The sequence below is a fragment of the Streptomyces sp. DT224 genome (assembly GCF_049844595.1).
In the GTDB taxonomy this organism is placed as follows: Bacteria; Actinomycetota; Actinomycetes; order Streptomycetales; family Streptomycetaceae; genus Streptomyces.
The window spans coordinates 669,480-710,991 of sequence record NZ_JBNCLI010000003.1; the positions used below are offsets into that span (position 1 = coordinate 669,480).

Annotated in this window: 26 protein-coding genes, 1 rRNA gene and 2 pseudogenes (1 of these 29 running past the window's edge); 8 read left to right on the forward strand and 21 right to left on the reverse strand. The window is 72.2% G+C overall.

The genetic code is table 11. From position 1 onward, the window contains the following. The 3 genes from ACLQ2N_RS10315 to ACLQ2N_RS10325 all read right to left on the reverse strand — a co-directional run. Nucleotides 1–111 carry the 5' portion of a glycosyltransferase family 39 protein gene (locus ACLQ2N_RS10315; RefSeq protein WP_425811351.1) on the reverse strand. Its footprint begins 1,107 nt before the window's first position, so 111 of the gene's 1,218 nt are visible here — the first part of the coding sequence; its start codon is at nt 109–111; its stop codon lies off the left edge, out of view. 156 nt (nt 112–267) lie between these two features. Beyond that, nucleotides 268–3,798 carry a bifunctional glycosyltransferase/CDP-glycerol:glycerophosphate glycerophosphotransferase gene (locus ACLQ2N_RS10320; RefSeq protein ID WP_425811255.1) on the reverse strand — a complete coding sequence of 1,177 codons (3,531 nt, stop codon included), beginning with the start codon at nt 3,796–3,798 and terminating at the stop codon, nt 268–270. 206 nt (nt 3,799–4,004) lie between these two features. Further along, nucleotides 4,005–4,628, reverse strand: a complete 624-nt coding sequence (locus ACLQ2N_RS10325; protein WP_425811257.1) for a TetR/AcrR family transcriptional regulator — start codon at nt 4,626–4,628, stop codon at nt 4,005–4,007. A 157-nt stretch (nt 4,629–4,785) separates the two neighbouring features. On the opposite strand from ACLQ2N_RS10325, the gene ACLQ2N_RS10330 reads away from it, so the two are divergent. Together ACLQ2N_RS10330 and ACLQ2N_RS10335 are read left to right on the forward strand one after the other, a co-directional pair. Then, nucleotides 4,786–5,724 (forward strand): ABC transporter permease, encoded by a 939-nt coding sequence (locus tag ACLQ2N_RS10330; protein WP_425811259.1) that lies wholly within the window; start codon nt 4,786–4,788, stop codon nt 5,722–5,724. A 7-nt stretch (nt 5,725–5,731) separates the two neighbouring features. Next, a complete protein-coding gene (locus tag ACLQ2N_RS10335) occupies nt 5,732–6,487 on the forward strand; it encodes an ABC transporter ATP-binding protein (protein WP_425811353.1) in 756 nt (251 codons plus the stop codon). Between the two features lie 32 nt (nt 6,488–6,519). Here the strand turns inward: ACLQ2N_RS10335 and ACLQ2N_RS10340 are convergent, their stop codons facing one another. The 6 genes from ACLQ2N_RS10340 to ACLQ2N_RS10365 are packed head-to-tail and all read right to left on the reverse strand — an operon-like array spanning nt 6,520 to nt 16,045. After that, entirely contained in the window at nt 6,520–9,999 is a 3,480-nt protein-coding gene (locus tag ACLQ2N_RS10340; protein ID WP_425811261.1) for a hypothetical protein, read from the reverse strand. Next, nucleotides 9,999–11,078, reverse strand: a complete 1,080-nt coding sequence (locus ACLQ2N_RS10345; protein WP_425811263.1) for a hypothetical protein — start codon at nt 11,076–11,078, stop codon at nt 9,999–10,001. Before ACLQ2N_RS10345 ends, ACLQ2N_RS10340 begins: the two co-directional genes overlap by 1 nt. Further along, on the reverse strand, nt 11,075–12,121 hold the full coding sequence (locus ACLQ2N_RS10350; RefSeq protein WP_425811265.1) for an NYN domain-containing protein: 1,047 nt from the start codon (nt 12,119–12,121) through the stop codon (nt 11,075–11,077). The genes ACLQ2N_RS10345 and ACLQ2N_RS10350 overlap by 4 nt, the downstream gene beginning before the upstream one ends. Continuing rightward, nucleotides 12,118–13,710, reverse strand: coding sequence for a VWA domain-containing protein (locus tag ACLQ2N_RS10355; RefSeq protein WP_425811267.1), 1,593 nt, complete (start codon nt 13,708–13,710; stop codon nt 12,118–12,120). Before ACLQ2N_RS10355 ends, ACLQ2N_RS10350 begins: the two co-directional genes overlap by 4 nt. Further along, nucleotides 13,710–15,104 carry a hypothetical protein gene (locus ACLQ2N_RS10360; RefSeq protein WP_425811269.1) on the reverse strand — a complete coding sequence of 465 codons (1,395 nt, stop codon included), beginning with the start codon at nt 15,102–15,104 and terminating at the stop codon, nt 13,710–13,712. The genes ACLQ2N_RS10355 and ACLQ2N_RS10360 overlap by 1 nt, the downstream gene beginning before the upstream one ends. Before the next feature lie 20 nt (nt 15,105–15,124). Next, complete coding sequence (locus tag ACLQ2N_RS10365; protein ID WP_425811271.1) at nt 15,125–16,045, reverse strand: hypothetical protein; 921 nt, start codon at nt 16,043–16,045, stop codon at nt 15,125–15,127. A 152-nt stretch (nt 16,046–16,197) separates the two neighbouring features. Here ACLQ2N_RS10365 and ACLQ2N_RS10370 point away from each other — a divergent pair, with 152 nt between their 5' ends. Beyond that, nucleotides 16,198–17,319 (forward strand): FHA domain-containing protein, encoded by a 1,122-nt coding sequence (locus ACLQ2N_RS10370; protein ID WP_425811273.1) that lies wholly within the window; start codon nt 16,198–16,200, stop codon nt 17,317–17,319. 130 nt (nt 17,320–17,449) lie between these two features. Here ACLQ2N_RS10370 and ACLQ2N_RS10375 read toward each other — a convergent pair whose 3' ends face one another. From ACLQ2N_RS10375 to ACLQ2N_RS10385, 3 genes are all read right to left on the reverse strand, one after another. Next, on the reverse strand, nt 17,450–22,453 hold the full coding sequence (locus tag ACLQ2N_RS10375; protein ID WP_425811275.1) for an NAD-glutamate dehydrogenase: 5,004 nt from the start codon (nt 22,451–22,453) through the stop codon (nt 17,450–17,452). Nucleotides 22,454–22,814: 361 nt separating this feature from the next. Further along, nucleotides 22,815–23,489 (reverse strand): HAD family hydrolase, encoded by a 675-nt coding sequence (locus ACLQ2N_RS10380; RefSeq protein ID WP_425811277.1) that lies wholly within the window; start codon nt 23,487–23,489, stop codon nt 22,815–22,817. Nucleotides 23,490–23,527: 38 nt separating this feature from the next. Continuing rightward, nucleotides 23,528–24,034, reverse strand: coding sequence for a DUF6912 family protein (locus ACLQ2N_RS10385; protein WP_425811279.1), 507 nt, complete (start codon nt 24,032–24,034; stop codon nt 23,528–23,530). A 284-nt stretch (nt 24,035–24,318) separates the two neighbouring features. On the opposite strand from ACLQ2N_RS10385, the gene ACLQ2N_RS10390 reads away from it, so the two are divergent. After that, entirely contained in the window at nt 24,319–24,738 is a 420-nt protein-coding gene (locus tag ACLQ2N_RS10390; protein WP_425811281.1) for an Rv3235 family protein, read from the forward strand. Between the two features lie 464 nt (nt 24,739–25,202). Here ACLQ2N_RS10390 and secA read toward each other — a convergent pair whose 3' ends face one another. Continuing rightward, the gene (secA, locus tag ACLQ2N_RS10395) at nt 25,203–28,019 is read right to left on the reverse strand and encodes a preprotein translocase subunit SecA (protein WP_425811283.1); all 2,817 of its coding nucleotides are present in this window, start codon (nt 28,017–28,019) and stop codon (nt 25,203–25,205) included. A 251-nt stretch (nt 28,020–28,270) separates the two neighbouring features. On the opposite strand from secA, the pseudogene ACLQ2N_RS10400 reads away from it, so the two are divergent. Together ACLQ2N_RS10400 and ACLQ2N_RS10405 are read left to right on the forward strand one after the other, a co-directional pair. Beyond that, nucleotides 28,271–28,860 (forward strand): annotated as a pseudogene (locus ACLQ2N_RS10400) (GNAT family N-acetyltransferase). A 10-nt stretch (nt 28,861–28,870) separates the two neighbouring features. Further along, nucleotides 28,871–30,046 (forward strand): winged helix-turn-helix domain-containing protein, encoded by a 1,176-nt coding sequence (locus ACLQ2N_RS10405; RefSeq protein WP_425811285.1) that lies wholly within the window; start codon nt 28,871–28,873, stop codon nt 30,044–30,046. A 31-nt stretch (nt 30,047–30,077) separates the two neighbouring features. Here the strand turns inward: ACLQ2N_RS10405 and ACLQ2N_RS10410 are convergent, their stop codons facing one another. The 7 genes from ACLQ2N_RS10410 to mtnA form a co-directional block, all read right to left on the reverse strand. Then, the gene (locus ACLQ2N_RS10410) at nt 30,078–30,833 is read right to left on the reverse strand and encodes a response regulator (protein WP_425811287.1); all 756 of its coding nucleotides are present in this window, start codon (nt 30,831–30,833) and stop codon (nt 30,078–30,080) included. A gap of 184 nt (nt 30,834–31,017) precedes the next feature. After that, nucleotides 31,018–31,707: a ribosome hibernation-promoting factor, HPF/YfiA family gene (gene hpf / locus ACLQ2N_RS10415; protein ID WP_425811289.1), complete on the reverse strand. Its 690-nt coding sequence runs from the start codon at nt 31,705–31,707 to the stop codon at nt 31,018–31,020. Nucleotides 31,708–32,029: 322 nt separating this feature from the next. After that, nucleotides 32,030–32,776, reverse strand: coding sequence for a ComF family protein (locus ACLQ2N_RS10420; protein ID WP_425811291.1), 747 nt, complete (start codon nt 32,774–32,776; stop codon nt 32,030–32,032). A 68-nt stretch (nt 32,777–32,844) separates the two neighbouring features. Then, the gene (locus tag ACLQ2N_RS10425; RefSeq protein WP_425811355.1) at nt 32,845–34,614 is read right to left on the reverse strand and encodes an LpqB family beta-propeller domain-containing protein; all 1,770 of its coding nucleotides are present in this window, start codon (nt 34,612–34,614) and stop codon (nt 32,845–32,847) included. Nucleotides 34,615–34,699: 85 nt separating this feature from the next. Beyond that, on the reverse strand, nt 34,700–36,724 hold the full coding sequence (mtrB, locus tag ACLQ2N_RS10430) for an MtrAB system histidine kinase MtrB (protein WP_425811293.1): 2,025 nt from the start codon (nt 36,722–36,724) through the stop codon (nt 34,700–34,702). 1 nt (nt 36,725) lies between these two features. Beyond that, complete coding sequence (gene mtrA, locus ACLQ2N_RS10435) at nt 36,726–37,415, reverse strand: two-component system response regulator MtrA (RefSeq protein ID WP_005316841.1); 690 nt, start codon at nt 37,413–37,415, stop codon at nt 36,726–36,728. A gap of 4 nt (nt 37,416–37,419) precedes the next feature. Further along, nucleotides 37,420–38,565, reverse strand: coding sequence for an S-methyl-5-thioribose-1-phosphate isomerase (gene mtnA / locus ACLQ2N_RS10440; RefSeq protein WP_425811296.1), 1,146 nt, complete (start codon nt 38,563–38,565; stop codon nt 37,420–37,422). Nucleotides 38,566–38,705: 140 nt separating this feature from the next. On the opposite strand from mtnA, the gene ACLQ2N_RS10445 reads away from it, so the two are divergent. Then, nucleotides 38,706–40,139, forward strand: coding sequence for a glycerophosphoryl diester phosphodiesterase membrane domain-containing protein (locus ACLQ2N_RS10445; protein ID WP_425811298.1), 1,434 nt, complete (start codon nt 38,706–38,708; stop codon nt 40,137–40,139). Nucleotides 40,140–40,172: 33 nt separating this feature from the next. Then, nucleotides 40,173–40,812: pseudogene (locus tag ACLQ2N_RS10450) on the forward strand (DUF4129 domain-containing protein); the annotation flags it as partial. Between the two features lie 449 nt (nt 40,813–41,261). Here the strand turns inward: ACLQ2N_RS10450 and rrf are convergent. Beyond that, a 5S ribosomal RNA gene (rrf, locus tag ACLQ2N_RS10455) occupies nt 41,262–41,378 on the reverse strand. Nucleotides 41,379–41,512: the final 134 nt, after the last annotated feature.

Genomic DNA, 41,512 nt, shown 5'->3' on the forward strand with positions numbered 1-41,512 from the left:
GTCGGCGGGGCCGGGCGAGTTGGCCGCGATGATCATGCGGGTGAGGAGGCCCGCGGTCGCCGCGACGAGCACGGCGGCCCTGGCCCGCCGCACGTCCGTTTCGCCCCACATTCGGATACCCATGAAAGCAGAACGTAGCAAGGCGGCGACGCTATGCGATGCAGCGAATCGTCACCGTGGCGTAAACCCTGGGCGATGTGCCGCCCGGAGAACGCCGATGCCCGGCCGGTGCGGACCGGCCGGGCATCGGGTCGCCGCTACGGGCGACTACAGCATGCGGTCGACCACGCGGGCGGTGGCCCGGCCGTCGTCGAGGTCGCAGAAGTCGTGCCGGAACTGCTCGTACGCCTTGGCGTGTCCGGCGATGGCCTGCTCCGGGTCCTTCAGCGCGGCGATCAGGTCGTCGGAGCCCGGGATCAGGGGTCCGGGGGCCCGCTTCTCGAAGTCGAAGCTGAACCCGCGCAGCGTGTCGCGGTAGTGCTCCAGGTCGTACGTGTGGAACAGCATCGGCCGCCCGGTCTGGGCGAAGTCGAACATCAGCGAGGAGTAGTCGGTGACCAGGGCGTCGCTGATGAGCATGAGTTCGCCGACGTCCGGGTAGCGCGAGACGTCCTTGACGAAGCCCGTACCGCTGTCCGGGAGCCGGTCGGTGACCATGTAGTGACGGCGCACCAGGAGCACGGTGTCCTCGCCGAGTTCGCGTTCGGCGGCGGCCAGGTCGAGCTGGAGGCCCAGCGAGTAGCGCCCGCCGCCGAGGCGCTGGTCCTCGCGCCACGTCGGTGCGTACAGGACGACGCGCTTGCCGGCCGGGATGCCCAGCCTCTCCCGCACCGCGGCGGCGACCTTGGCGCGGTCCGGGGCGTGGAAGATGTCGTTGCGCGGGTAGCCGCACTCCAGCACCTCGCCCTCGAAGCCGAACGAACGGCGCAGGACGGGCGTGGAGAACGTGTTCGGCGAGACCAGGAAGTTCCACTGCCTGGCCCGCTCGGCGAGGGTCGCGATGTACCCGGCGTTCGCCTGGGCGGTGCCCGCGAGTTCGAGGCCGATGCGCTTGAGCGGGGTGCCGTGCCAGGTCTGGACGACGGTCTGGTCCTCGCGGCGCACGAACCACTCGGGCAGCTGCGTGTTGGTGATGACGTAGCGGCTGCGGGCCAGCGCCTCGTGCCAGGCGGCCGAGCCGTGCTCGACGGCGGTGGTGCCCTCGGGGACGATCGCCTGCTGGTCGCGGACGACCCAGATGTGCTCCACCTCGGTGCCCCGGCGCACCAGCTCCTCGTAGACGGCGCGCGGCGAGTCCGAGTACTGGCGGCCGTCGAAGGTGCTGTAGAGCGCGGCGGCGCGCAGCGGCTCGGAGCGCTGCGCGGCGTACGCCTCGCTCAGCAGGCGCTTGGCGCGCGGGCCGCGCTCGGCGGCGCTGAGCACGGAGCCGGAGACCACGAGGAGCTGGTCGCCGAAGCGGCGCTCCAGGGTGTAGTCGCGGCCGCCGAGCGTGCGGGTGGCGGGCAGGGTATGGAAGGCGGAGGCGGGGAGCCGCAGCGCGCGGTCGCCGCTCTCGTCGGTGGCGCCCTTCTCCCGGAAGAAGAAGTACCAGTTGCCCTCGCCGAGCGGCACGGCGCCGCCCGGTCCCTCCACGGCGTCCGGCCGCAGCTCGGCGCGGAAGCGGCGGGCGCCCTCGGGTCCGGTGAACTCGACCGGGAAGATCTGCTCCTCGCGGTGGCCGCTGTTCTGCACGACCAGCTCGACCGGGTGCTCCGGGTCCTCGGGGAAGGTGCCCTCCAGGAACAGCCGGCCGTCGTCCGTCCAGCTGGCCAGCTCGACGGCGGGCTGCACGGGGCGGTCGCTGACCACCAGGTTGCCGCGCGCGCTGGCGACGAGGGCCAGCTCGCGGCGGGCGCCGTCCGGCCCCCCGGCGAGCGGGTAGCGGCCGGGGTGGACCGAGCCGGGCGCGTCGAGCGACGCCTTCAGGCCCTTGCCGACGAGGTGGACGCTGTACGCGACGCTCTTCGGGGCGTCCTCGTCGGGGCGGGTCTCCTCGACGGCGGCGAGCGGCAGCTCGGCGGTGAACCGGTTCCAGCCGGCTCCGGCGCCGGAGCCCACGGTGACGGGCACCTCGACGGTGGCCTTCGTGGCGCCGTGCGTCAGGACCAGCGTCAGCTCGTCCTTGACGAGGCGGGCGCGGACCACGCCGGTCACCTTGACGGTGCCGGGCCGGTCGCCGGGTCCGTGGGTCTCGAAGCGGGCGTCGACGCGCTCGGAGTGCAGCACCAGCTTGTCGCCCTCGAAGGCGGGGACGATGCGGTGGTCACCGTCGGGGCGGTGGACGGGCGGCGCGACGGACGCCTCGCGGACCGAGGGGAAGGCGCGGCGCAGCAGGCCGCCCCGGGCGATGCCGACCTGGAACTGGAAGGTGAGCTGCTTGGGGCCGTTGTCCGCCTGGATGCGCAGCTTGGAGGCGTCCACGGTGGTCTCGAAGCCGGCGCGGTGGTAGTCGTGCAGGCTCTGCCGCGAGCGGGCGGTGGCCTCGGGCTCGTCGGTGCGGCGCAGCCGGAGCGGGACGACATGGCGCCGGCCGGCACGCAGCCAGCCGATCCGGAACTCACTGGCCCCGGAGGTGACCGGCAGGTTGCGGATGTACGCGTAGCCGCTGAGGTGCAGCTTGCCGTCGCGCCACCGGGCGTCGCGCAGCCGGGCGGCGAGCGGCAGGTCGCGGTCGGCGACGCGCGCCACGGGCGCGGGCACGGGCCGGGTGAGCACGGGGTAGTGGGCCACGCGCTTGCGCATGCCGCTGACCTCGAACGCGCCGGGCTCCCGCTTCTCCTGGAGGAGCAGCGCGATCAGCTCGTCCATGCGGTGCTCGCGTACCAGGTACCACATCACGCGCAGGCGCAGCGGCAGACCGTCGAGCACCGAGGGGTCGACCTGGTCGATGAACTTGTTGGTGTACGTCAGGAACGCGTCCCGGTACTCCTGGCCGCCGTCCGGCAGGACCTCCATGAAGTACCAGAGGTCGTTGGCCAGCGCGTGGGCCTCGTAGTGGTTCTTGTCGGCGGGGGTGCGCTTCTCCGCCAGGAAATCGGAGACGCCCTGGACGTGTGCGACGCGGTCGTGGATGCCGCGGACGACGGCCCGGCTGGTGGTGATGGAGCCGGGGCGGTCGCGCCAGTAGTAGACGGGGTCCTTGACGATGTCGACGGAGCCGGCCAGGAAGTGGGCGGGCAGCACGACGGGGATGTCCTCGTACAGCGCGCCGACCGGGAAGGCGAACTCGTGCTTGTCCCAGAAGGAGCGGCGGAAGACCTTGTTGCAGGCGATGCGGTCGCCGAGGAGGTCCAGGTCGCGCGAGACGTGGGTGCGCTTGCGCGTGGTGGCCATGGGCTTGCGGAACATCGGCGACTGCACCAGCTTGCCGCCGGCGCGCAGCCGCAGGACGTTGCCGGACGCCAGGTCCGAGCCGGTCTCCTCCAGCGACTCGACCAGGAGCTCGTAGGCGTTCGGCGGGATGATGTCGTCGCTGTCGCAGAAGGCCAGGTAACGGCTCTCCGGGTCGCAGTTGCGGAACCCGGTGTTACGGGCGTGCCCCAGTCCGCCGTTCTTCTGCCTGACCAGCTTGAAGCGGTCGTCGCTCGCGGCGAACTCGGCGGCCAGCGCGGCACTGCCGTCGGTGGACCCGTCGTCGACCATCACCACCTCGAGGTCGGTCATGGTCTGCTCCGCGAGAGACTTCAGACACTCCGTCAGGAAGAGTTCCACGTTGTAGACGGGGACAACGACACTGAGCCGTGGCGGCATGTTGAGCACGTCCGTTCATCAAGGGCCTGGCTATCCGTAGGGCTCAACCGCAGGGGCGGTCGGGGGTCACCGGTTACGGTCCCGAACGAGTGACTGCGCCTGCACCGTGCTCGCCCCGTGCACATGCTCCGGAAGGCCCGGTGGGCGGCCCGCCCACCAGATTAACCGATCGAAGGGTGACCCCTACAAGCACGCTGGCACACCCCCGCGGGCCGTCATCGGGCGGGGTCCGGGGCGTGGGTGAGCGCCGCCACGGCGGAGGCCGCGAGGTCGTCCAGATACCCCGGGGGCACCTCGCCCCGGACCACCGCGAGCCGCCAGTAGAGCGGCCCGACGATCAGGTCGAGGGCGCGGTCGGGGTCGCTGCCGGGCGGCAGCTCGCCGCGCGCGACGGCGTCCCGGACGACCACGGCCGCGACGCCCTGCTGCGGGTCGAGCAGGGCGGCCTTGATGGCGCCGGAGATCTCCGGGTTCCGGGCGGCCTCGACCAGCAGGTCCGGGATGACCTGGGAGGCCAGTGGGTGGCGCAGGGCGTACGCGGCCAGTTCGAGCACGGCGCGCACGTCCCCGTACAGGGAGCCGGTGGCGGGGGCGGGCATGCCCTGGGCGGCGACGGCCGAGACCAGGTCCAGGACCAGGTGCAGCTTGGACTTCCAGCGCCGGTAGACGGCGGTCTTGCCGACACCGGCCCGGCGGGCGATGCCCTCGATGGACATTCGGGCGAACCCGACCGCCGCGAGCTCCGCGAACACCGCGCTGCGGATGGCGTCGGTCACGTCCTCGCGCAGGACGGCGGCTCCCGCCGGGGCTCGGCGGCGGCTTCCGGGGTCGGTGGTCATGGCCGAATCATAGTCCGCGACGACGGAACGGTTGCGTTCCGACGTGCGTACGTCCTACCCTCGGCGTTGCGACGATACGGTCCCGTCCCGTCGCCGGGCGCATCCTTTCCGCCCGTACGCCGTGCCCCCGCCTGCCCGCCTCCCGTCGAAAGCGATCGTGGTGAGCCAGACAACAGCCCCGGCCCCGGCGGACAGCCCGCCGCCCCTCTCCCCGCCCGTGTACGGCTCCGGCGAGCTCGCCGCGCTCGCCGCGCGGCACGGGCTGACCGTGAGCGGCGCGCGGCCCTCGCTGCCCGCGTACGTGACGCAGCTGTGGGGGCGGCGGCACTTCATCACGGCCTTCGCCACGGCCAAGCTCACCGCCCAGTACAGCCAGGCGAAGCTGGGCCAGATCTGGCAGATCATGACGCCGCTGCTCAACGCGACGGTCTACTACTTCATCTTCGGCATCCTGATGAAGACGAAGCACGGGGTGCCGGACTTCGTCCCGTTCCTGGTCACGGGCGTCTTCATCTGGACCTTCACCAGCTCCTCGATCACCGCCGGCACCCGCGCCATCAGCGGCAACATCGGCCTCGTCCGGGCGCTGCACTTCCCGCGCGCCTCGCTGCCGATCGCGCTCGCCCTGCAACAGCTCCAGCAGCTGCTGTTCTCGCTGGGCGCGCTGGTCCTGGTCCTGCTGGCCTTCGGGCAGTATCCGCAGCCGTCCTGGCTGCTGGCCGTGCCGGCCCTGGCCCTCCAGGCCGTCTTCAACACCGGGATCTCGATGGCCATGGCCCGCCTCGCCGCGCGCACCCCGGACATCGCCCAGCTCACCCCGTTCGTGCTGCGCACCTGGATGTACGCCTCGGGCGTGATGTGGAGCATGGACACGATGCTGCGCGGCGACCGGGTGCCGGACTGGGTGAAGCTGGCGCTCGAACTGAACCCGGCGGCCGTCTTCATCGACCTGGTGAGGTTCGCGCTCATCGACAGCTTCGGCGGGAACCAGCTGCCCCCGCACGTCTGGGCGGTCGCCGCCGGCTGGGCCCTGGTGTGCGGCGCGGGCGGCTTCGTCTACTTCTGGAAGGCCGAGGAGAGTTACGGACGTGGCTGATTCCCGGATGCCCACCGTCGTCGTGGACGACGTCCACATCACGTACAAGGTCAACGGCGCCCGCACCGGCCGGGGCAGCGCCACCTCCGCGCTGAGCCGGATCGCCTCGCGCCGGCAGGCCCCGGGCGTGCGCGAGGTGCACGCCGTCAGGGGTGTCAGCTTCGCCGCGTACAAGGGGGAGGCGATCGGGCTGATCGGCTCCAACGGTTCGGGCAAGTCCACGCTGCTGAAGGCCATCGCGGGCCTGCTCCCCACCGCGAAGGGCCGCGTCCACACCCACGGCCAGCCCTCGCTGCTCGGCGTCAACGCCGCCCTGATGAGCGACCTGACCGGCGAGCGCAACGTGATGCTCGGCGGCCTCGCGATGGGCATGAGCCGCGAGGAGATCCGCGAGCGCTACGACGGCATCGTGGAGTTCTCCGGCATCAACGACAAGGGCGACTTCATCACCCTGCCGATGCGCACGTACTCCTCCGGCATGGGCGCCCGCCTCCGCTTCTCGATCGCCGCCGCCAAGAACCACGACGTCCTGCTGATCGACGAGGCCCTCTCCACCGGCGACGCCCGCTTCCAGCAACGCAGCAAGGCCAGAATCCTCGAGCTGCGCGAACAGGCCGGCACGGTGTTCCTGGTGAGCCACCACAACAAGTCGATCACCGAGACCTGCGACCGGGCCCTGTGGCTGGAGTCCGGAACCCTCCGCATGGACGGCCCGGCGAAGGACGTGATGAAGGAGTACGAGAGGTTCACGGGCCGCAAGTAGACGGGCGGTGACCCGGGCGCACGCCTCCCCGGTCACCGCCCCGCCGGCGCCGCCCACAGCCGCAGCAGCACCCGCTCCGGCCGCTCCCCGCCCGCCAGGAGCGACGCGGCCCGCCGCCAGGACGCGACCGGCAGCCGGTGCTCGGTGACCAGCCGGTACAGGGCGGCCAGCGGCCCCGGCAGCATCAGCAGCTCCCCGAGCAGACGGGCGTCGGCGGGCGGCGCCTCGCTCGCCAGGACCAGGTCGAGCGCGTCCGGACCGAACCGCTCCACCAGTTCGAGCCCGTCCTCACCGGCCGCCAGCAGCCACGGCGTGAGCCGGCCGCTCTGACCGCCGTGCCCCTCCCCGTGCTCGATCAGCAGCCGCAGCACCCGCTGCCCGGCGCCCCCGGCGAGCAGCGGCAGCCAGCGCGGCCCCCAGACGGTGAGGGCGTCCGCCGCGCCCGGCAGCCGCTGCTCGACCACGGCCGCGGTGACCGCCACGCGCGGCCCGAACCGGACACCGAGCGTCAGCACCGCCTCCAGCGAGGGCCCCGCGAGCACCCCGGTGAGCGGCGCGAGCCCGGCGAGCGTCCGGCGCTTCTCCGGGCTGAGCCGGCGCCGGTCCGCGAACTGCTGGGCGATCACCCCGAGCCCCTCCCGCAGCAGGGTCCGCAGCGCGGCGGCCGGGTCCGGGGCGCCGAGGATCAGGGGCAGTTCCCGCCGGGCCCGGGGATCGAGCACGGCCTCGGGCTCGGCGGCGTACAGGCCGAGGAGCGCGGCGCGCTGTCCGGGGCTGCCCAGGGAGGCGAGCAGCGCCAGCAGGGCGGGCTCGGCCCGCAGCGTCTCCAGCACCGGGGCCGCCGCCCCGGACGTGCCCAGGACCGCCCCGGCCACCCGGCGCTCCAGCCCCTGGCCGTTCACCGCCCAGTCACGGATCCGGCCGGGCCGCTCCACCACGTTGCCCACGATCCAGCCGAGCGGCTTGCCCCGTACGAGCTGGGCACGGGACCACTCGACGGCCGCCGCGGTGGCGAAGGCACCCGCCTGCTCGCTCTCGTAGGACCGCTCCTGGAAGGCGACGAGCACATCGTCCAGCGGGCGCCCCAGTCCCTGCGCGTATGCGCCGAGGACCTCCATGGCCCGCTGGTCCAGGCCCAGTTCACGGGCGTGCCGCAGACCCTCCGTGCCGAGGTGGGCGAGGGCTCCCTCCGGGTCGGGGAAGGCGGCGGTGATCGCCGCGATGTCCAGGTCGCCCTGCTCGGCCAGCCAGCGGGACGCGAGCACCGGGTGGGCGCAGACGGTGTCCCAGTTCTCGGCACCGGTGCCCAGCAGAGCGCGGACCGCGTCCCGGCCGGGGACCTGCGCGTCGGCCGCGATCCGGAGCAGCACCCGGGCGTCGACCGTGCCCGCGGGGTCCTGTGCCACGATCTGCACCCAGCCCAGGCCGAGCGCCCCCAGGTGCTCGGGCTGCCGGAGCCCGTCGAGCAGCATCCGCCACATCTGCGGGGTGTAGCGGCTGAGCAGGTCCAGGTCCTCGCCCTGGAGGTGCGGGCCGAGCAGTTCGAGGAGTTCCGGGTCCTCCAGGCGGCCGGCGAGGAACTGCAGGCTGGGCGCCGGGATGTCGCAGAGCGCGGTGACGAGCGCGTCGTCCATCCCGGCGACGGCCTCGGCGAGCCGGGCCGGGGCGACCTCGGTCACGGCGGTGCACAGCCGCCCGTACAGGCCGACCCGGCGGATGCCGGACCGCTCGCGCAGGGCGTCCTCCATCAGCAGCTCCCCCGGCGCCACGGCGCGGTCGGGGTCGAAGACGGCCGCGAGCCGGGTCGCGACCGGGAGCAGCCGGCGGGCGGCCTCGTCGTAGAGGTCCTCGGCGGCGGGGCCCAGCAGCGCGGACATCAGGCAGTCGCGGAAGAGGGAGCCGGGGACGCCGGACAGCGCGGCGACCAGGCGCCGCATCCGGGCCTCATCGAGCAGCCGGTTCTGTTTGCGCATGCCGGGGGTGTTCTGCCGGGCGCGCACGGCGACCAGGAGTTCGGTGTTGGTGCCGAAGCAGTCGGTCATCTGGTCCAGCAGCCTGCCCCGCTGGCGCGGGGGCATCTGGTCGGCGCCGCCGAGGGCGAGCGTCCAGCCCGCCGCGAAGGTCCGCCGCCGCATCGCCTGCCCGCCGACGCCGCCCAGCAGTTCCGCGGAGTAGGCGTCCATGTCGCGGTCGGTGAGGTACGGCAGCTGGTCGGCGGGGCGGCCCGCGATCCTGGGCACGGACTCGCTCAGGTTGTCCGGGTCGACGCGCTGGGCGGGTGCGCCGTGCACCCCTTCGATCCGCCGCAGGTCCTCCGCCCCGATCCGGCCCGCGACGACGAGCCGGGCGCCGGGGGCGGCGGCCGCGGCCCGGCAGACCTGGGCGGTGAAGTCCTTCGGGTTCAGCAGGACCCAGCCGGCGCCGGAGAGCAGGGTGGCGGTCCGGGTGCCGAGCCGGCGCTGTTCGAACGCGGCGAGCGCGAGCACCCGGGGCCCGTGGTCGTGCAGCAGCCCCAGGCGCAGCACCTCCGGGTTGATGTCGAGCCGGCCGCCGCCCCCGGTCCCCTGCGCGGCGTCGTCGTACACGAGGAGCGCCTCGGCCTCGGTGAAGTCCCGCAGGGCACGGGCCTCCTCCTCCTGCCGGGCGGCGCGGGCCAGCGTGTCGGCGAGTTGCCCGGGGCGCAGCGCGGGCACGCGCTGGAAGCCGGCCGCCGACAGGTATCCGCCGAGGTCCGCGGGGCCGCGCACCGGTCCCCAGGCGGCGGGCGGCAGTCCGCAGGCCATCCAGCCGGCCAGCCGGGTCAGGGCCCGCAGCTGCACCTCGCGCCAGCGCACCGCCGTGTCCTGCCCCGTGGTGGAGGCGGGCGGCAGGTCCTCGCCGAGCAGGAGCGCGCTCGGCAGGGACATGCCCTGCGCCCCGGGCAGCCGGCCCTCGGACGGCACGTAGCCGTGGCGCCCGAGACCGACCAGGGCGAGCGAACCGGAGTTGACGACGAGGTGGTCCGGGGAGAGCTCCAGCGGGGTGAATCCGGCGCGTGCCAGGTCGTCCAGGGCCCGGCCCAGCGGGACCAGGGTCTGCAGGGCCTGGGCCGGAGTCCAGCGGTGGCCGGCGGCGAGCATGGTGTCGAGGTCGTCGCGTTCCCGCAGAGCGTGCAGGGGGACGGCGGAGGCGCCGGGCGCCCAGGCGGTGACCAGGGCGGGCGGCAGTCCGGGGTGGTCGACGATGTCCAGCAGCGCGGGGGTGACCGGGTTGCCCGCGGCGAGGAGCGCCGCCGCCCGGCCGCGCTGCCGGCGGTTCGGGAAGACCCGCAGCGCGCCGTACGCGTCGGCGTCCTCGTCCTTCACCAGCCGGGTGGCCCGGACGGCGGCGGCACCCGACGAGCGCAGGTGGCCGGGGCGCAGCTGTACGGTGTGCGGCTCCCAGATCCGGCCGGAGCGGCCGGGGATGCGGGTGAGGAGCCGGGTGAGGGTGGACCCGCCGGCCTGGGGCGCCGCGGTGTGCCGTTCGTTCATCACTGCTCCCCGAGGATGCGCAGCGCGGACTGCAGGGCCGTGGCGCTGCGGGCACGGGCCAGGTCGGTGCGGACCCGGTCGACGGTGGCCAGCCGGAACTTCTTCGCCGACAGGCAGGTGGTGAGGGCGTTGGTGAGGATCGGCCCGTAGTTCAGGTTGGCGATGAACCGGCGGGCCGGGGCGCTCACGGCGAAGTCCTCGGCGTACAGCTCGCGCGCCTGGCGGTCGGTGAGCCTGCGCAGGGCGGCGGCGTGGGCGAGGGTGGCGCCCAGCATGTAGATGTCGAAGCGTTCGGAGGCGGGGGCCATTTCGGAGGGCTCGTCGGTGCCTTCGGCGGAGGGCGGGGCGTAGGCCCTCGTGGTGGTGCTGATGCGGTCGCCGATCTGGACGGCCGCGTCGTAGTCGATGAGCACGTACCGGGCGGGCGGCCCGAGCACGAGGATATTCTCCGGCTTGATGTCGGCGTGGATCCAGCCCTTGGAGTGCTCGCTGCCGCTGTGCCGGTCGGCGTGGAGCGCGGCGAGCGTGTTGCACAGCTGCTCGGCCAGGTCCAAAAGCTGGTCGGGCTTGAAGCGGCGGTGCGCGAGGGCCCGCTCTTCGATCTCCTCCTGGAGGGTGCGCGAGACGCCGCCCTGATGGCCGATGAACTGCTGGACGAGGAAGCTCTCGTACGGCACCTGGTCGCCGTCCGGGCCGCCGTGCCGTCCGTCCGCGAGCAGCGAGGGCGAGGGCTGCGCCTCGACGCTGATCACGACCGGGCACTGCTGGGTGAGCTGGGCGGCCTGCCGGGCGGCCCGCAGTCCTTGGTCGCGCTGCTTCTTCTGCTCGCCGAGCGCGCCGACGACGCTGCGCGGGTCGTCCAGGTGGGCCTGGGACCACCACATGCCCTTGATGACCACGTCGCCGCCGGACCAGCTGTCCTGGGCGAGGACGGCGTACCCCTGGCCGGCTCCGGCGAGCAGGCGGCGGGTGCGGAACCGGCCGTCGTCGCCGTAGCTCTCGGGTATCCAGGCGAGCCGGGGCGAGCCCAGGTGGTCGGGTTGGTCGGCCCGCACCCAGCCGGGCCGGAAGTCGGTCATCCGGTCGCCTCGCTTCCGGTCTCATCCCGGCCACCGGGCCCGTTGCTGATGCGCAGCCGTACGAGGCCGGGGCCCAGGTGGAGTTCGTCGCCGTCCTCCAGCGCGTAGACGGTTCCGGCGGCCAGCCGGGCGGTGCGCGGCAGTCCGTCGAAGTCCAGTTCGGGGTTGAGGAAGGAGGCGTTGTTCTCGGGCAGGTGCTCGGCGAGCGGCCGGCCGTCGTCGTCCAGGAAGACGCGCAGGTGGGCCCGGCTGATCTCGGCCGCCCGGCCGGCGTCGAGCCCTACGGTGACATCGGTGGTGCCCGGGCGGCTGCGCGAGGCCCGGCCCAGCGTCAGGCCCTCCGGCGGCACGGCGACCGTCGTCCGGACGGTGTATCCGTGCTGCACGGTGACCAGGACGGGTCCCTCGTCCAGGTCTTCGGGGACCGGCGGCTCGAAGACCACCTCGACCGCCTCGTAGCCGCACGAGCGGCAGAACCACCGGTTGCCGTCCTTGTTGACCTGGCGCGGCAGCAGGACCGTACCGCCGCGCAGACAGGTGCCCGCCGGGTCGGTGCAGCGGAAGCGCTCCTCCGCGTCCTCGCGCAGCAGCCCGGCCTTGTCCAGCTTGTGCAGCCGGTCGCGCTCGATCTGCTCGTCGGTGGCGACGCCCAGGTGGCGGCGGGTGAACACGACCCGGCCGTGCATCCAGCGCGCGGACCAGACCCGGGAGTTGTTCCCCTGCAGCCAGGTGTGCTCGCGGCGGGCGAAGCGGAAGTTGTCGCTGGAGACGACGGCGGCCCCGAACTGCGCGGCGAGCGCGAGGATGCGGTCGTCGGCGTCGCCCTGGTGGACCTCCAGCCACTGTTCGCGCTCGGCCTGCCGCACCAGGTGCTGCTCGTCGAGGAAGGGGCGGACGCTGGCGTCGAGCACGGCGATCGCGCTGCCGTCCGGGTGCTCGCGCAGCCAGGCGTCGCGCACTCCGACGACGCGGGAGAAGGGCCAGGGCCGTTTCCTGGTGGCGGCGACGTTCGAAGCGTCGATGATGACGTCGGGCACGCTCATCGCGGGCCCCGGTCCTGCGGCGGTCGGGTGGGGGCCGCAGGCGGCGGGGTGGCCGGCGCGTCGTAGGCACCACTGCCGTGGCCGCCGCCGTACGTGCCGCTGGTGCCGGTGTACGTGCCGCTGGTGCCGGTGTACGTGCCGCTGGTGCCGGTGTACGTGCCGCTGCCGTAGGCGCCACCGTAGTCGGCGTCGTCGTCATCGTCGTCGTCGAGGCTCGACCGCCTGCGCCGGGCACGGATCTCGTCGGGGGTCTCGACCGGGATCTGCTGGAACCAGTCCCGCTTGGACTTCGTGGAGCTGCGGCTGGACGCCGCCCGTGCCTCGTTCGCGACGTCCTTGGGGTCGAGCCCTTCGCGCAGGCCGCCGCTCGCCCGCTGGTAGGCGGCGACGAGCTCGGGGGCCGGGATGCGCCCGGCCCGCTCGACGCCCTCCTGGTAGATCCGCTCGCGCTCGCCCGCGGAACCGGCCGCCGCGATGCGCGCGCTGATCTCACGGTCCAGTTCGATGCCCCTGATCTGCCGCTTCAGGTCGGGCTGCAGGATCGGGGACGCCGGGTTGTCGACCGTACGCAGCGCGATCTGGCCGGGCGCCAGCTGCCGGGCGTCGCGCCCGGAACCGATGGAACCGGTCGCCTTCAGTACGGGCATGGGGCCGGCGCTGATCCGCTCGGGAGCCCGGAGTTCGAGCGCGTACAGGGGCTGGCCCTCCTCCCCCGCGCCGATCGCGCCGAGCTTGAGGTGCACCCGGCTCGGCCGCCGCCCGCCGCCGTCCGCGACCGCGCCCTCGATGCGCCGGCGCGTCGGGTCGAGCTGGTAGACCCCGAGGACCGGGAAGCTCGGGTTGATCTCCAGGGAGAGTTCGCCGCTGCCCGCCACCACGTCCCGGCCGAAGGCCGCGAACCGGGCCGTGATCTGCTTCATCGCGCCTGCCGCCCCGGCCCGGGAGGCGACGTGCTCGGGCAGGCCGGTCGGCGCCAGCCGTTCCAGGAGCCCGAAGTCGGCGCCCGCGCCGATGCCGATCACATCGGTGTGCAGCTCGCGCTCGGCGGCCTCGGCGGCGAGCGCGGCGAGCCGGCCGGGGTCGGTCTCGCCGAAGTTCGGCAGGCCGTCGCTGAACAGCACCACCCGGCGCGAGGCCGCCCGCTGGTGCTCCAGCTGCTGGTAGGCGCGCCGCAGCGCACCCTCGATGTTGGTCCAGCGGCGCTCGTCGTCGACGTTGCCGTTCCACCGGCCGCGCCGCTGGAGTTCGCCCGCGGCACCGGAGAAACGCACCCCGGCGTTCTGCGCGAAGGTCAGCACGTCGATGTGGGCGTTGCCCGGCAGTGCGGCAAGCAGTTCCCGCACGCCCGCCTCCGCGACCTGCTTGCGGCTCGGCCGGTCGGGGTCGTCCGGGTCGGCGAACTCGTCGCTGGTCGAATCGGCCCTGATCTCCATGGAGTAGCTGTCGTCGACCGCGAGGACGTAGGCGACGCCCTCGGCGACCCGGTCCCGGCGCCCCAGCTCACGCGGGGCGATCAGGACGGTGAACTCCTCCCCGATGTGCACCTCCTGCCGGTCCGCGGTGATCTTGATGTCCTCGGTCGCACTCATCAGTCCTTCGCCTCCCCCACCGCGCAGACCAGCGCGGTCGCGTTGTCCCATCCGCCGAGCGCCTCGGCCCGCTGCACGAGCGCGGCGGCGAGCGCGGGCGCCGTCGGCCGGCCGGACGCGTCGAGCTGGGCGGTCAGTTCCGCGAGCACGGTCCCGAACCACCGGTCCCGTTCCGGTTCGGTCGCCCCGTCGGACGCGAGGAGCAGCAGGTCCCCGGGGCCGACCTCGAAGACGCGGTGCGCCCAGCGGGCCGCGCCGCCGCCGAGGAAGGAGACGAGCTGCGACTCCTCGCCCTCGGCGTCGGCGGTGACCCGCAGCCGCTCGGCGAATCCGGTGTGCGCGGGTGTCAGCTTCCAGGCCGCGTACGGGATCTCCCCCGCCGGTACGCGCAGCGGGCGGATCAGCCACGCCTCGGCGTCGCCCACCGACACGACGGACGCGGTCCCGTCCGGCCGCACCGTAGCCAGGACCGCAGCCGCGCTGCCCTCGGCCGTGGCTCGCCCGACCGCCGCGTCCAGCTCCCCGATCAGCTCACCGGGCCGGAAGGCGCCCTGGGGCTCGTCGCCGGGGAGCCGGTCCCGCGGGTCGCCCGCACCCCGGGGGGCGTCCGCCGCCTCCTCCAGCCGCCAGCGGCGCACCACCTGCTCCAGGGCCGCCCGCGCCGCCGTGCCCCCCGAGCCGTCACCGTCCCCGGTCACCCCGTCGAAGACGGCGCACCGCAGCACTCCGCTCGGCCCGGCCAGCGCCCCCGAGGTGTCCTCGTTGTCCGTGGCCGGGTCGCCCTTGGCCTTGCGCGAACCGACCCCCGACTCCCGGTAGCAGCGCGTCGAGACGCCTTCGGTCGTCCGCCGGTCCAGCGCCTCGTGCAGCGGGGCGAGACCGGCGGCGACGCCGTGTCTGAGGTCGTGCCCGAGCAGCCGCCGGCAGATCGCGTCCAGACCGGGCGGAAAGGCCCCGGCGAACACGTCCAGCATGTGGAGGGCGTCGCGCACGTCCAGGGAGGGCCGCTCCGCCACGGCGTCCACCAGGGCCCTGACCAGCGCCCGTCGGTCCCGGAGCTGGGGTGCCGTGTGCGGCGCCCCCGCTCCGCGGCCACGGGCGCGGACCCGGCCCTCCACGTCGTAGCGGGGCAGCGCGGCCACCTGCCAGCCCTCGTACGCGTCGTGCCGGATGGACTCCGCGACCAGGCTCCCGGGTCCGGCGACTTCCAGGGCCTCGTCGACCGCCCGCCACAGTCCGGGCAGTGCCCCGACCAGGTCGTCGCGGGCCAGGCTGTGCGCGTCCAGCACGCTGTCGCGCAGGGTCGGCGCCAGCGTCTGCGGCCACTCCACGGTGATCTCCGGCAGGGCCACGGCGCCGCTGCCGACTGCCTCTGCGGGCGGTTCCACGTTCATGTCCCCCTCGTACTCCCTGGTCAGCGTCCGCCGTTGGCCCGCCGTCTGCGGTCCCGCACATGCTGGAGGAGACCGGCCTGCTCCGCCCTGGCCAGCGCGGCGTTCAGCCGGACGACCTCCGCCTCGGCCCGCAGTGCCCGGTCCTCGGCCCACTGCGCCCGCTCCTGCCACTGCCGGACGACCGCGGCGACGTCGTCCCGGGCCTGCGCGATCTGCTGCTCGGCGTACGTCCGCGCCCGCCGGGACGCCTCCTGCGCACGCTGCTCGCGCTCGGCCGCCCGCGCCTCGGCCGCCTCGGCCCGGGCCCGCGACTCCGCCTGGGCCTCGGCGAGTTCGCGTTCCGCCCGGCGGGTCCGCGCCTCCGCCTCGGCCCGGGCGGCGGCGCGTTCCTCCGCGACCGCGCGCTGGAGCAGGGCGTCGAGATCGGGGCCCTGGCCGACCGGGAACACCCCGGACCGGCCGGACGCGGCGGAGGTGTACGGCTCGGGGTCCTCGTACAGCTCCGACACCGGGGTCGCGGCGCCGATGGGCGGGTCGGCGAGGGCGAGCGGGACGAGCCGTACGGTGAGCGCGGCCGGGTCGACGACGACCACCGGCCGCCAGCCGGTGAACCCGTCCGCCGCCTTCCCGTCCTCGTCCGGGACCACGGCCACCCTGCAGCCCGAGCCGAGCACGGCGACCGGCCCGTCCACCTCGGCCCACAGCGTCTCGCCCGCGGTCAGGAGGGACGCGGCGACCTCGGGCGAGGGCACGGGGATGGCCTGGGGCCGCTGGGCGGGCTGCGGCGGCACGGCGGGCGGCGCCTGGTGGCCGGGCGCGGCCGCCACCTCGTCGGCGAAGCTGCCCCAGCCGTCGTCCCCGGTGTCCTGGCCGGCTGCCGGCCCGGTCTGCGGGCGGTTGTCATGAGGCGGTGCGGTGGGGCGCGGCGGTGTCTCGTCCACGAACGAACCCCACTCCGACACGTGAACGCCCCCACGTTGCTCGCACTGGTCGCCAGGACGACCAATATAGTTGCGGAGCAAGGGAATTAACATGCAATCAGCTCCTGGCTGTCCCGTAGGCAGGCCAGGTCTCCCGGGGAAGGCGTCCCTCGATGGAAAAGCACCTCACCACGGACTTCACCGAGGCATGCTTCCTGGTGGACCTCTCCAACGTGGTGCGCAACCAGCACCTGGGCGAACCCGGCGCCCGCTCCCTGCGGCGGCTGAGTCTCCTGGTGGACGCCGCCAAGGCGCTGGCCCGCGATCCTGACGTCAAGCTGTACCTGGTCGCCGACGCGAGCCTGCGGCGCGGGAGCCGCAAGGAGTTCACCGATCCCGCCGACATCCGGCTGCTCGGCCGCTGGGTGGGCCGCGGCCTGGTGGAGGAACTGCCGGACGCCGATCCCCGGCTTCTCGAACTGTGCGCCTACACCGGTATTCCCGTCATCAGCGGCGACCGCTTCCGCGGCCACCGGGACGAGCACCCCTGGCTCCAGGGCAACACGGACGACTTCCTGGAGCCCGTCCCGGCCGCGGGCCGCACGGTCCGGCTCGTCCCCGTCGACATGGGAGTGGCCCGCGCGGTGGACATGTCCCGGAAGCACGAGGAGGACGTGCTGAAGAAGATGGGCCTGCTGGACGGGCGCCGCACCCCGCGCTTCGATATCGTCGGCCGCAACTGGCGCTGCGAGGACCGCCGTTGCACGCTGTACGACACGCGCAAGGGCAGCGCCGCGCTGCTGCCGCGCGTCATCGGGGGCGTCCCCCGCTGCCAGAACCACGGCACCGCGCTGGCCGACGACGGCCCGCGCCGCGCGACCGTCCAGCTGAAACTGCTGGTCGAGGGCGAGCTGAAGGTCCGGTTCACCCTGGAGGACGGCACCCGGGTGAAGGTGGGCCGGGCCCCCGGCGAGGGCGGCATCACGCTGCACGGCCTCGTCCCGGACCACCTCACCGGAGGGCTCAGCCGCAGCCACGTGGAACTACGGGTGACGGGCGGCATCGTGCACGTGAGCGATCACAGCACGTACGGCACCCAGTGGCGCTCGGGCCCGGGCCCCTGGCAGCCCCTCGGCCCCGCCGGACGGCAGTACCGCGGTGGCGACGAACTCCAGCTGACCGAAGGCGTCATCCTCTCCCGCAGCGGCCGCCGCTTTCCCACCGAACTGGCCCAGGACTGGCAACGCCGCCAACCACCCCCACCGGAAGCCGCCGCAGAAACCCGCCTGTACTGACGCGGACCGCCGGCACTTCCAGCCGTGCGGCGATCGAGGAATTCCGGACAGCACGTCCCAGCCCGTCCGGCGAGTGAGGACAAGGGCGGCCACGGACCACACCCGCAGCCGCCCCCACCCGCGGCGCAGCCTAGACGTGCGTACGCAACAGCGTCCGCATCGTCCGCATGGCCACCGAGAGATTCGCCAGATCAAACGCGTCCGACCCCTGGATCTCCTCCAGCGTCGACCGCGACCGAGCCAGAATCGCCGCGTTCTTCTCCTCCCACGCCTCGAACCGCTCCTGCGGCGAAGACGCCCCGTTGCCCACGGCCAGCACATCGGCCGTCAGGGCCGCGTGCGCCGCGTACAGGTCCTCGCGGATGGACGCCCGCGCCATCGACTGCCACCGGTCCGCCCGCGGCAGCTCGATGATCCGGTCCATCAGCTGCGTGATCCCCAGCCGGTCCGCGAGGTCGTAGTACACCTCCGCGACGGCCAGCGGCTCCTTGCCCGTACGGTCCGCGATCGCCACGATGTCGAGCGCGGGGAAGACGGAGGAGAAGCCGGCGACGCGCTGCGCCAGCTCGTCCGGGACGCCCGCCCCGGTCAGCTCGTCCAGGATGCCCTGGTACCACTCCTGGTCGGCGCCCTTCAGCAGCTTCGGCAGCGCCGCCCAGACCTGCTCGACGCCGTCACGGAAGAAGTCGACCGTCCCGGAGATCGCCAGCGGCTGCGGCCGGTTGCCCAGCAGCCAGCGCGAGCCGCGCTCGACCAGCCGCCGCGAGTGCAGCCGCACCCGGGTCTGGACATCGGCGGCGACCTCGTTGTCGAGGGCTTCCACCGCGTCCCAGACCTCGCCGAGTCCGAAGATCTCGCGGGCCGCGAACTGCGCCCGCACGATCTCCTCGATGGAGGCCCCGGTCTCCTCCCGCAGCCGGTGCAGGAAGGTGGAACCCCCGCTGTTGACCGTGTCGTTGACCAGCACCGTGGTGATGATCTCGCGCCGCAGGGCGTGCCCGTCGACCGCCTCGGCGTAGCGCGTGCGCAGCTGCTCCGGGAAGTAGGCGTGCAGCAGCTTCTGGAGGTGCGGGTCGTCCGGCAGGCTGGTCCCGATCAGCTCCTGCGCCGCCGTGATCTTCGTGTAGGCGAGCAGCACGGCCAGCTCGGGCTGCGTCAGCCCCTTGCCGGCGCTCAGCAGTTCGCGGATCTGCCGGTCGCTGGGCAGGAACTCCAGCGCCCGGTCGAGGTGGCCGTCGCGCCCGAGCCGCCGCATGAAGCGCTGCTGGGCGTGGAGCAGGGAGGGTGCCTGGGCGACCGAGTTGGCCAGGGCGGTGTTCTGCGCGTAGTTGTTGCGCAGCACCAGGTGCCCGATCTCGTCGGTCATCTCGGCGAGCAGCTTGTTGCGCTGCTTGACGGTCATGTCGCCGTCCCGCACCAGCCCGTTGAGCAGGATCTTGATGTTGACCTCGTGGTCGGAGGTGTCCACCCCGGCGCTGTTGTCGATCGCGTCGGTGTTGATCCGGCCGCCGTCCCGGGCGAACTCGATGCGCCCGAGCTGGGTGGCGCCGAGGTTTCCGCCCTCGCCGACGACCTTGGCGCGCAGTTCCGCGCCGTTGACGCGGATCGCGTCGTTGCCCTTGTCGCCGACGTCCGCGTTCGACTCGGCGGTCGACTTGATGTACGTGCCGATGCCGCCGTTCCACAGAAGGTCGACGGGGGCCTTGAGGACGGCCTGCATCAGCTCGGCCGGCGTCATCTTGCTGACGCCGCGCTCGATGCCCAGCGCCTCGCGCATGTGCGCGTTGACCGGGATGGACTTGGCGCTGCGCGGGTGGACGCCGCCGCCCGCGGAGATCAGCTCCTTGTCGTAGTCGGCCCAGGAGCTGCGCGGCAGGTCGAAGAGGCGGCGCCGCTCGGCGTAGGAGGTGGCGGCGTCCGGGTCCGGGTCGATGAAGATGTGCCGGTGGTCGAACGCGGCGACGAGCCTGATGTGCTCGGAGAGCAGCATGCCGTTGCCGAAGACGTCACCGGACATGTCACCGACGCCGACGACGGTGAAGTCCTCGGTCTGGGTGTCGTGGCCGAGCTCGCGGAAGTGCCGCTTGACGGACTCCCAGGCGCCCCGGGCGGTGATGCCCATGCCCTTGTGGTCGTAACCGGCCGACCCGCCGGAGGCGAAGGCGTCCCCGAGCCAGAAGCCGTACGCGACGGCGACCTCGTTGGCGATGTCGGAGAACTTCGCGGTGCCCTTGTCCGCCGCGACGACCAGGTAGGTGTCGTCCTCGTCGTGCCGGACGACGTCCTTGGGCGGGACGACCTCGCCGGCCACCATGTTGTCGGTGATGTCGAGGAGTGCCGAGATGAAGGTGCGGTACGCGGCGATGCCCTCGGCCAGCCAGGCGTCCCGGTCGGAGGGATCGGGCAGCTGCTTGGCGACGAAGCCGCCCTTCGCGCCGACCGGCACGATGACGGTGTTCTTCACCATCTGCGCCTTGACCAGGCCCAGGATCTCCGTACGGAAGTCCTCGCGCCGGTCCGACCAGCGCAGGCCACCGCGGGCGACCTTGCCGAAGCGCAGGTGGACGCCCTCCACCCGCGGCGAGTAGACCCAGATCTCGAACGCCGGGCGGGGCGCGGGCAGGTCCGGGATGGACTGCGGGTCGAACTTCATCGAGACGTACGCGTGCGGCTCGCCGTCGTCCGCGTGCTGGAAGAAGTTGGTGCGCAGGGTGGCCTTGATGACCGTGAGGAAGGAGCGCAGGATGCGGTCCTCGTCGAGCGAGGCGACCTGGTCGAGGGCCCCGTCGAGCTCTTCGAGGAGCCCGTCGGTCAGCTCCGTGCCCGCGCTCTGGCGGCCCGGCGACATCCGGGCCTCGAAGAGCGAGACGAGCAGCCGGGTGGTGTGGACGTTGTTCTGGAGGGTGGACTCCATGTAGTCCTGGCTGAACGTGGAACCGGCCTGGCGCAGGTACTTCGCGTAGGCGCGCAGCACCATGGCCTGGCGCCAGTCGAGGCCGGCGCTCAGCACCAGCGCGTTGAAGCCGTCGTTCTCCGCCTCGCCGGTCCACACGGCGGCGAAGGCGTCCTGGAACCGCTCGCGCGCACCGTCGGCCAGGTAGCCGCCGTTGGCGGTGGCCTTCGGCATCCGCAGCCCGAAGTCGTAGATCCAGGCGTGCGTACGGTCGGCGCACCGCAGCTCGTACGGGCGCTCGTCCACGACCTCGACGCCGAGCCGCTGGAGGGCGGGCAGCACGGCGGACAGCGAGACCTGCTCGCCGGTGCGGTAGATCTTGAAGCGCCGCTCACCGGGGGAGGCGCCGACGGGCTCGTACAGGCTGAGGGAGAAATCCCGCTCGTTCTCCTTGAGCGCTTCGAGGTGGACGAGGTCGGCGACGGCGGCGCGCGCCGAGTGGTCGGCCTTGTAGCCCTCGGGGAAGGAGTGCCCGTACTGGCGCAGGAGTTCGGCGGCGCGCTCCTCGCCGCACTCGGCGTTCAGCGCCTCCTGGAAGCCGTCGGCCCAGGAGCGGGCGGCCTCGACCAGGCGGGCCTCGATGCGGTCGGTCTCGGCGTCGGTGAGGCTGGGCAGCTCGCTGCCGGGCGCGACGCGGACGACGAAGTGCAGCCGGGAGAGGATCGACTCGGTGTTCCAGGCCGTGAAGTCGACGCTGGTGCCGTTCAGTTCCTCCTTGAGGATGTCGATCAGCCGCAGCCGCACACCGGTGGTGTAGCGGTCGCGCGGCAAGTAGACGATCGCGGAGTAGTAGCGGCCGTACTCGTCCTGGCGCAGGTAGAGGCGCAGCCGGCGCCGCTCCTGGAGATAGAGCACCGAGGTGACGATCGAGCGGAGCTGGTCGACGGGCGTCTGGAACAGCTCGTCGCGGGGGTAGGTCTCCAGGATCTGGAGCAGGTCGCGGCCGTCGTGGCTGTTGGGCGTGAACCCGGCGCCCTCCAGCACCTCGGCGACCTTGCGGCGGATGACGGGGACCCGGCGCACGGACTCGGTGTAGGCGGCGGACGAGAAGAGGCCGAGGAAGCGGCGCTCACCGATGACGTTGCCCTCGGCGTCGAACTTCTTCACGCCCACGTAGTCGAGGTAGCTGGGGCGGTGCACGGTCGCCCGGCTGTTGGCCTTGGTCAGGACGAGGAGCTTGTGCTCGCGGGCCTTGGCACGGGCGTCGGCGGGCAGCCGGTCGAAGGACGGGCTGACGGGGTGCGCCTCGTTCTCGGTGTGGTGCGGGTCGGAGCGCAGGATGCCGAGACCGGTGCCGGGGACGGCGGCCAGCGAGTCGGAGTCCCGCAGCTCGTACTCGCGGTAGCCGAGGAAGGTGAAGTGGTCGGCGGCGAGCCAGCGCAGCAGCTCCCTGGCCTCGTTGATCTCGTCGTCGGCGAGGTCGTCCAGCGGTTCGCCGGGCAGGTCGTCGGCGATACGGAGCGCCGCACTCCGCATCTTCTCCCAGTCCTCGACGGTCTCCCGTACGTCGGACAGGACGCGCAGCAGGTCCACCTGGATCTGCTTGAGGTCCTCGCGGTCGGTCTCGCGGTCGATCTCGACGTGGATCCAGGACTCGACCAGCGCGTCGTGCGGCAGGCCCGCCTTGGCGTCCTTGGGGCCCTTGCCGCCGTTCCGGCGGGTGCCGTCGGTCAGGACCTCGACCAGCTTGCCGGTCACGTCGCGGCGGACGACGACCTGCGGGTGGATCACGACGTGGATGCCGCGGCCCTGGCGGGAGAGTTCGTTGGTGACGGAGTCGACCAGGAACGGCATGTCGTCGGTGACGACCTCGACCACGGAGTGGCTGCACGTCCAGCCGTTCTCCTCGACGGTCGGGGTGTGCACCCGGACGTTCGCCTTGCCCTGGGGGCGCTCCTCGGCCAGCCGGTAATGGGAGGAGGCGGCGCCGAAGACGTCGATCGGGTCCCGGCCCACGATGTCCTCGGGGGCCGTGTGCAGGTAGTAGCGCTGGAGGTAGGAGAGCAGGACGTCCTGGGGGGAGTGCTCCTGCCCGGCCCCCGAGCCGTCGGCCCCGGCGGCCGCGACGTGCACCCGGGGGGCACCGCCCGGCCCGCCGACACCACCGCCCGGGCTGTTGTCAGCTACCTCGGCGGCCCGTGCGAGCAGCTCGGCCTTGGCTTCGTCCAGCTTGGTCTGCATGTCCTCTGGCTCCTGTCGCGCGCCGTTGCGTGACGTAGGTGAAAAGGTCGGCGTAACGCCACGACGCGGGGTTTCCGGTCAGGGTCGACGCTATGCCGCGATGAGAGACCGCCGGGACCGTATCGGCCGTTTCCAGCGGCCGGTCCGGGCGGGAGGGATCAGCCGAGGCAGCCCGGGCACGGTGGCGCTCCGGGCGCGGACCGGGGGCTTCGCTGCCCCCGAGGCATATCGCGCTGATCACGGGACCAGGCTATCTCGCCCGCACCGGTGACCGTCACGATCCGGATGTGTACAAAAGAAGGCCGCGAAATTCGACACTTTGGACAGCGCGGACGCGCCGGGCCGAGCCCTCCCGCACCGGCTACCGGGTCAGCTGCTCGGCGAGCGCCATGGCCTCGGTCAGCGTGTCCACGATGGGAACACCGGCCTTCTCCAGGCTGGCACGGCTGTGCGAACCGCCCGTGTAGAGGACGGCCTTGGCACCGGCGTGCGCGGCGGCCACGGCGTCGTCCACCGCGTCACCTATGACGACCGTGCGCTGCGGGGATATCCCGTCCATGGCGGCGAGATGCCGCTCCATGTACTCCGACTTGCTGCCGCCGGACGGACCGGTGCGCCCGTCCACGCGTACGAAGTGCCGCTCGATGCCGAATCCGCGGACGACGGGGACCAGCTCCTCGTGCCGGTACATGCTCATGATCGACTGGCTGTGCCCGGTCAGCTGCCACCGGGCCAGCAGCTCGGCGGCCCCGGCGGTCAGCCCGCAGGCGTCGCGCTGCTCGGTGTAGTGGCGGTGGAAGACCCCGTCCATCCGCTCCCACTCGGCGTCGGTGGGGAGCCGGCCCATCAGCCGCTCGTAGAACCGGGGTATCGGGATGCAGTACATCTCCCGGTACTGCTCCACGGTGATCGGCGCCAGGCCGACCTCGCCGAAGGCGGCGTTGGTCGCGCCGACGACGGCGGTGTTGTCGTCGAGCAGCGTGCCGTTCCAGTCCCAGACCAGATGTGTGCGGTGGTCCCCCGGTGCGATCCCCATGCCGGAAAAGGTACTCGCCCCCACTGACAACGCCCCGCCTACCCGATCAGGCCGGGGATCTCCTGGACCCCGAACCACAGCAGCTCGTGGTCCTCGGCGCCGTCGACGGTGAACTGCGCGTCGTCGTCCCCGAGGTCCGCCGCCCCGAGCGCGGCCGCGGCGGCCGTGACGTCCTCGTCCGCGTCGTCGGAGTCGACGTGCACCGCGGCGGCCTTGGCCAGCGGGACGGCGGAGGCGATCGTGACCTCGCCGAGCGAGGAGCCGTCCAGGATGTGGTCCGGGTCGGCGACCGCGTCCCCGTCGGCCACGTCGACGGCGACGACGACGCGGCGCCGTACGGCCTGCGGGTCCCCGGCGATCAGTCGCAGCGAGGCGGAGGCGGCCCGGCTGAGCGCCGCGTACTCCAGCTCCTCGATGTCGTCGGAGACGTACCACTCACGCAGCGCCGGGGTGACGGCGTAGGCGGTGAGCGGACCGGGTCCCAGCTCACCGGCCCGGTGCGCGGCGGCGAGCCCGGCGAGGGTCAGGGGTACGTACACGCGCATGGCTCGGCCGCTTTCGTAGTCGGAGACGCCTTCAGGATACGTGCGGCATCCCCCTTTGGGGTTACGCGCACGCCCTGGCACCCGTCCACCCGGCGAAGCCCCACTCACCCCCGCGCTCCCCACCGCGCCCGGCCCCCGCACCCTCCCGCCACCCGGACAGGTGAATCCCACCGCGCCCCGCTCACCCTCCCCGACACTTGCGACAAATCCGACTCCCCCGTAGAAGATCCCCAACAGAAGTTACCGCCCGGTAAAGCCGGGCCTCTGGAGCACGGGGGCGACAGATGACCACGAACAGGACCCGGCCCGCAGGACGCCGCGACACCCGCAGGCCCGAAGCCGTACCCGCCCAGCGCCACCGCGTCCCGAGGCGCATGCGCCCCCACCACTGGTTCGCGGAACGCCTGCTCGCGGTCCTGAGCGGCCAGCGCCCGGTCCACTGGATGCTGGGCCACACCATCGGCGACGCCTACGACCAACTGGCCGAACTGGCCCCCACGACCCCTTTGCGCACCCGAGGCACCCGCCCGGTCATCCGCATGTGCCGAGGCGCCCAGCCGGCCCCCGGCGTGGTGGAGGCATGCGCGAGCATCGCCGCGGGCGAGGAAGTCCGAGCCATGGCCTTCCGCCTGGAACAGGGCCCGGACCTCCGCTGGCGCTGCGCGGCGGTGGAACTGGGCAACACCCCGATGCGAACGCGATGAGGGCGCACGAACGGCGGGGGCGGGAACCCCCGGACCGCGAAGCCGGGGACGGCCCCAGGGGGCGGCGTACAAGGCTCGACGAGAGGGCGCAGGAGGACCAGGACCCTTCGGGGGCCGTAGAACGCTCAGAGGGGCGCTGAGGCGGCTGGGGACATGCGCAGGGCTCGGGGGTCACCGCCCCCTCCCAGCCCCACCGGCCCCTCCCAGCCCCACCGGCGCTTGAGGCGCGGGGTCCGGGGCAGAGCCCCGAAACCCACCCCTGCGCGCATCCCAGCCCCTCCGGCGCTTGAGGAGCGGGGCCCGGGGCAGAGCCCCGGTTACGGGAAGGGGCGGGGAGGGGGACAGCCCCGCCGCAGGCGCAACGCACCCCCACCGCCCAACGCAACGACACCGCACCCCGAACGCAACCGGGCCGGACACCACCCGGTGCCCGGCCCAGCCACGACCCACAACGTCAGCGCAAGCTACTTCTTGCGCCGCCGCCCCCCCGAAGACTTCTGCGCCTTACGCCGCTCCGCCCGAGTAAGCCCGTCCGACCCCGCACCGGCCCCCGACCCGGCGTCCGCATTCGCGAAGTCGCCCTCGACGACCCCGCCCTCCCCGTCAACCGTGGGAGCGGAGAAGTGCAGCCGGTCCGGCCGCTGCGGAGCGTCCAGCCCCTTGGCCCGGATCTCCGGCCGCCCGGCCGGCACCGCGTCCTCCTTGGACAGCGAGGTCGCCGCGTCCTCCACCGGCACCTCCTCGACCTGCTGCTCGACCTGGACCTCCAGGTTGAACAGGTAGCCGACGGACTCCTCCTTGATGCCCTCCATCATGGCGTTGAACATGTCGAAGCCCTCGCGCTGGTACTCGACCAGCGGGTCCTTCTGCGCCATGGCCCGCAGGCCGATGCCCTCCTGGAGGTAGTCCATCTCGTAGAGGTGTTCACGCCACTTGCGGTCCAGGACGGACAGCACCACGCGCCGCTCCAGCTCACGCATGATCTCGGAGCCGAGCGTCTTCTCCCGCTGGTCGTACTGCTCGTGGATGTCTTCCTTGACCGACTCGGCGATGAACTCCGCGGTGACCCCGGCCAGATCCCCCGCGGTCTCCTCCAGCTCGGCCACGGTGACCTTCACCGGGTAGAGCTGCTTGAACGCGCCCCACAGCCGGTCGAGGTCCCACTCCTCGGCGAAGCCCTCCGCCGTCTCCTGGCGGATGTAGTCGTCGATCGTGTCGTCCATGAAGTGGCGGATCTGCTCCTGGAGGTCCTCGCCCTCCAGGACCCGGCGCCGCTCGCCGTAGATGACCTCACGCTGCCGGTTGAGCACCTCGTCGTACTTCAGGACGTTCTTGCGCGTCTCGAAGTTCTGCTGCTCGACCTGCGACTGCGCGGAGGCGATGGCCCGCGTGACCATCTTGTTCTCGATCGGCACGTCGTCCGGCACGTTGGCCATCGACATGACGCGCTCGACCATCTGCGCCTTGAACAGCCGCATCAGGTCGTCACCGAGGGACAGGTAGAAGCGGGACTCACCCGGGTCCCCCTGACGGCCGGAACGACCGCGCAGCTGGTTGTCGATGCGGCGCGACTCGTGGCGCTCGGTGCCCAGCACGTAGAGCCCGCCGAGCGCCTTGACCTCCTCGAACTCCGCCCGCACGGACTCCTCGGCCTTCTCCAGCGCGGCGGGAAGGGCGGCCGCCCACTCCTCGACGTGCTCGACGGGGTCGAGACCGCGCTGGCGGAGCTCCGCCTCGGCGAGGTCGTCCGGGTTGCCGCCGAGCTTGATGTCGGTGCCTCGTCCGGCCATGTTCGTCGCGACGGTCACCGCGCCCTTGCGGCCGGCCTGGGCGACGATCGTCGCCTCCCGGTCGTGCTGCTTGGCGTTGAGCACCTCGTGCTGGACACCGCGCTTGGAGAGCTGCTGCGAGAGGTACTCCGACTTCTCGACGGAGGTGGTGCCGACCAGGATCGGCTGCCCCTTCTCGTGCTTCTCCGCGATGTCGTCCACGACGGCGGCGAACTTCGCGACCTCCGTGCGGTAGATCAGGTCCGACTGGTCGAGGCGCTGCATCGGCCGGTTCGTCGGGATCGGCACGACGCCCAGCTTGTAGATCTGGTGGAACTCGGCGGCCTCGGTCATCGCCGTACCGGTCATGCCGGAGAGCTTGTTGTACAGGCGGAAGAAGTTCTGCAGGGTGATCGTCGCGAGCGTCTGGTTCTCGTCCTTGATGTCCACCCCTTCCTTCGCCTCGATCGCCTGGTGCATGCCCTCGTTGTAGCGGCGGCCGGCGAGGATACGGCCGGTGTGCTCGTCGACGATCATGACTTCGCCGTCGATGACGACGTAGTCCTTGTCCTTCTTGAAGAGTTCCTTGGCCTTGATGGCGTTGTTGAGGTACCCGACGAGGGGGGTGTTCACCGACTCGTACAGGTTGTCGATACCGAGCCAGTCCTCGACCTTGGACACACCGGACTCGTGGATCGCCACGGTCCGCTTCTTCTCGTCGACCTCGTAGTCGCCGGTCTCCTCGATGCCCTTGAGCGGGTTGCCCGCCTCGCCCTTGCTGAGGCGCGTGACCAGCTTGGCGAAGTCGCCGTACCACTTGGTGGCCTGGTCGGCGGGACCGGAGATGATCAGCGGCGTACGGGCCTCGTCCACCAGGATCGAGTCGACCTCGTCCACGATCGCGAAGTTGTGGCCGCGCTGGACCAGCTCGTCCTTCGACCACGCCATGTTGTCGCGGAGATAGTCGAACCCGAACTCGTTGTTCGTGCCGTACGTGATGTCGCAGGCGTACTGCTCGCGGCGCTGGGCCGGCGTCATGTTCGCGATGATGCAGCCGACGTCGAGGCCGAGGAACTTGTGGACCCGGCCCATCATCTCGGAGTCACGCGAGGCCAGGTAGTCGTTCACCGTGATCAGGTGGACGCCGTCGCCGGACAGGGCGTTCAGATATGCGGGCAGCGTGCCGACGAGGGTCTTGCCCTCACCGGTCTTCATCTCGGCCACATAACCGAGGTGCAGCGCGGCGCCGCCCATGATCTGGACGTCGTAGTGGCGCTGGCCGAGAACGCGCTTGGCCGCCTCGCGGACGGTGGCGAACGCCTCCGGGAGCAGGTCGTCCAGGCTCTCGCCGTCCGCGTACCGTTCCTTGTACTCGTCGGTGAGCGCCCGCAGCTCGGCGTCGGAGAGGTTGACGAAGTCCTCTTCGATGGAGCTGACCTGGTCCGCGATGCGGTGCAGTTTGCGCAGGATCTTGCCTTCGCCTGCACGCATGAGCTTGTTGAAGACGGACACTGAGGCTGGTCTCCTTGCCGGTCGGGCCTGGGCACTGGGTCGTGTGATGGACTCGGGCACGGGCACGGCAGGTGGGCCCCACCGCAACGGTCATCGTAAGCGAGGACCCCGCCGCGCCGGGAGGGCTGCCACCGCGTTGTCCCCGCGGTGCCCTTCAGAGTCAACGGACGAAGGGCACCGAAGGTGCCGGGGAACCACGAAAAGTACTCGCGTCACCACCGGCACCTCACCAGAATCCCTTCATGGAACTCCTGGAACCGATCGCCCTCACCACCGACCGCCTGCTGCTGCGCCCCTTCACCTCCGACGACACCGACGCGGTGTACGAGGCGTGCCAGGACCCGGACATCCAGCGCTGGACGGTCGTCCCTCGCCGTACGCGCGCTCGGACGCGGAGTTCTTCACCGAGCGCCTCTCGCCCGACGGCTGGCGGGACGGCTCGATGTACAACTTCGCCATTGTCCCCCGCGAGGGCGGGCCCCTGATAGGCGCGCTCGGCATCAACCGCCGCACCGGCCCCGGCCTGTACGAGGTCGGCTTCTGGACCGCGAAGGAGCAGCGCGGCCGCGGCTTCATGACCGAGGCCGTGCTGTGCGCCGCCCGGTGGGCCTTCACCGCGCTCGGCTGCGACCGGCTGGAGTGGAAGGCCGAGACCGGCAACGTCCCGTCGCGGGCCGTCGCCCTGCGTGCGGGCTTCCGCATGGAGGGTGAGCAGCGCTCGGGCCTGCTCAACAAGGGCGTGCGCCGCGATACGTGGGTGGGCGCGCTGCTTCCCGCGGACCTCGGCCTGCCGGGCACCGCCCCCTACGTTCCGGCGACCGGTGTCAGTGCCGCCCCCTAGAGTGCGGAGCATGACGTCTGTGCAGCCACCCGCAGTCGAACTCTCCGCCGACCAGGCCCGCAGGATGGCCCTGCGTGCCCAGGGCTTCCTGGGCGCCCCGGACCGCCGGTCGGGGGTCCCGGGGGTGCTGCGCCACCTCGGCGCCGTACAGCTGGACACGATCTCGGTGCTGGCCCGCTCGCACGAGCTGATCCCGTACGCGCGCCTCGGCGCGATCGGGCGGCGCACGGTCGAGGAGGCGTACTGGTCGGGCGGCCGCGCCTTCGAGTACTGGTCGCACGCGGCGTGCATCCTGCCCGTCGAGGAGTGGCCGCACTTCGCGTTCCGGCGGCGTGCCTACCGGGCCCGGCCGCAGTGGTCCCACGACCTGCCGGACGGCGCGTACGACACCGTCATCAAGCAGCTGACCGCGGAGGGCCCGCTGACGGCGACGGAGCTGGGCGGCGCGAAGAACGGCGGGGAGTGGTGGGACTGGTCCGCCTCGAAGGTCGCCGTCGAACGGGCCCTGATGTACGGCGAGGTGGTCTGCACCGAGCGGCGCGGCTGGAAGCGGGTCTACGACCTCGCGGAGCGCGCCCTGCCGGACACCGTGCTGCACGACGACCTGGACGACGCGGAGTGCCTGCGCCGGCTCGTGGCGCTCGCCGGGCAGTCGCTGGGCGTGGGCACCCGGGCGGACATCGCCGACTACCACCGCCTGAAGGGCGAGCAGTTCGACGCCGTGGTGGCGGACTCCGGGCTCGTGCCGGTGGCCGTGGAGGGCTGGTCGAAGCCCGCCTGGGCGGACCCGGTGGCACTGGCCTCCGAGCCCCGCGGCCGGCACCGGACGACGCTTCTCTCGCCGTTCGACTCGCTGGTCTGGGAGCGGGCGCGGACCGAGCGGATCTTCGGCTTCACCCACCGCCTCGAGGCGTACGTGCCCAAGCAGAAGCGGGTCCACGGCTATTTCGCGATGCCGCTACTGGCCGGCGGGCGGCTTCAGGGCCGCGTCGATCCGGCCCGCGAGGGGACGACGCTGATCGCCCGGCAGGTGTCCCTGGCGGGCGCGAAAGCCGTGGCACCGATGGCCCAGGCCCTCGTGGAAGCGGCTTCCTGGGTCGGCTGCACGGGTGTCCGCCTCGAACGGGTGGAGGCCCCGGAGCTGCGCGGTCCGCTCGTGGCAGAAATCGGCCGCCTCCTGAGCTGACCGCACCCGGTGCGCCGTCCGTCGCGCCGGTTCACCGGATCTCCAGGATCTTCTCCCGCATGGCGTAGACGACCGCTTCCATCCGGGAGTGGAGCTGAAGCTTCTCCAGAATGTTGCGGACGTGGTTCTTCACGGTGTTCTCGGAAATGAACAGTTCCTTCGCGATATCGCGATTGTTCATGCCGGTGGCGACCAGTTTGAGGACTTCCAGTTCCCGTTCGGTGAGCCGGGGCGCCGGCACCAGCCGGCGTTCGTCGGTGCGCTGGATCATCGACTTGAACTCGGTGAGCAGTTTCGACGCCATGGACGGGCTGATCTGGGACTGCCCGTCGGCGACGGCGCGAATCGCGGTGGAGACCTCGTCCGTGGAGATCTCCTTGAGGAGATACCCCGTCGCCCCGGCCTTGATCGCCTCGTAGAGATCGGCTTCCTCGTCGCTGATCGTCAGCATGATGATCTTCGCGCTGGGGGCCACTTCCTTGATGGACGTACAGGCTTCGATTCCGCCGCGCCGGGGCATCCGGACGTCCATCAGCACGATGTCCGGGAGCAGGTCGGCTGCCTTGTCGACCGCCTCGGCGCCGTCCCCGGCCTCACCGACGACCTCGATGTCCTCCTCGTGCGCGAGGACGATCTCCAGACCTCTGCGGAAGAGCGCATGGTCGTCGACCACCAGGACCCGGATGGGCTCCTTGCGGTAGCCGCTGTCCCGGTCCGCACCGCCGAGGCCGCGTGCGGCGTCGTCGGCCTCACTCGCGTCGCGCACGGGCCCGAAGGTGTCCGCCATCGTTCCTCCCCCTGAAGGCCACGGCCTGAAGTTCACGAATGTCCGCCAACGGCAGTTCACAGAGCACCGATTGGCTTGGCTGCCATGATTTCATGCCGGGACGTCAGTGCGGTGATGACTTGGTGACAGACGGGTGCCCCCGGGGGCGCACGGACGCTTCCAGGGGCACCACTCGATGGTGGCGTCAGCCGCCGAGCGCGCCGCCCGCGCCGCCCGCCTCGTCGGCGGCCAGCGGGTCGGTCCTCAGATGAATGACACCGTAGTCGTAGGCGTGCCGCCGGTAGACGACACTGGGTTCCTTCGTCTCGTTGTCCACGAACAGATAGAAGTCGTGTCCGACCAGTTCCATCTCGTAGAGGGCCTGGTCGAGCGACATGGGCGCCGCGACGTGCGTCTTCTCGCGCATCACCAGCGGTCCATCGCCCTGCACCTCGAGCGAACCGACCCTGGTGGTGGGTACGGCCGGTGCCGTCTCGTCGGGAATCAGCTCGCCGTCACCATTGAAGGACGCCGCGTCCGGCACCATCTCTCCGACCTCGGCAGCGGGAATGCGTCCCGTGCCCCGGCGGCTGTAGCGCTTGTCGTGCTGCTTGCGCAGCCGGGCCTCCAGCTTTCCGGTGGCCAGGTCCAGCGCTGCGTACGGGTCGCCTGCGGCCGCTTCTGCCCTGATGACCGGTCCACGCGAGCGGAGGGTGATCTCCACCCGGTCGGAGCGGTCTGCCTGACGGGGGTTCGGCTCCTTGGACACCTCCACGTCGAGGCTGATCACCTTGCCGTCGAACTTCTGGATCTTGTCCAGCTTCAGCTTCTCGGCCACGTGCTTGCGGAACCGCTCGGGCACCTCGGTCTTGCGGCCCTTGACGACGATGTCCACGCAGAACTCCGTTCCCGGATCACTCCGCTCGACGGCGGAGCATCTCCCTTTTGCACCAGGCCCCGGTGATGGCCGGGACCGCGGACTCGGTGACTTCCACCTCCTCCTCCCCAGCCGGCCGGGTTTCCACCCCACCGGATTTCCGGTTTCCGAACCACTGGCGGGTCGCCTGCCCGAAACCTGATGGTGCATTCGTCGAGGGCCGGCATTCACCATTCCTCACAACCGAACATAGCCTGCTCGGACGGATGTCGGCACCCGCTACTCGCCCGTACCTCCGTTCAGGTCACTTCGCCCACTCACTACCTGCAACGATGCAAGTTCATTTCCAGTTCCGGTTTATTTCGCTGCCGACGGGACATGCTGCGTCGAAGGCCGACGGGGAAGCCGCGACCACGGCCGCGCCGCGTACGCAGGGCTCCGCGCGCCCGCACGCGGCGTCGAGCGCCCGGGCCGCCTCGGCCAGCGTGGCCCCCGTGGTCAGCAGGTCGTCCACCAGCACCACCCGTCCGGCGGTGAGCAGCCGCCCACCCCCGGCCACCACGGCCAGCGCACCGGCCAGGTTGGCCCGGCGCTCCGCCGCGGTCAGACCCGACTGGTCGGTCACCGGCCGCCGCTGCCGCAGCACCGCGGCAACGGTCGCCGGGACGCCCGTCCGCCGCAACCGGGCGGCCGCCGCCAGCGCGATCCGGCGCGCCGGGTCGTGCCCGCGCGCCGCGACAGCCCTGCGCGCGGAAGGCACCGGTACGAGCAGCAGCGGTCCTCCGTCCCGGTCCCGCCCCGCCCCGGCCCGTACCGCCCCCGCCAGGGCCCGGCCGAGGGGACGCGCCATCGCGAGCACGCCACGCTCCTTGTGGGCCAGCAGGACCGCCCGTGCCGCGCCCTCGTACCCGGCGGCGGCATGCACCACGGGCAGCCCGGGCGGCTCCGGCGAGGGCCGCACCCGGCGCGGCGCTCCGCCGTGCACCTGCGCGCCGCACGCTTCGCACAGCTCCGTCCGCGCCCTGCCGCAGCCGCTGCAGGACACCGGAAGAACGAGCCCGCTGATCTCCCGCCACCACCTCCGCACACCTCAACTGTGCCCCTCGCGGAGCCGGCGGGCCACCCCTGTGGAAAACCCCCGGCCGGGCTGCGGCGTCAGCCCGGGTAGACGAGCGCCGAGCCCTCCTTGAGCACGGTCTGCCAGTTGTCCCCGGGGAGGAGCTTGACTATGCCGTCGCCGAAGGTGTCCGCCATCAGCGGCAGCTGTTCGTCGTCGGCGGCGGCGATGGCCAGCACCTGGTTCACCCCGGGCAGGACGCCCGAGGAGGGGGCCGAGCCGTCCGCCTGCACGTAACGGACCTGCTGCACGCCGCCCTGCTCCTTGCCGACGACCACGAGGCGGCTGCGGCCGGACCAGGACACCGCCGTCACATCCGCGAACTGCGGCGCCGCCTGGCGCAGGTCGACCACGGACACCTGGGCGTCGTTCTGCCGGCCGAGCCGTTCGATCCGGCCGATCTTCAGCGTCGTGTGGCCGTCCTTCGTCAGCAGCAGCGCTATGCGCACCCCGTCCGAGGAGAGCCGCAGCCCGGCGATGCGGCTGCCGCCCAGGCTCGGCACGGACACTTCCTGCGACGTGCCGGTGCCGTGGGGCAGCCTCAGCAGCCTGGGGTTGTCCGGGTCCCGGTCGGCGACCCAGAGATCGCCCAGGCCGTCCCAGCTCGGCGCGGTCAGCCGGTCCTCGGGGTCGGCCGCCTTGCTCGTCAGGGACGGCTCCGGGAGCTCGCCGTCCGCCGCGATGGAGGCGACGTAGAGCGACCTGTTGTGCTGGGAGAGCGCCGCCGCCGACTGCTCGTCCCTGGCCACCCCGACCGCGTTCACCTTCAGCGCGCCGTCGCCGAAGGGGCCGGCCACCGGCTCCGGCTCGCCGCTGCCTCTGGTGCTGCCCGGAATGCGCTCCACCCGGCCCTTGGCGTCGACGAAGTACTGGCTGTCGGGTCCGCCCGACGAGCCGTCGGGGGCGTACTCCTCGGCCTGGTCCGCGTCGAGCACGCACAGCGGCGAACCGTCGGAACGCTGCAGCTCCACCTGCTCGACCCGCGCGGATGTCAGGTCCCGCAGGGTGAAGAGGACCTGCGAGGCCATCATCCGGCAGACCCGCTGCCCGGTCCCGTCCGCGTTCTTGTTGAGCGGGACCTTCAGGACGTTGCGGTCGTCCGGCGTCAGCGAGGCGACCCCCTTCCGCAGGTCCGTCCCCTTGGGGAAGCGGGAGGCGACGACCGGCCGCAGCCAGTCGGTCGGGCCCCGCAGAAGGCTGCGGACCGCCTGCGTCACGGTGTCCATCCCCGTCGCGGGGTCGGTCCGGTTGCGGAGGTAGACGGGGTCGGCGACGAGGGTCGCCTCCGCGTCGGACCGGCCGGTCGCGAAGTAGTACTTATTGACCGAGCGGTACAGCCGCTTGAAGTCGGACTGGCCGAGCACCAGGCCGTCCGACACGAAATCGATGCGCCATTCCTTGCCCTCCGGCGTCTTCTCCCGCACCAGGTGGACCGTGCGGGAGTAGTCCGTCGGCACGAGCGGCTGGTACGCGTTCTGCGCGTCGACCGTCGCCACCTGCTCCCCGGTCAGGGTGTAGCTGACCTCGGTCGCACTGCGGTCATGGTCGCGGACCGGGCGGTCGCTCCGGTTGGGCGCCTTGGCCAGCACGATGGTCTCCGCGCTCGGCTTCCACCGCCGCGACGCCTCCTTGGTGAGGTACTTGCGCGTCATCCGGAAGTCGGAGTCGTCGCTGGTCATCGACTCAAGGAAGCCGTCCACCACCTCGTTCGGGGTGGCGCCGTCCCGTGGAGCGACCGCGTACACCTGCACCTGGGAGTCGCCGGGCTGCGAGGCGTCGACGGCCTTGACGTCCCCGGACACGGGCATCGACCCGCACGCCGACAGCACGAGCGCGCCGCATCCGACCAGCACGGTCACCCCCACCACACGCCCACGGCCGCCCTGACGACGGTCAGTCCTCACGGATCGTGTCCTCCCACCCGGGTTCGCGCCCCGGAGAGTCGTTGTGACCGGCCTGCCGTTCCTCCGAAGGACGCGGCACCACCCGTGCCCCGTTGCCCGGCAGGGCCGCCGGATGCACCGACGCGGGCGCGGTCCTCGCCGCCGCGGCCCGGCCCGGGACCGGAAGCGAGGCGCGGCCCGTACCGGTGTGCTGCGAGGGCACGGCCAGCAGCCGGTGCCCGCCGCCCGTGGCGGAGGTGTCCTCGGCCCGCTCCCGGCTCTCCCGGTTGCGCCGCGAGTCCTCGGGCTCCAGTGGTATCGGCGAGCCCCGCAGCGGCTCGTCCGCCGTACGCGGCAGCGTCAGCCGGAACTGGGAACCGCCGCCGGGCTCGCCCCACGCCTGAAGCCAGCCGCCGTGCAGCCGCGCGTCCTCCACCGCGATGGAGAGGCCCAGGCCGGTGCCGCCGGTGGTCCGGGCCCGGGCGGGGTCGGCCCGCCAGAAGCGGTTGAAGACCCGGGTCGCCTCGCCGGGCTTCAGACCCACGCCGTAGTCCCGGACGGCGACGGCGACCGCTCCGCCGGCCGCGCCCATGCGCACGACCACATCGCGCCCTTCGCCGTGCTCGACGGCGTTGACGACGAGGTTGCGCAGGACCCGCTCGACGCGCCGCGCGTCGGCCTCGGCGATCACCGGCTGCTCGTCACCGACGATCCTGATCCGGGTGCCCTTGCGCTCGGCGAGCGGCTCGGCGCCGCCGATCACCCGGCGCACCACCTGCCGCAGGTCTATCGGCTCCGCCTCCAGCGCGGCGGCGCCGGCGTCGAAGCGGCTGATCTCCAGCAGGTCGGAGAGAAGCGACTCGAAGCGGTCGAGCTGGTCGCCCAGGAGCTCGGCCGACCGGGCCGTGATGGGATCGAAGTCGGCCCGTGCCTCGTGGATGACGTCGGCGGCCATCCGTACCGTCGTCAGGGGCGTACGCAGCTCGTGCGAGACGTCCGAGACGAACCGCCGCTGCATCCGGGACAGCTCCTCCAGTTGCTGGATCTTCAGCTGGAGACTCTGCGCCATCTTGTTGAATGCCTCGCCGAGCCGGGCGATGTCGTCCTCGCCCGTGACCTTCATCCGTTCCTGGAGCCGGCCGGCGGAGAGCCGTTCGGCGATGCCCGCGGCCATGCGTACGGGGGTGACGACCTGGCGCACCACGAACCAGGCGATGGCGCCCAGCAGCACCACCACGAACAGGCCGGCGGTCGCCAGCGTGCCCTTGACGAGGTTCAGCGACTTCTCCTCCTGCGTCAGCGGGAAGACGTAGTAGAGCTGGTACGGGTCGCGGTCGATGTCGTAGAGGCGCTTGCCGACGATGAGGCCGGGCTGGGACTCCTGCCCGTTCTCGTACTCGATCAGCGAGTACGTCTGGAAGGCGCCGGGGCCTTTGTTCACCGCGTCCCGCAGGCTCTGCGGAATAGTCGCCGCCTTGACGTGCCCCGAACCACGGGGCGCGCGGGCCCCCTCGTCGGCACTGAGCGCCATCACGTTGAAGGCGTTCTTGCCGCCACTGGCGAGCTGGTCGACGAGCTCGGTGCGCCAGGAGTTGTTCTCAATCGTGCCGTCCGCCGCGTCGTCGCCCTGGCCGGCGACGGGGATGAGCGGCGCGTTGGCCTTCTCCTGGGCGGCCGCGAAGCCGCCCGCGGCCTGTGTCTGGGCCGCCTTGCCCTTCGCGTCGAGCAGGCCGTTGCGCACCTGCCCGATCACGACGAGGCCGAGCAGCAGCACCACTCCGAGCGACATCAGCAGCGTGCCCGCGACGACCCGCAGCTGGAGGTTGCGCCGCCACAGCCGGACGACGGGCAGCAGCGGGCGCCGCACCCAGCGCATCAGCAAGCGCGGCACCGGCCCGCCGGGCGCCCGGTCCTGGAACAACCGGCCGCCCTGCAGGAAGCGCTCGACGGGGGACGAGGTGCGCCCCGAACCGGCAGCCCGCTCCGCACGGACTCCCGGCTCCCCGGGCTTCGGAGCAGTGCTACCCAGGGACATGTCAGCTCGGTCCGGCCTTGTAACCGACGCCTCGCACGGTCACCACGATCTCCGGCCGCTCCGGGTCCTTCTCGACCTTGGAGCGGAGCCGCTGCACATGCACGTTGACCAGACGGGTGTCCGCCGCGTGCCGGTAACCCCAGACCTGCTCCAGGAGCACCTCACGGGTGAAGACCTGCCACGGCTTGCGCGCGAGCGCGACCAGCAGGTCGAACTCCAGCGGCGTCAGGGCGATGGACTGCCCGTCCCGCTTCACCGAGTGCCCGGCGACGTCTATGACCAGGTCCCCGATGGTCAGCTGCTCCGGGGCCGGCTCTTCGGACCTGCGCAGACGTGCCCTGATCCGGGCCACCAACTCCTTCGGTTTGAACGGCTTGACGATGTAGTCGTCGGCCCCGGACTCCAGGCCCACCACCACGTCAACCGTGTCGCTCTTGGCAGTCAGCATGACGATCGGCACACCCGACTCGGCCCTGATCAGCCTGCAGACCTCGATGCCGTCCCTGCCGGGCAGCATGAGGTCGAGCAGGACCAGGTCCGGCTTCGCCTCTCGAAATGCAGCAAGTGCCTTGTCGCCGTCCGCTACGAACGACGGCTCGAAACCCTCACCACGCAGCACAATCCCGAGCATCTCGGCCAGTGCGGTGTCGTCGTCGACGACAAGGACGCGTCCCTTCATAAACGACATCATCCCATTAGCTAATCGTTACCTGCGATGATCTGGCACACAGCTCTGCCAGCCCGGCCCCCGTGACCGGCGAGATTACGCCCTCTTCCGTGACGATCGCCGTGACCAGCTCCGGCGGCGTGACATCGAAGGCGGGGTTGTACGACTGGGTCCCCACCGGGGCGACGAGCACCCCGCCCGCCTCCTCGTCCCCCGCTCCGCACGTCGGGGGTGTGAGCTCCGTCACTTCCCTTCCGGAGCGCTGCTCCACGGTGATGGACGCCCCGTCCGCGGTCAGCAGATCCACGGTCGTCGTCGGCGCGACCACGATGAACGGTACGTGGTGGTACTTGGCGAGCACCGCCAGCGGATAGCTCCCCACCTTGTTGGCCACCGACCCGTCCGCGGCGATGCGGTCCGCCCCGATCAGCACGGCGTCCACCTCCCCCGCCGCGAAGAGCGACCCCGCAGCGTTGTCGGTGAGCAGGCTGTACGGCATGCCGTTGCGCGCCGCCTCGTACGCGGTCAGCCGGGCGCCCTGCAGCAGCGGACGGGTCTCGTCCACCCACAGCCGCCTCAGCCGGCCTTCCCGGTGGGCCCCGAGTGCCACCGCGAAGGCGGTGCCCTCGCCTCCGGAGACGAGCGCCCCCGTGTTGCAGTGGGTCAGCAGCCGGTGGCCCCCGCCCGGAACCAGCTCGTCCAGCAGGGCGAGCCCGTGCAGGGCCATCCGCCCGCTGGCCTCGGCGTCCTCCCGGTGCAGCGCCTTGGCCTCCGTCAGCGCGGCCGCTCCCGCCTGCTCCTGACCGGCCCCCTTGTCGAGCGCCGCCCAGTACGCCGCGGCGGCCCGGCGCACGCCGTACCCCAGGTTCACAGCAGTGGGCCGCGCCCGCTCCAGAAGCCCGGTGGCCTCCGCCACGTCATAGCCCCGCACCGCCGCCAGGGCCACTCCGTAAGCTCCGGCGATCCCCAGCAGGGGTGCTCCCCGCACGGCGAGCGTCCTGATCGCGTCCACCAGAGCCGGCACGTCGGTGCACACCAGCTCCGTCTCCTCCGCGGGCAGCCGCCGCTGGTCGAGCAGCACCAGCACGGGGCCTTCCGGAGGTTCGTCCCATCGAATTGAGGGCAGCCCGGCGGGCTCGCTGCCCACGGGCGGTTGCGTGTCCTGATCAGCCATCCGCCCAGTCTGCCCGGTGACCCGCCCGGACCTGAAGGCACGAGCCGGTCACAGGGCCGGGCCCGGCCGGTATCGACGCGTGGCACGATGGCTGCCAGCCTGACGCCGCGACGCGCGGACAGGACCGCGAAGGAGCGACAATGAACGACACTCCGGGCTGGGCCTCGCCCGGATCCGCCCCCTCCGACGACGAGCAGGCGAACGGCCGCGAAACGGACCACCGAGCGCCGGCCGACCGCGAAGCGGCAGATCGAGAAACGGCTGGTCGGAAGACGGCGGATCAGGACGCGGCAGGTGGGAACGCGGACCGTCGGGAGAGCGACGGCCGGGCAACAGCCGCCCGGGAGACGGACCGCCTCGAAACGGGGATCCCCCGCCCCTCCGAGCCGGCCGACGAGACCGCTCCCTCGGGGACCTGGGCCGCCCAGCAACCGCCCGCCGGCCAGTGGTCCCCTCCGGGCCCCACCGGTACCGGCCCCGGCACCCCACCGCCCCGCCCGGGCCGGGGCGCCCGGGCACACCGCCCCGGTGCCGGCCCCGGCTGGGACTCCCCGCCGCGGGAAACCGGATGGGGCACTCCGCCGCAAGGAACGGGTTGGGGCGGCCCGCCGCCGGCGGCGAAGCCCGGCGTCATCCCGCTCCGGCCGCTCGGCATCGGCGAGATCCTGGACGGCGCCGTCTCCACCATGCGCGCCCACTGGCGCACGATCCTCGGCATCACGCTCGCGGTCGCCGTGATCGCCCAGGCCGCCATCCTCCTCATCCAGCGCAATCTGCTGCCGGACCCTCCCTCTCTCGACAGCGACGCCACCGGCTCCGAGGCGCTGCGTCAGGCCACCGAATCGCTCCGGTACAGCCTCCTCGACCTCGCCCCGCCCCTGCTCATCTCGATGCTGGCCACGATCTTCACCACGTCGGTACTGACCGTGGTGATCAGCCGCTCGGTGCTGGGCCGCCCAGTCACCCTGTCCGAAGCCTGGGCCGAAGCCCGCCCCAGGCTCCTCCCCCTGCTGGGCCTGACCCTCCTGCTCGCCGTCATGGGCGGAGCGATCATGACGGCCGGCATCCTCCCCGGGTTCCTGATCGGCGACGCGGCGGGAGTCGGCCTCGCATTCCTCGGGCTGCTTGCCGCGACAGCCGTCTTTCTCTGGCTGTCGGTCCGATTCAGCCTGGCCGCTCCCGCGCTGATGCTGGAACGGCAGCCGGTAGCCACCGCCATGCGGCGCTCCGCGAAGCTGGTGCGGGGCGCCTGGTGGCGGACGTTCGGCATCCTCGCGCTGACCTGGCTGCTGACGCTGATCGTGGGGCTGGTGGTCGGCATCCCCTTCGGCGTCGTCGCGATGGGCGTGGACGACGGCACCCTGAGCTCCCTCCTCTCCGGGGAAACCACCGAGTTCGGCTGGCCGTTCCTGATCGTCTCCGCCCTCGGTGACGTGGTCGCCGCCACCATCACGTATCCGCTCTCCGCCGGCGTCACGGCCCTTCTCTACGTGGACCAGCGCATCCGCCGCGAAGCGCTCGACCTCGACCTGGCCAGGGCGGCGGGGCTGCCCGGCTTCGACAACAGGACCTGACACCGTGTCGGGGCAGGCGAGACGGCGGCACGACTGCGGGTACGAGCGAGCGGCGGCGCCCCCGCGGGCACCGGCCGTCTGCCGGCCCAGCAGGCGGCCGGCGTGAACTGTCCAAGGGCGCGTACCAGGAGCACGACCCGCACCCCCTCCAACGCGCTCCGGACCACCTGTGGGCCTGGTTCAGCGATGTCCTCTCAGCGGCCTCCGTCGCCGCACCGGTCGGGCCTGGCGGACCTGCTCGTTGTCGTCCTGGCGGCCGCGTTCCGGTGGCGGCCGGGCCTCCGTAATCCGGCCGGAAGTCCACCGAAGCGCTCGTCGAGCACGCTCCACGCAGTACCGCAGACCGTCGTGTCGCCGCCGAGATCCATGCGGCAGCCGGACGCTGGAACCAAGCCGTCCAGTAACGGATGTGTGCCGTCGTCCGCCCTCTCGAGGAGCGGTCCCTGCTGGAGCCACGCCCGGGACGCATAGCCGAGGAAGCGGCCGCAGGAGCAGGCCGCGCCCTTCCCGCGTGTACGACGCACGCATACGGGCAGCGGCCCGGGGCTTCGACGACGTCACATACGGGGGCCGCTCCGCCGACCGAGCCGCGTACCTGACACCGCTCCACCTCGACCGCGCCATCGAGACCGCCACCCCGCGACTGGCCGACGCCCGCGCGAGGGCAGCCGAACGACACCGGTCACCGCCACGTCCCCCCTCTGCCACCTCCAGATCTGCCGCGCCTCACCAGATCTGGCTCCGCTCCCGCGGAGTGCTGCTCGCCCTCCCCGTGCTGGTAATCGCTGCCATAGCCTTGGCGGCCATCCGCTGGGGGACCAGCACAGCTGCCTCACCCACCGCCCGGCGGATCGCTACGGCAGCCGGAGTGCACGCGAACCTCGCCGTCCCCGTGGTCGCACGGCCCCCATATGCGACGCCCAGTGCCTTGGTGCCGACGCCTGCTACCCCGCCGGGGCCCTGCCCTCCGTACTCCTTCTGCGCCGGCCGGCAGCCGACGACACTGTCCTGCTCGGCTCGCGTTCTCACACGCAGGAAGGGCACGGAGTTCGCTGACGATTGGTCGGGCCGAGAACGCAGAAAAGCCCCGTGCCAGCGGCACGGGGCTTTCCCACAATAATTGTTCGGCGGCGTCCTACTCTCCCACAGGGTCCCCCCTGCAGTACCATCGGCGCTGAAAGGCTTAGCTTCCGGGTTCGGAATGTAACCGGGCGTTTCCCTAACGCAATGACCACCGAAACACTATGAAATTAACCAACACCGGATGAAAACACGGCCGTTCGTTATTTCAGAACTAACACAGTGGACGCGAGCAACTGAGGACAAGCCCTCGGCCTATTAGTACCAGTCAGCTCCACCCGTTACCGGGCTTC

Bases quoted from the DNA above. Each gene is read 5' to 3' on its own strand.
- ACLQ2N_RS10380 (WP_425811277.1), bottom strand. From the start codon at position 23,489: ATGGGGATCGCACCGGGGGACCACCGCACACATCTGGTCTGGGACTGG.
- ACLQ2N_RS10360 (WP_425811269.1), bottom strand. From the start codon at position 15,104: ATGAACGTGGAACCGCCCGCAGAGGCAGTCGGCAGCGGCGCCGTGGCC.
- mtnA (WP_425811296.1), bottom strand. From the start codon at position 38,565: ATGGCTGATCAGGACACGCAACCGCCCGTGGGCAGCGAGCCCGCCGGG.
- ACLQ2N_RS10325 (WP_425811257.1), bottom strand. From the start codon at position 4,628: ATGACCACCGACCCCGGAAGCCGCCGCCGAGCCCCGGCGGGAGCCGCC.
- ACLQ2N_RS10355 (WP_425811267.1), bottom strand. From the start codon at position 13,710: ATGAGTGCGACCGAGGACATCAAGATCACCGCGGACCGGCAGGAGGTG.
- ACLQ2N_RS10375 (WP_425811275.1), bottom strand. From the start codon at position 22,453: ATGCAGACCAAGCTGGACGAAGCCAAGGCCGAGCTGCTCGCACGGGCC.
- ACLQ2N_RS10340 (WP_425811261.1), bottom strand. From the start codon at position 9,999: ATGAACGAACGGCACACCGCGGCGCCCCAGGCCGGCGGGTCCACCCTC.
- ACLQ2N_RS10425 (WP_425811355.1), bottom strand. From the start codon at position 34,614: ATGCCCGTGTCCGGGGACGTCAAGGCCGTCGACGCCTCGCAGCCCGGC.
- ACLQ2N_RS10445 (WP_425811298.1), top strand. From the start codon at position 38,706: ATGAACGACACTCCGGGCTGGGCCTCGCCCGGATCCGCCCCCTCCGAC.
- ACLQ2N_RS10390 (WP_425811281.1), top strand. From the start codon at position 24,319: ATGACCACGAACAGGACCCGGCCCGCAGGACGCCGCGACACCCGCAGG.
- mtrA (WP_005316841.1), bottom strand. From the start codon at position 37,415: ATGATGTCGTTTATGAAGGGACGCGTCCTTGTCGTCGACGACGACACC.
- ACLQ2N_RS10350 (WP_425811265.1), bottom strand. From the start codon at position 12,121: ATGAGCGTGCCCGACGTCATCATCGACGCTTCGAACGTCGCCGCCACC.
- ACLQ2N_RS10410 (WP_425811287.1), bottom strand. From the start codon at position 30,833: ATGGCGGACACCTTCGGGCCCGTGCGCGACGCGAGTGAGGCCGACGAC.
- ACLQ2N_RS10345 (WP_425811263.1), bottom strand. From the start codon at position 11,078: ATGACCGACTTCCGGCCCGGCTGGGTGCGGGCCGACCAACCCGACCAC.
- mtrB (WP_425811293.1), bottom strand. From the start codon at position 36,724: ATGTCCCTGGGTAGCACTGCTCCGAAGCCCGGGGAGCCGGGAGTCCGT.
- ACLQ2N_RS10335 (WP_425811353.1), top strand. From the start codon at position 5,732: ATGCCCACCGTCGTCGTGGACGACGTCCACATCACGTACAAGGTCAAC.
- ACLQ2N_RS10405 (WP_425811285.1), top strand. From the start codon at position 28,871: ATGACGTCTGTGCAGCCACCCGCAGTCGAACTCTCCGCCGACCAGGCC.
- ACLQ2N_RS10370 (WP_425811273.1), top strand. From the start codon at position 16,198: ATGGAAAAGCACCTCACCACGGACTTCACCGAGGCATGCTTCCTGGTG.
- ACLQ2N_RS10385 (WP_425811279.1), bottom strand. From the start codon at position 24,034: ATGCGCGTGTACGTACCCCTGACCCTCGCCGGGCTCGCCGCCGCGCAC.